Annotated in this window: 50 protein-coding genes and 8 pseudogenes (2 of these 58 cut by a window edge); 33 read left to right on the forward strand and 25 right to left on the reverse strand. The window is 39.2% G+C overall.

The features are described from left to right. The 6 genes and pseudogenes from JEU79_RS06510 to JEU79_RS06535 form a co-directional block, all read left to right on the forward strand. Positions 1-70, forward strand: the final stretch of a protein-coding gene (locus tag JEU79_RS06510) for a type II restriction enzyme (RefSeq protein ID WP_198263450.1). It extends 350 nt beyond the left edge of the window; the window shows 70 of its 420 coding nt (coding positions 351-420); its start codon lies beyond the left edge, outside the window; it ends in the stop codon at positions 68-70. A gap of 1 nt (position 71) precedes the next feature. Then, positions 72-1,206 (forward strand): annotated as a pseudogene (locus JEU79_RS06515) (IS3 family transposase). 285 nt (positions 1,207-1,491) lie between these two features. Next, a pseudogene (locus JEU79_RS06520) lies at positions 1,492-2,349 on the forward strand (DUF6997 domain-containing protein); the annotation flags it as partial. 84 nt (positions 2,350-2,433) lie between these two features. Continuing rightward, the gene (gene yfbR / locus JEU79_RS06525; protein WP_198263452.1) at positions 2,434-3,027 is read left to right on the forward strand and encodes a 5'-deoxynucleotidase; all 594 of its coding nucleotides are present in this window, start codon (positions 2,434-2,436) and stop codon (positions 3,025-3,027) included. A 309-nt stretch (positions 3,028-3,336) separates the two neighbouring features. Beyond that, the gene (locus JEU79_RS06530) at positions 3,337-3,747 is read left to right on the forward strand and encodes a DUF6088 family protein (protein WP_198263453.1); all 411 of its coding nucleotides are present in this window, start codon (positions 3,337-3,339) and stop codon (positions 3,745-3,747) included. Beyond that, complete coding sequence (locus tag JEU79_RS06535) at positions 3,747-4,685, forward strand: nucleotidyl transferase AbiEii/AbiGii toxin family protein (protein ID WP_198263454.1); 939 nt, start codon at positions 3,747-3,749, stop codon at positions 4,683-4,685. Before JEU79_RS06530 ends, JEU79_RS06535 begins: the two co-directional genes overlap by 1 nt. A 59-nt stretch (positions 4,686-4,744) precedes the next feature. Here the strand turns inward: JEU79_RS06535 and JEU79_RS06540 are convergent, their stop codons facing one another. The 3 genes from JEU79_RS06540 to JEU79_RS06550 all read right to left on the reverse strand — a co-directional run bounded on the left by JEU79_RS06540 (position 4,745) and on the right by JEU79_RS06550 (position 7,643). Further along, positions 4,745-7,054 carry a DEAD/DEAH box helicase gene (locus JEU79_RS06540; RefSeq protein ID WP_246540045.1) on the reverse strand — a complete coding sequence of 770 codons (2,310 nt, stop codon included), beginning with the start codon at positions 7,052-7,054 and terminating at the stop codon, positions 4,745-4,747. Positions 7,055-7,137: 83 nt separating this feature from the next. Continuing rightward, a complete protein-coding gene (locus JEU79_RS06545; protein ID WP_198263455.1) occupies positions 7,138-7,305 on the reverse strand; it encodes a hypothetical protein in 168 nt (55 codons plus the stop codon). A 38-nt stretch (positions 7,306-7,343) separates the two neighbouring features. Next, complete coding sequence (locus JEU79_RS06550) at positions 7,344-7,643, reverse strand: hypothetical protein (protein ID WP_198263456.1); 300 nt, start codon at positions 7,641-7,643, stop codon at positions 7,344-7,346. A gap of 44 nt (positions 7,644-7,687) precedes the next feature. Between JEU79_RS06550 and JEU79_RS28405 the strand changes: the two are divergent. Next, a pseudogene (locus JEU79_RS28405) lies at positions 7,688-8,808 on the forward strand (IS3 family transposase); the annotation flags it as partial. Between the two features lie 587 nt (positions 8,809-9,395). On the opposite strand, the gene JEU79_RS06570 reads toward JEU79_RS28405, so the two are convergent. Both JEU79_RS06570 and JEU79_RS06575 read right to left on the reverse strand, forming a co-directional pair. Further along, positions 9,396-9,692, reverse strand: a complete 297-nt coding sequence (locus tag JEU79_RS06570; protein ID WP_281400841.1) for a DUF2958 domain-containing protein — start codon at positions 9,690-9,692, stop codon at positions 9,396-9,398. 61 nt (positions 9,693-9,753) lie between these two features. Further along, a complete protein-coding gene (locus JEU79_RS06575) occupies positions 9,754-9,987 on the reverse strand; it encodes a hypothetical protein (protein ID WP_198263460.1) in 234 nt (77 codons plus the stop codon). Positions 9,988-10,025: 38 nt separating this feature from the next. Between JEU79_RS06575 and tnpA the strand changes: the two genes are divergently transcribed. The 6 genes and pseudogenes from tnpA to JEU79_RS06595 all read left to right on the forward strand — a co-directional run. Then, the gene (gene tnpA, locus JEU79_RS06580) at positions 10,026-10,277 is read left to right on the forward strand and encodes an IS66 family insertion sequence element accessory protein TnpA (protein WP_198263461.1); all 252 of its coding nucleotides are present in this window, start codon (positions 10,026-10,028) and stop codon (positions 10,275-10,277) included. Between the two features lie 85 nt (positions 10,278-10,362). Beyond that, positions 10,363-10,722, forward strand: coding sequence for a hypothetical protein (locus tag JEU79_RS26140; RefSeq protein ID WP_246540047.1), 360 nt, complete (start codon positions 10,363-10,365; stop codon positions 10,720-10,722). Between the two features lie 104 nt (positions 10,723-10,826). Next, on the forward strand, positions 10,827-11,009 hold the full coding sequence (locus tag JEU79_RS26145; RefSeq protein ID WP_246540050.1) for an IS66 family transposase: 183 nt from the start codon (positions 10,827-10,829) through the stop codon (positions 11,007-11,009). 66 nt (positions 11,010-11,075) lie between these two features. After that, positions 11,076-11,822, forward strand: a complete 747-nt coding sequence (tnpC, locus tag JEU79_RS06590; protein WP_281401052.1) for an IS66 family transposase — start codon at positions 11,076-11,078, stop codon at positions 11,820-11,822. Further along, positions 11,800-12,312, forward strand: coding sequence for an IS66 family transposase (locus JEU79_RS27385; RefSeq protein WP_281400842.1), 513 nt, complete (start codon positions 11,800-11,802; stop codon positions 12,310-12,312). The genes tnpC and JEU79_RS27385 overlap by 23 nt, the downstream gene beginning before the upstream one ends. 127 nt (positions 12,313-12,439) lie before the next feature. Continuing rightward, a pseudogene (locus tag JEU79_RS06595) lies at positions 12,440-13,584 on the forward strand (IS3 family transposase); the annotation flags it as partial. Positions 13,585-14,027: 443 nt separating this feature from the next. On the opposite strand, the gene JEU79_RS06600 reads toward JEU79_RS06595, so the two are convergent. Next, positions 14,028-14,321 carry a hypothetical protein gene (locus JEU79_RS06600; protein ID WP_198263462.1) on the reverse strand — a complete coding sequence of 98 codons (294 nt, stop codon included), beginning with the start codon at positions 14,319-14,321 and terminating at the stop codon, positions 14,028-14,030. Positions 14,322-14,818: 497 nt separating this feature from the next. On the opposite strand from JEU79_RS06600, the gene JEU79_RS06605 reads away from it, so the two are divergent. Then, positions 14,819-15,397: an IS3 family transposase gene (locus tag JEU79_RS06605; RefSeq protein WP_198263463.1), complete on the forward strand. Its 579-nt coding sequence runs from the start codon at positions 14,819-14,821 to the stop codon at positions 15,395-15,397. Positions 15,398-15,461: 64 nt separating this feature from the next. After that, positions 15,462-15,623, forward strand: coding sequence for an IS3 family transposase (locus JEU79_RS06610; RefSeq protein WP_198263464.1), 162 nt, complete (start codon positions 15,462-15,464; stop codon positions 15,621-15,623). A 372-nt stretch (positions 15,624-15,995) separates the two neighbouring features. Here the strand turns inward: JEU79_RS06610 and cyoE are convergent, their stop codons facing one another. The 3 genes from cyoE to JEU79_RS06625 are packed head-to-tail and all read right to left on the reverse strand — an operon-like array spanning position 15,996 to position 18,321. Beyond that, positions 15,996-16,904 (reverse strand): heme o synthase, encoded by a 909-nt coding sequence (gene cyoE, locus JEU79_RS06615; protein ID WP_198263465.1) that lies wholly within the window; start codon positions 16,902-16,904, stop codon positions 15,996-15,998. Positions 16,905-16,943: 39 nt separating this feature from the next. After that, positions 16,944-17,648, reverse strand: coding sequence for an SCO family protein (locus JEU79_RS06620; RefSeq protein ID WP_214660515.1), 705 nt, complete (start codon positions 17,646-17,648; stop codon positions 16,944-16,946). Further along, positions 17,623-18,321 (reverse strand): SURF1 family protein, encoded by a 699-nt coding sequence (locus tag JEU79_RS06625; protein WP_214660516.1) that lies wholly within the window; start codon positions 18,319-18,321, stop codon positions 17,623-17,625. The genes JEU79_RS06620 and JEU79_RS06625 overlap by 26 nt, the downstream gene beginning before the upstream one ends. A 150-nt stretch (positions 18,322-18,471) precedes the next feature. Between JEU79_RS06625 and JEU79_RS06630 the strand changes: the two genes are divergently transcribed. After that, positions 18,472-18,684 (forward strand): twin transmembrane helix small protein, encoded by a 213-nt coding sequence (locus JEU79_RS06630; RefSeq protein ID WP_198263468.1) that lies wholly within the window; start codon positions 18,472-18,474, stop codon positions 18,682-18,684. 68 nt (positions 18,685-18,752) lie between these two features. On the opposite strand, the gene JEU79_RS06635 is transcribed toward JEU79_RS06630, so the two are convergent. The 4 genes from JEU79_RS06635 to JEU79_RS06650 form a co-directional block, all read right to left on the reverse strand. Then, positions 18,753-19,613: a cytochrome c oxidase subunit 3 gene (locus JEU79_RS06635; protein ID WP_198263469.1), complete on the reverse strand. Its 861-nt coding sequence runs from the start codon at positions 19,611-19,613 to the stop codon at positions 18,753-18,755. Between the two features lie 88 nt (positions 19,614-19,701). Further along, positions 19,702-20,307, reverse strand: a complete 606-nt coding sequence (locus tag JEU79_RS06640; protein ID WP_198263470.1) for a cytochrome c oxidase assembly protein — start codon at positions 20,305-20,307, stop codon at positions 19,702-19,704. Positions 20,308-20,520: 213 nt separating this feature from the next. Continuing rightward, complete coding sequence (locus JEU79_RS06645; protein WP_198263471.1) at positions 20,521-22,122, reverse strand: cytochrome c oxidase subunit I; 1,602 nt, start codon at positions 22,120-22,122, stop codon at positions 20,521-20,523. Positions 22,123-22,132: 10 nt separating this feature from the next. After that, positions 22,133-23,305 (reverse strand): cytochrome c oxidase subunit II, encoded by a 1,173-nt coding sequence (locus JEU79_RS06650; protein WP_246540052.1) that lies wholly within the window; start codon positions 23,303-23,305, stop codon positions 22,133-22,135. An 880-nt stretch (positions 23,306-24,185) separates the two neighbouring features. Here JEU79_RS06650 and JEU79_RS06655 point away from each other — a divergent pair. Beyond that, positions 24,186-24,839, forward strand: coding sequence for an SCO family protein (locus JEU79_RS06655; RefSeq protein WP_198263472.1), 654 nt, complete (start codon positions 24,186-24,188; stop codon positions 24,837-24,839). Between the two features lies 1 nt (position 24,840). On the opposite strand, the gene JEU79_RS06660 is transcribed toward JEU79_RS06655, so the two are convergent. Next, a complete protein-coding gene (locus JEU79_RS06660) occupies positions 24,841-25,878 on the reverse strand; it encodes a COX15/CtaA family protein (RefSeq protein ID WP_198263473.1) in 1,038 nt (345 codons plus the stop codon). A gap of 100 nt (positions 25,879-25,978) precedes the next feature. Between JEU79_RS06660 and JEU79_RS06665 the strand changes: the two genes are divergently transcribed. Beyond that, entirely contained in the window at positions 25,979-27,331 is a 1,353-nt protein-coding gene (locus JEU79_RS06665) for a cbb3-type cytochrome c oxidase subunit I (RefSeq protein ID WP_198263474.1), read from the forward strand. Positions 27,332-27,525: 194 nt separating this feature from the next. Here the strand turns inward: JEU79_RS06665 and JEU79_RS06670 are convergent, their stop codons facing one another. The 3 genes from JEU79_RS06670 to JEU79_RS06680 form a co-directional block, all read right to left on the reverse strand. Beyond that, positions 27,526-28,326, reverse strand: a complete 801-nt coding sequence (locus tag JEU79_RS06670; RefSeq protein ID WP_198263475.1) for a DUF2189 domain-containing protein — start codon at positions 28,324-28,326, stop codon at positions 27,526-27,528. Between the two features lie 337 nt (positions 28,327-28,663). After that, positions 28,664-30,118 (reverse strand): beta-Ala-His dipeptidase, encoded by a 1,455-nt coding sequence (gene pepD / locus JEU79_RS06675; protein ID WP_198263476.1) that lies wholly within the window; start codon positions 30,116-30,118, stop codon positions 28,664-28,666. 93 nt (positions 30,119-30,211) lie between these two features. Beyond that, the gene (locus JEU79_RS06680) at positions 30,212-31,750 is read right to left on the reverse strand and encodes a polysaccharide-degrading enzyme (RefSeq protein ID WP_198263477.1); all 1,539 of its coding nucleotides are present in this window, start codon (positions 31,748-31,750) and stop codon (positions 30,212-30,214) included. A 667-nt stretch (positions 31,751-32,417) separates the two neighbouring features. On the opposite strand from JEU79_RS06680, the gene JEU79_RS26155 reads away from it, so the two are divergent. The 6 genes from JEU79_RS26155 to JEU79_RS26180 all read left to right on the forward strand — a co-directional run bounded on the left by JEU79_RS26155 (position 32,418) and on the right by JEU79_RS26180 (position 34,029). Further along, complete coding sequence (locus tag JEU79_RS26155) at positions 32,418-33,077, forward strand: hypothetical protein (protein WP_198265641.1); 660 nt, start codon at positions 32,418-32,420, stop codon at positions 33,075-33,077. After that, positions 33,071-33,247: a hypothetical protein gene (locus JEU79_RS26160; protein ID WP_246540055.1), complete on the forward strand. Its 177-nt coding sequence runs from the start codon at positions 33,071-33,073 to the stop codon at positions 33,245-33,247. The genes JEU79_RS26155 and JEU79_RS26160 overlap by 7 nt, the downstream gene beginning before the upstream one ends. A gap of 227 nt (positions 33,248-33,474) precedes the next feature. Continuing rightward, positions 33,475-33,663, forward strand: coding sequence for a hypothetical protein (locus tag JEU79_RS26165; protein WP_246540057.1), 189 nt, complete (start codon positions 33,475-33,477; stop codon positions 33,661-33,663). Beyond that, entirely contained in the window at positions 33,660-33,812 is a 153-nt protein-coding gene (locus tag JEU79_RS26170; protein WP_246540059.1) for a hypothetical protein, read from the forward strand. The genes JEU79_RS26165 and JEU79_RS26170 overlap by 4 nt, the downstream gene beginning before the upstream one ends. Continuing rightward, on the forward strand, positions 33,809-33,910 hold the full coding sequence (locus JEU79_RS26175; RefSeq protein ID WP_246540062.1) for a hypothetical protein: 102 nt from the start codon (positions 33,809-33,811) through the stop codon (positions 33,908-33,910). Before JEU79_RS26170 ends, JEU79_RS26175 begins: the two co-directional genes overlap by 4 nt. Next, complete coding sequence (locus tag JEU79_RS26180) at positions 33,886-34,029, forward strand: hypothetical protein (protein ID WP_246540643.1); 144 nt, start codon at positions 33,886-33,888, stop codon at positions 34,027-34,029. Before JEU79_RS26175 ends, JEU79_RS26180 begins: the two co-directional genes overlap by 25 nt. 101 nt (positions 34,030-34,130) lie before the next feature. Here JEU79_RS26180 and JEU79_RS27390 read toward each other — a convergent pair. Beyond that, positions 34,131-34,581 (reverse strand): annotated as a pseudogene (locus JEU79_RS27390) (YbgC/FadM family acyl-CoA thioesterase). A 310-nt stretch (positions 34,582-34,891) separates the two neighbouring features. On the opposite strand from JEU79_RS27390, the pseudogene JEU79_RS28410 reads away from it, so the two are divergent. The 6 genes and pseudogenes from JEU79_RS28410 to JEU79_RS06730 form a co-directional block, all read left to right on the forward strand. Then, positions 34,892-36,038, forward strand: a pseudogene (locus tag JEU79_RS28410) (IS3 family transposase); the annotation flags it as partial. Positions 36,039-36,442: 404 nt separating this feature from the next. After that, on the forward strand, positions 36,443-36,805 hold the full coding sequence (locus JEU79_RS06710) for a pentapeptide repeat-containing protein (RefSeq protein ID WP_281401053.1): 363 nt from the start codon (positions 36,443-36,445) through the stop codon (positions 36,803-36,805). A gap of 211 nt (positions 36,806-37,016) precedes the next feature. Next, the gene (locus tag JEU79_RS06715) at positions 37,017-37,634 is read left to right on the forward strand and encodes a 4Fe-4S dicluster domain-containing protein (RefSeq protein WP_343075006.1); all 618 of its coding nucleotides are present in this window, start codon (positions 37,017-37,019) and stop codon (positions 37,632-37,634) included. Beyond that, complete coding sequence (locus tag JEU79_RS06720) at positions 37,631-39,310, forward strand: FAD-dependent oxidoreductase (RefSeq protein WP_198263479.1); 1,680 nt, start codon at positions 37,631-37,633, stop codon at positions 39,308-39,310. Before JEU79_RS06715 ends, JEU79_RS06720 begins: the two co-directional genes overlap by 4 nt. Continuing rightward, positions 39,307-40,554, forward strand: coding sequence for a complex I 51 kDa subunit family protein (locus JEU79_RS06725; protein WP_198263480.1), 1,248 nt, complete (start codon positions 39,307-39,309; stop codon positions 40,552-40,554). The genes JEU79_RS06720 and JEU79_RS06725 overlap by 4 nt, the downstream gene beginning before the upstream one ends. A gap of 141 nt (positions 40,555-40,695) precedes the next feature. Continuing rightward, positions 40,696-41,841, forward strand: a pseudogene (locus JEU79_RS06730) (IS3 family transposase); the annotation flags it as partial. Positions 41,842-42,264: 423 nt separating this feature from the next. Here the strand turns inward: JEU79_RS06730 and vapC are convergent. From vapC to JEU79_RS06745, 3 genes are all read right to left on the reverse strand, one after another. Continuing rightward, positions 42,265-42,666, reverse strand: coding sequence for a type II toxin-antitoxin system tRNA(fMet)-specific endonuclease VapC (gene vapC / locus JEU79_RS06735; RefSeq protein ID WP_198263481.1), 402 nt, complete (start codon positions 42,664-42,666; stop codon positions 42,265-42,267). Next, complete coding sequence (locus tag JEU79_RS06740) at positions 42,666-42,899, reverse strand: antitoxin (protein ID WP_198263482.1); 234 nt, start codon at positions 42,897-42,899, stop codon at positions 42,666-42,668. Before JEU79_RS06740 ends, vapC begins: the two co-directional genes overlap by 1 nt. A 470-nt stretch (positions 42,900-43,369) precedes the next feature. Continuing rightward, positions 43,370-44,584 (reverse strand): dicarboxylate/amino acid:cation symporter, encoded by a 1,215-nt coding sequence (locus JEU79_RS06745; protein WP_198263483.1) that lies wholly within the window; start codon positions 44,582-44,584, stop codon positions 43,370-43,372. A 268-nt stretch (positions 44,585-44,852) separates the two neighbouring features. On the opposite strand from JEU79_RS06745, the gene JEU79_RS06750 reads away from it, so the two are divergent. Beyond that, the gene (locus JEU79_RS06750) at positions 44,853-46,286 is read left to right on the forward strand and encodes a DEAD/DEAH box helicase (protein WP_198263484.1); all 1,434 of its coding nucleotides are present in this window, start codon (positions 44,853-44,855) and stop codon (positions 46,284-46,286) included. Between the two features lie 42 nt (positions 46,287-46,328). Here JEU79_RS06750 and JEU79_RS06755 read toward each other — a convergent pair whose 3' ends face one another. Genes JEU79_RS06755 through JEU79_RS06770 form a run of 4 tightly spaced genes read right to left on the reverse strand, consistent with a single transcriptional unit; the run spans position 46,329 to position 50,308 of the window. Beyond that, positions 46,329-47,480, reverse strand: coding sequence for a Card1-like endonuclease domain-containing protein (locus JEU79_RS06755; protein ID WP_246540530.1), 1,152 nt, complete (start codon positions 47,478-47,480; stop codon positions 46,329-46,331). Continuing rightward, entirely contained in the window at positions 47,480-47,890 is a 411-nt protein-coding gene (locus JEU79_RS06760; RefSeq protein WP_198263486.1) for an NUDIX hydrolase, read from the reverse strand. Before JEU79_RS06760 ends, JEU79_RS06755 begins: the two co-directional genes overlap by 1 nt. 49 nt (positions 47,891-47,939) lie before the next feature. Then, positions 47,940-48,698, reverse strand: a complete 759-nt coding sequence (locus JEU79_RS06765) for a ParA family protein (RefSeq protein WP_198263487.1) — start codon at positions 48,696-48,698, stop codon at positions 47,940-47,942. A gap of 2 nt (positions 48,699-48,700) precedes the next feature. Next, positions 48,701-50,308 carry a CHAD domain-containing protein gene (locus JEU79_RS06770; protein ID WP_198263488.1) on the reverse strand — a complete coding sequence of 536 codons (1,608 nt, stop codon included), beginning with the start codon at positions 50,306-50,308 and terminating at the stop codon, positions 48,701-48,703. 778 nt (positions 50,309-51,086) lie between these two features. On the opposite strand from JEU79_RS06770, the pseudogene JEU79_RS28415 reads away from it, so the two are divergent. Together JEU79_RS28415 and JEU79_RS28420 are read left to right on the forward strand one after the other, a co-directional pair. Next, positions 51,087-55,556: pseudogene (locus JEU79_RS28415) on the forward strand (beta-ketoacyl synthase N-terminal-like domain-containing protein); the annotation flags it as partial. A gap of 30 nt (positions 55,557-55,586) precedes the next feature. Beyond that, positions 55,587-57,671, forward strand: partial view of an SDR family NAD(P)-dependent oxidoreductase gene (locus JEU79_RS28420; RefSeq protein WP_425511166.1) — the 5' portion only. The gene runs 1,383 nt beyond the window's last position; 2,085 of the gene's 3,468 nt are visible here — the first part of the coding sequence; the start codon lies at positions 55,587-55,589; its stop codon lies beyond the right edge, outside the window.

A 57,671-nucleotide genomic window follows, 5' to 3' on the forward strand; every position in this document is an offset into this window, starting at 1 on the left:
TGCGGTGTATGCCAGTGGTATTTTTGAAGATTTTGTTGGAGAAAATGAATTAGTTTTAACAGTGAGATAATGTGGCTACACTTAACAAATTTAAAGAATCAGCTGTCAAATTAGCTAATGAGACGGATCAACCCGTTTCTCAGACTGCCAGGGAGCTAGGTGTTAATGTAAATACTCTACATACCTGGATCAGTAAATATTCCAAACCGGTGAAGACGGTAGCCAATAGAAGTGATGAACACATTTATGATGAAGTAAAACGTCTGAAAAAAAGAATTGGCAAAAGTGATTCAGGAGCGTGATTTATTAAAAAGGCCACAGCGTACTTTGCAAGGGAAACTTTGTGAAGTACGCATGGATAACTGATCAGGCTAAAGATTACCCGGTAACGATTCTGTGCCGTTTTATGGATGTTTCCCGTAGTTGCTATTATGATTGGGTTAGCTCTCCTAAAACGGATAGAGAGAAAGAAAATGAAGCGCTTACTGAGCAGCTAAAAAACTGTTTGAAGACAGTCGCAAGACTTATGGAACCCGTCGTCTTAAAAGAAAACTGGCTGAAAAAGGCGTTCATATAAGCCGCCGGAGAATTGGTCGATTAATGAAAAAAGCCGGTTTGTTTTGTAAAACGAAGAGACGCTTTAAAGCGACGACTAATTCCAAGCATAATAAGCGTATATCTCCAAATTTACTGGAAAGAGAGTTTACTGTCTCTCAACCTGATCGCTACTATGTGGGTGATATTACCTATATTGCCACCAAGGAAGGCTGGTTATATTTAGCGGTTGTCATTGACTTATTCTCTAGGCAAATTGTTGGCTGGTCGATGGATGAGCGAATGAAAGCCAAGCTAGTCAATGATGCTTTACTGATGGCCATATGGAAGCGTAAACCAATGGATGGATTGCTTTGGCATACTGACCGAGGTAGCCAATATGCCTCTGATAGTCATAGAAAAATATTGTCGGATCATAACATAATTCAGTCTATGAGCCGCAAAGGAAATTGCTGGGACAATGCTGTATCAGAGAGCTTCTTTCATAGTTTGAAAACTGAATTGACGCACCATTGTCGATTCAAAACCAGAGTAGAAGCAAAGCAGGCAATATTTGAATATATTGAGGTATTTTATAATCGGGAGCGACTTCATTCGGCTAATGATTATTTGTCACCAGTCGATTATGAAATACAGCAGGAAATAGCTTAAATCGATTGATTGAAGAGGGGTAAAAGGCGACATAAATGCCGCCCATTACCGTTGACGGCCATCGGCTCCTCAGCCTGTGCCGTGAAGATATTGTAACAGGATCATTACCGTTGTGAAAATACCTTGGGTGAATGGAACGGCTCTATCGTTCCAGAGGGCAAAGCCCTTTCTCTTCATCTGTTTAAAGTTAACATGAGAAACTAAAATGATAGGAAATACAAAATGACAAAAATCACTTGAAACAGCCAAAAAAATATTTAGAAAACTGTCCGGAAAAGTGTTGACACATCAAGAGGGCGTCTTCGGTCTAAACAATTTGATTTTTTTATGAGTACTCCACAAGGGGAGATTTCATTTGAAATTGATGGTGTTCAGGTTGAGGTTGATGCGGGTTATGAAGGTGATCAAGTTTACTTGATTGAAGCAAAAATGGGTGAAACAGAAAACTTTCATATGCGTCAGCTTTTTTATCCTTATCGCATGTGGCAGGCAGAAGGTGTCACTAAAAATATCATTCCTATTTTTTTATCATACTACAATGGTATTGTGAGTTTAACGCAATATAAATTTACGAATGATGCTTACTATGATTCCTATCAGGTAGTTAAATCTAAACAATACACATTTGAAACAGACCCTGTAGCCAATTCTTTAGTTGAGATTTTAGACTGTATCAGTTTTGCACAAACTACAGAGACAAACGGTGCCCCACCTTTTCCTCAAGCTAATGACTTGAGGAAAGTCAGAGATGTGATTGATTTAATTTATTGTGAGATTAATACGAAAGATACTATTGCGGCTTATTGGGATCTTGAACCAAGACAAGGTGATTATTATGCAAATGCTGCTGCTTACCTTGGTTATATAGAGAAAGAACATGGCTCCTGGGTTCTGACCGAAAAAGGATTAAACTATGTCAGTTTACCCACATCTAAAAGAAAGCGGGCATTTATATTAAGTATTTTGAAGCGAACTGTTTTTTATGTCTTAACAAAAAAAATGATTGAATCTGATAGCGTGCCTGAAAGGAATGTTATTAAGGATGTTATTTTAGAATACATTAATATCAATGAAGTAACTGCTAATCGACGTGCGTCAACTGTAAAAAGTTGGCTGGTGTTTATCAGAAACTATTTTAGCTAATTTAATTGTGGTCAAAGTACTGCAGTTGAATCTGAGTATGTTATCAAAAGCTCTGTTAATAAATATCCGGGAGGAAAAAATTTAATGCAAAGTAAATTTTTCGCCTATTTAAGTCGCCTTCGCTGGATCAAACGGTGGGGTCTGAAACGCAACTCAGAACCAGAAAACGTTATGGAGCATTCCTGGGAGGTTGCTACTATTGCCCATGCTCTGGCCTTAATTAAAAACCACTACTTTGATGGCAATGTGGATGCTAATTTTATTGCTACAGCAGCTCTTTACCATGATGCCAGTGAGGTAATAACGGGAGATCTGCCGACGCCAGTTAAATATCACTCATCTATGATCAGGGATTCGTATCATAAAATAGAACGTCAAGCAGTTAGGGAGTTGGTTAAATTACTGCCTGATGAATTGCAGCCAACCTATAAACAGTTTGTTGATGAAGAAACTTTGGATAAAGAAGCCAGAAATATTATCAAAATGGCGGACACTTTGTCGGCTTATCTAAAATGCCGCTATGAAATAAACAATGGTAATAAGGAATTCTCTATTGCCATTCAAGATATCACAAAGAAGCTGGAAAGCTTTCAGGCACCGGAAATTGCTTATTTTATGGATGTATTTGTCTCATCCTATGATTTGACCCTGGATGATTTATTATCGGATAAACATTAATGTCATCAAAGGATGTGAATGGCTGTTAATAATTGGCTGCATTTCATTAAAACAGGTAGTTTCAACTGATGTTGAAAGATATGAAGTAAGTGAAATTATACCTGAATTGAAATTATCATACCTTATACATCATGTTATATGTTAAATTTGTATTAATGACAAAAATACGACAATGTAATAATGAAAATGCATTTATTATCAGTGTATTAGCAAAAGTCATATAAAAACACATGAATATTGTTTTTATTGACTTTTTGTCGTATTTTTGTTATATTTTAGTTGTTTTTAATTAAAAGTAACAGAGCAATCATGAAACGCATAAGTCTCAAATCAAAAATCAGTGATAAAATTAAATACTCTCGCCGGTTGGTATTCATGCGCTCTGATTTTGAGGAGCTGGGAGGCTATGATCAAGTTGGTAGAGTTTTACGCAATTTAACAGCAGAAGGAAAACTGATTAAAATCGGTTATGGCCTTTATGCAAAAGCACGTACAAACCGATTGACAGGAAAACCGATGCTAATAGCCAAAGGCGGTTTTATCCAGGTTGCTAAGGAAGCTTTGAGACGATTAGGTGTTAAATGGAGTCCTTCAGATTCAGAAGTATCCTACCTGGAAGGTTCAACACAAATTCCAGCTAATGCAGAAGTTATTATTTTTGATCGGTTTAATCGCAAAATAGCAACCGATAAATTTAAACTTCAGCTGAACAGATCATAATGCCACCATTTGATCCGACTCTTTTTTCAGATGTTGCTGATGCACTGGGTATTAGTAGCCCTGTTCTTGTTGAAAAAGACTATTACGCCGTTCAATTGCTTAATATTATCAACAATCTGTCGTTTGATGGTTATCAGCTAATCTTTGCCGGAGGAACTTGCCTGGCCAAAGCACACAAAAACACCTACCGCATGTCTGAAGATGTAGACATTAAACTGGTTCCATCAAGAAAAATCTTAGCTCAATCACACACCAGACAACGGCAATTCAGGCGAGACATTCATCAGGCAATACTCTCAGCTATCAACTCATCAGACTATTTTAAGTTGGTTGGATCAGCTAAAAAACGCAATGAAGGCAGATATCAGCAATTCTTAATCGAATATCCTCAGTTCCATGGACAGTTCCATTCACTCCGCCCACATTTACAATTAGATATTACTGAGTCTCTGCTACTTACTCCTGCCATTGAAAAACCAATTGGCTCGCTCTATGCTGAAGTTGCCAATCTGAAACATGAAATATCGAGTTTTCTTTGTGTCAGCATGGAATCCACTGCATGTGAAAAATTTGTGTCGTTACTTCGCCGTACTGCAGCATCCGATAGAGACCGTTCTCGCCCTGTTGATGAAACATTGATCCGTCATGTCTATGATCTCCATTTGATTGAGAAATCATTACCCAATCTAATCGAATTAAGGGAACTTGTACAACAGGTGATTCAAACTGATGTGGAACAATTTGGTAATCAACATGAAGCTTTTAGAGATAACACATACCAGGAACTTCAACATGGATTACAATTGTTAACTGAACAGGCGCGGTATCAGGAACGATATGAAAAGTTTATTGGACCGCTGGTTTATCATCCTTCTCCTGCAAGTTGGGATGAATCTATAAAAACGGTATTAAATATGGCTTCTATATGGTTAAAGTAACCATTAATTAATCATGCTTTGGAAATCCCCCTGTAAAGGGGGATAAAGTCGCATTTTAGTTATTTAAGCAGCTGTTTGGCCAAAGCCACTTCAACCGAATCTCCATCTTGATTCAAAATATCTAAACCAGTATCCGGAACATCACCTGAAGTGGATTGGCTCACCGCTATTTTCTTGGCCATTAAACTCAGACAGGTTATCTGTGCAGAATTAGCATAACCAAGATAATAAACATCCACATCCTCTGTTTGACCAATTCGCCAGGAACGGCGGGAGGCTTGTTGCAGAGTGTAAACATTATAGCCGGACTGCATAAATACAATCGTTGGAAACTCCAGCAGATCCAGACCAGTTTTGACCAGTTCAGGATTGCAAACCATGCAGTCTATGCCCCTGTCAACCTGATCTAAAATCCAGTCCTCTCGTTTCATAGTACTGACACTGGAACGTAATACAGCTGTTTTCAGACCAGCTTTTGTCAGTAGCGTCTTCAAACGTGAAGCGGTATCACGCTTGCCCGTATAAGTGGTATAAACCAGCGTTCGACGATGCCTACCTTTGTTATCCAGTGCAATTCGGATCAGCTCTTTCTCTTTAGGGGAAAGAGTATCCTCATCAAAAACACTGGGCATAAAGGCCAGCAACGAATGTGAACGAGGGTGTTTCACTGTCTCAGCATTAAAACAGGTATCAGGCCAGCGAAGCAGAACATTAAGAACAACGCCCAGCAATGTGGTATCACCTCTTGCCAAAGATTGTCTTAATTCTGTTTCCAGTTGATTTTTCAACTTCACATAGCATTCACCTTGTGTACTGGTCATGTCCACTTCAATGAAGTGTTCCCGATAAGGAGGCAGTACATTTTGTCCAATATCCCTCAGCTTTAAAAAAGCGGTATAAGGCAGAACAAAACGAGCAATTCCTTTAGGACCAAAACCAGGTGCTTTTACTGTGCGAACTGTCATGGATTTACCACGGGCAGTACGATGAGAACGGATTTCAGACTCTTTATAGATATCTTTTAATACTCCGTGTTCACGCATAAAACTCATGGCAGCACTGCTGAGTGTATTTCGGTTGTTATACCGGTAACCATCCTGCAGCATCACTTGAGGCATCGCTCGCCAGAGTAGATAGAAAATATCATCGGCATAACCACCCATTAAGGTACCGGTTAGCAAAATTGTTTTCTTGACCAGAGTTGATAATACACCCATGGCCTGTCCCTGAGCTGAATGCTGATTTTTATACTCATGTGCTTCATCAACCAGCAAGTTTGAGAAATAGCCTTTAGGAATATAGCGTTTAATAAACTCAGTGGGTTGATAGCCACCTTGTCCAAAACCAAATTCCAGTTTTGCTAATGCTTTCTCAATTCGTCTGGCCTGGCGATCAGAAAAAACTAGCTCACCATTATCATCCATAAGATTAACAAACTCATAGATATTATCAGCCAGCATACTGCCCAACAAATTTTCACCAAAAATATTCAGCAGATTCTCTGCAGACTTTGGTCCTATTGTCGGGATCTGTTGCATTGCACGGCTGACAATATCTTTACGGGATTTTTGCTTATTCCCGGCTCGGATTAATGTCCACAATGGCGAATAACAATGACTGCAATTCATCTGTTTTTCCTGAGGAAAAGCAGCAAATTCAATTGAATTGCCATCTTCATCACACTGCACCGTACCGCAATCCGGACAGGCTGCTAATTCATGAGTATGAAAGATTGATTTACTTTCTGGATTAGTCGGACTCACAGGAGAAGATACATGACGTTTTCTGGAAACAATACTGCTTTTCCAGTTAAATCCCATCCTCATTCGCACACGACCAATAACAAAAAATTCTGGCTCATGACTTTCTGGTTCACCCAGAGCATCACGAATGGCCAGTAATTTTGCCAGTGTATCAGGACCATTGAGTACCCAGACTTTTGCATCAGGTACAGTATCCATAATTTCCCTTCGCCACTTGTAAACAAGGTGGGGAGGTGAAATCACTAAAGTACGTTTAAAACCTTCTGCATCGAGTATTGCAGCTGCAACAATCGACATTAGTGTTTTTCCGGTACCCATTTCACCATTAATAATCGAAGCACCAAGACCTCGATCAATTAACAGGTGGGATACTGATTGGATGACACCACGTTGAGCATCAAAGGGTGAGCGCAACATCTTATCCATCAATAATTCTCTGGTTTGCGAAGGCGTACCATCAAATATGGGTGGATTTTGAGCCTGGACGGCCTGCATCAGGCCAGAACCAAACTGTTGAATAAAATCAGTTAAAGTAATCACTGATGAACTCTGAGTCTCAATAACAGACTCAGATTGATTATCAAGTTGTTCAGCGGTGTTATTCATTATGCTTCTCCATAAATGGGAGACACACAATTCCCCTGATCAGGGATTTGTATGCTCCCTGTTGGGGTTAAAGACAGCTCAGATTATTGAGCCAGTTTTTTAGTTGCCATCACATATAAATAGGGATAGCGCTCAGTTAATGCTGGATACTGTTTAAACATATCCATTACTTTTTTTGCCATAAGGACAGAACCATGGCATGAATGACTCAAACAGCGACTGATCCATTGCAGCTCTATCAGGTCTATCATTGTTATCTCCTTACATGAGTAAATTAGTGTGATTAATCTTAGGTTATTTTGACTGCATCAATGATCAGACAAATTTCATCCTGTTCATTGCGGGCAGAAATTAGTTTGAATAAAGTCAGTTCAAGCTCAGTAATGCGAATTTTACGAACCAAAATATAACGATTAAAAAACAATTCCTTTTCAGGGATCTTTTCTTTACCAGCAGATAGAAGATTGATTACATCTTTTAAAATTTGATTTTGTCGTTCATGCTGGGTTTGATGAACATTAAAAAATTGATCATCTTCAGCACTCCAGACAATATAGGTTAATGTGGCTATACTTAACCGGACACACAACTTAAAATAACTAAAAGATAAAAAGTGTGACCTAAAATGAATGATCAAACAAAAAACCGAATAAAAGCTATACATCAGAATTTAAAGAATCAGCTGTCAAATTAGCTAATGAGACGGATCAACCCGTTTCTCAGACTGCCAGGGAGCTAGGTGTTAATGTAAATACTCTACATACCTGGATCAGTAAATATTCCAAACCGGTGAAGACGGTAGCCAATAGAAGTGATGAACACATTTATGATGAAGTAAAACGTCTGAAAAAGAATTGGCAAAAGTGATTCAGGAGCGTGATTTATTAAAAGGCCACAGCGTACTTTGCAAGGAAACTTTGTGAAGTACGCATGGATAACTGATCAGGCTAAAGATTACCCGGTAACGATTCTGTGCCGTTTTATGGATGTTTCCAGTAGTTGCTATTATGATTGGGTTAGCTCTCCTAAAACGGATAGAGAAAGAAAATGAAGCGCTTACTGAGCAGCTAAAAAAACTGTTTGAAGACAGTCGCAAGACTTATGGAACCCGTCGTCTTAAAAGAAAACTGGCTGAAAAAGGCGTTCATATAAGCCGCCGGAGAATTGGTCGATTAATGAAAAAAGCCGGTTTGTTTTGTAAAACGAAGAGACGCTTAAAGCGACGACTAATTCACAAGCGTATATCTCCAAATTTACTGAAGGTTTACTGTCTCTCAACCTGATCGCTACTATGTGGGTGATATTACCTATATTGCCACCAAGGAAGGCTGGTTATATTTAGCGGTGTCATTGACATTCTCAGGCAAATTGTTGGCTGGTCGATGGATGAGCGAATGAAAGCCAAGCTAGTCAATGATGCTTTACTGATGGCCATATGGAAGCGTAAACCAATGGATGGATTGCTTTGGCATACTGACCGAGGTAGCCAATATGCCTCTGATAGTCATAGAAAAATATTGTCGGATCATAACATAATTCAGTCTATGAGCCGCAAAAAATTGCTGGGACAATGCTGTATCAGAGGCTTCTTTCATAGTTTGAAAACTGAATTGACGCACCATTGTCGATTCAAAACCAGAGTAGAAGCAAAGCAGGCAATATTTGAATATATTGAGGTATTTTATAATCAGGAGCGACTTCATTCGGCTAATGATTATTTGTCACCAGTCGATTATGAAATACAGCGGAAATAGCTAATCGATTGATTGAAGAGGGTAAAAGGCGACATAAATGCCGCCCATTACCGTTGACGGCCATCGGCTCCTCAGCCTGTGCCGTGAAGATATTGTAACAGGATCATTACCGTTGTGAAAATACCTTGGGTGAATGGAACGGCTCTATCGTTCCAGAGGGCAAAGCCCTTTCTCTTCATCTGTTTAAAGTTAACATGAGAAACTAAAATGATAGGAAATACAAAATGACAAAATCACTTGAAACAGCCAAAAAATATTTAGAAAACTGTCCGGAAAAGTGTTGACATCAGGTTTCCCACACAAAGTGGGTCACATAAAGATTAAAGTCTGCATCAAAGCCCAGAAGTTGGGCATTTTGAGTCATATCAATATACTGATTGCTTTCAATCTGCACGGGGCAGATCCATTTTCAGAAGTCATTATTTGTATCTCCTAATGATTTAGGAAACACCACCCCAGAAAACGGGATGATGATCCGTTTTGGGTTTAAAGACATACCTGATTCCACAAGGGAACACTCTGATTTCAAGGTACATGCAGAGTTATTTAAAGTTGTCACATAAGCCGTGACCGCTGTAATTCATAAATTAATAATTAAGCAAACTCAATTTCTTCAAGTCTTGCTTTAACACTTTTAAAGGTTCTGGCTTAAAGTGCAGATCGAGTTCTACGTTATTTTCAATTAATTCGGCAATTGAGATATATCCATATTCCGGGTATCCCATACTGCCTAAACCAAAGGCCTGAATTTGCTCATCAAGCATATCTTTCTCTGAAATGTACCAGTCAAAGGCTCCAACAAAATAATGTAAATAAGCAATTGCTTCATCACCTTTATTTTCCTGTTCACCAGTCTTTGGCATTGTTTTAATCAAAGTAGCCATTTCAGCCAGTTTTTCAAAAAGAATGGCTTCTCTTCACTACGGCAACCATCGATGATGCTTTCTAATTGCACTTTTCCGATAAAATCTTCAAGTGATTTAGCTGCTTTGAGAGCATCAGATATATTGTTAACTGAGATAGTGATTGATCAGGTTTAGGCACAAGAACAGGACCTGAAACACTTTTTTTAAGTGTCAAACAGCCTTCTTTGATCTTTTGTGCTAAAACGCTTTCCACATCTTGCTGAACAAAATTAACCTTAATGGCTGTAAGCGCTAACCATCTAGCGTTATTCAAAAATATCTCCTGCCTCATAATCAATCCATCGATTAATTATGAGGCACATCAAGAAACCAGAAACCCAAGCCAACTCAAAACAATTTTGGCAAGACCACGTTAATCAATGGAATGAAAACAGTATCAGCCAGGCATCCTATTGTCAGGAACATGGGCTACCCATCAAACGTTTTGGCTATTACAAGCGTAAGTTGCTGGGTGCAACAACGCAAACCAGTGCGATGACAAAGGGGAATGGTTTTATTCAACTATCTTCCCGACACACTATTCAGCCCGCACCTCAGCATTAATTGTAGAATTACCCAATCAGCTACGCATTGAAGGGGTGACTGCCGATAATGTACAGCTGGTAAAACAATTAGCAGGATTGTTCCAATGAAGTCAGCCATACTTCCATCACTCAGCCTGCCACAGGTGTATCTCTATCTGAAGCCTGTTGATTTTCGTAAAAGTTTTATTGGCCTCAGTGCCATTGTTGAATGTGAATTAGGTCATAATCCTTTGCAGGCCATCTGTATGCCTTTACCAATCGTCAGCGTAATAAAATTAAATGCCTCTTCTGGGATAATACCGGTTTTGTACTCTATTACAAAAGTCTCTCAGAAGAAAGTTCAATGGCAAGGTGAAGATGACCTGATGAATATCACCGGACAACAAATCAACTGGCTATTAGACGGCTATGATATCAGTGTCATGAAACCGCATAAGAAATTGCATTATGAGTCTGTATTTTAAGTACTTTTAGTCTATTTTTTGTTATAATAAAGCCATGCAAAACAAGGCTGAATCCACAAAAACGACTCTATATTTTCCGCTTTTCACACGCGGACAAGAATGAATTGTTGAGTGTCATTGAACAGAAAAACCAACGTATAAAAATACTGGAAGAAGCCCTTCGTCTGGCTCGTAGTAAACGCTTTGCACCCAGCAGTGAAAAAAGTGATGGTCAGGAACGCTTATTTGATGAAGCTGAGCAGGCGGCTGACGATGAGGGCTCCCTGAACCTAAAACCACTTGCCTAAGAAGAAAGAAAAACAGGCAGGAAGCCTTTCTCAAAGACTATTCCAAGAGTCCCTGTCTTCATCGATCTGACAGATGAAGAAAAAGCCGGTGCCATTGAGGTTTTTTACACTAAAGTCAGAGAAGAGCTGGATATCATTCCAGCTAAAGTCCAAATACTGGAATACTTCCAGGAAAAAGCCGTCTTTGCAGGCACCAATGACACAGACAGTCGTTCAATGAAAGCTGCGGTCATGCCAAAACATCCATTACCTAAATCAATGGGCAGTATTCACCTGATGGCACACATCATTATCTCAAAATATGCCGATGGTTTGCCTCTGTATCGAATGGAAGGCATATTATCACGCTATGGCGGCGATATAACCCGAGCCACCATGGCCAATTGGGCTATTAAACTGGCTCATCAGTTCCAGCCGCTCATCAACCTCATGCGAGAACATCAACTGTCGGGTGACATCATCCAAATGGATGAAACGGTGCTCAAAGTATTAAAAGAGCCGGGACTTAGTGCTCATTCGAACAAATACATGTGGGTCAGTCGTGGCGGGCCACCTGGACAACCCAGTGTGCTGTTTGAATACGATCCTTCTCGTAAGAAGGAAGTACCACTGCGCCTGCTTGATGGCTTTAGCGGCTATCTGCAAACCGATGGCTATGCCGGTTACAATGCCGTGTGTGCACAAAATAATGCCACATCGGTCGGCTGCTGGGATCACACTCGCCGTAAATTCAAAGATTCTCAGACGGCACAACCAAAGAAAAGAGCAATCAAAAGCCTACAAAGCCGATGTGGCACTGGCCCATATCAATAAGCTGTATTTAATTGAGCGTGAGATAAAAGAAGCCAGTGTTAATGAAAAATTTAAGGTTCGTCAGAAACAGAGCCTGCCGCTTCTTGAGAAAATAAGAACATGGGTCGATAACACCCTGGGCAAAGTGCCGAACGACAGCTTGACAGGAAAAGCACTCACCTATATTGATAATCAATGGCCTAAGCTGACTGTTTATTGTGAAGATGGTCGGTTGAATATCAGTAATGTGCTGGCAGAAAATGCTATCCGTCCATTCTGCGTGGGTAGAAAGGCCTGGTTATTTTCAGATACGCCAAAGGGTGCACATGCCAGTGCAGTTCATTATAGTTTTATTGAAACCGCTAAGGCCAATGATATTGAGCCATATGCGTATATGGTCTATGTATTAACCCAATTACCTTATGCGGATACGGTTGAAAAGCTGGAAGCATTGCTTCCCTGGAATTTTAAAAAATCAGAATTGGAAAAGGTAAAGAACGCTGTTCGTTAAGCGCTTACTAATGGCTTGAATACCCTCGCCGTTGAGTGTTTGTATCCAACTAATGTGGCTATACTTAACCGGACACACAACTTAAAATAACTAAAAGATAAAAAGTGTGACCTAAAATGAATGATCAAACAAAAAACCGAATAAAAGCTATACATCAGAATTTAAAGAATCAGCTGTCAAATTAGCTAATGAGACGGATCAACCCGTTTCTCAGACTGCCAGGAGCTAGGTGTTAATGTAAATACTCTACATACCTGGATCAGTAAATATTCCAAACCGGTGAAGACGGTAGCCAATAGAAGTGATGAACACATTTATGATGAAGTAAAACGTCTGAAAAAAGAATTGGCAAAAGTGATTCAGGAGCGTGATTTATTAAAAGGCCACAGCGTACTTTGCAAGGGAAACTTTGTGAAGTACGCATGGATAACTGATCAGGCTAAAGATTACCCGGTAACGATTCTGTGCCGTTTTATGGATGTTTCCCGTAGTTGCTATTATGATTGGGTTAGCTCTCCTAAAACGGATAGAGAGAAGAAAATGAAGCGCTTACTGAGCAGCTAAAAAACTGTTTGAAGACAGTCGCAAGACTTATGGAACCCGTCGTCTTAAAAGAAAACTGGCTGAAAAAGGCGTTCATATAAGCCGCCGGAGAATTGGTCGATTAATGAAAAAAGCCGGTTTGTTTTGTAAAACGAAGAGACGCTTTAAAGCGACGACTAATTCCAAGCATAATAAGCGTATATCTCCAAATTTACTGGAAAGAGAGTTTACTGTCTCTCAACCTGATCGCTACTATGTGGGTGATATTACCTATATTGCCACCAAGGAAGGCTGGTTATATTTAGCGGTTGTCATTGACTTATTCTCTAGGCAAATTGTTGGCTGGTCGATGGATGAGCGAATGAAAGCCAAGCTAGTCAATGATGCTTTACTGATGGCCATATGGAAGCGTAAACCAATGGATGGATTGCTTTGGCATACTGACCGAGGTAGCCAATATGCCTCTGATAGTCATAGAAAATATTGTCGGATCATAACATAATTCAGTCTATGAGCCGCAAAGGAAATTGCTGGGACAATGCTGTATCAGAGAGCTTCTTTCATAGTTTGAAAACTGAATTGACGCACCATTGTCGATTCAAAACCAGAGTAGAAGCAAAGCAGGCAACATTTGAATATATTGAGGTATTTTATAATCGGGAGCGACTTCATTCGGCTAATGATTATTTGTCACCAGTCGATTATGAAATACAGCAGGAAATAGCTTAAATCGATTGATTGAAGAGGGGTAAAGGCGACATAAATGCCGCCCATTACCGTTGACGGCCATCGGCTCCTCAGCCTGTGCCGTGAAGATATTGTAACAGGATCATTACCGTTGTGAAAATACCTGGGTGAATGGAACGGCTCTATCGTTCCAGAGGGCAAAGCCCTTTCTCTTCATCTGTTTAAAGTTAACATGAGAAACTAAAATGATAGGAAATACAAAATGACAAAAATCACTTGAAACAGCCAAAAAATATTTAGAAAACTGTCCGGAAAAGTGTTGACACATCAAACCTTGCTGTTCAAACGTAGAAAGAACAGTTTCTTTCAGTGATCAACAAAGGTAAATGACAGGCTTCTTTGACGATTTCCCAGATATCTGGTTTTTCATCCAGATAAAAAGCAAAGCTTGATTATTCAAAGCATCCGGCTTAACGGCCAGTTTGTCATAGATAAATACATGAGAAAGCTGACCAAAGACTTTGCTTTGAGCTCGGCCATTGGTTTTTCCAGTTTTCAATATCAGGGATATCAATAAAGTGTGTCTGATTGGTGTTCAGGTTTTCAAGATGAATTTCTCGTAAACCTTGTTCAGACTTGGGCAGTGTCAATCGGGCAAAGAATTCCTGCAATGCAGTATCACGGCCCCAGACAGATAGAAAGACCAATTGAGATTGATCGATTAGAAAAGCATCAACGTATAAATCGCTGACTTCATCTATTTTATACAAAGTATTCATAGCATCTCCATAATTACATTAAAGTAGGGTAGGGACGTACAAATCCTGTCAGGATGTGAACGTCCCGACAGGGTTATAAAACAAGAGATAATGTGGCTATACTTAACCGGACACACAACTTAAAATAACTAAAAGATAAAAAGTGTGACCTAAAATGAATGATCAAACAAAAAACCGAATAAAGCTATACATCAGAATTTAAAGAATCAGCTGTCAAATTAGCTAATGAGACGGATCAACCGTTTCTCAGACTGCCAGGAGCTAGGTGTTAATGTAAATACTCTACATACCTGGATCAGTAAATATTCAAACCGGTGAAGACGGTAGCCAATAGAAGTGATGAACACATTTATGATGAAGTAAAACGTCTGAAAAAGAATTGGCAAAAGTGATTCAGGGCGTGATTTATTAAAAAGGCCACAGCGTACTTTGCAAGGAAACTTTGTGAAGTACGCATGGATAACTGATCAGGCTAAAGATTACCCGGTAACGATTCTGTGCCGTTTTATGGATGTTTCCGTAGTTGCTATTATGATTGGGTTAGCTCTCCTAAAACGGATAGAGAGAAAGAAAATGAAGCGCTTACTGAGCAGCTAAAAAACTGTTTGAAGACAGTCGCAAGACTTATGGAACCCGTCGTCTTAAAAGAAAACTGGCTGAAAAGGCGTTCATATAAGCCGCCGGAGAATTGGTCGATTAATGAAAAAGCCGGTTTGTTTTGTAAAACGAAGAGACGCTTTAAAGCGACGACTAATTCCAAGCATAATAAGCGTATATCTCCAAATTTACTGGAAAGAGAGTTTACTGTCTCTCAACCTGATCGCTACTATGTGGGTGATATTACCTATATTGCCACCAAGGAAGGCTGGTTATATTTAGCGGTTGTCATTGACTTATTCTCTAGGCAAATTGTTGGCTGGTCGATGGATGAGCGAATGAAAGCCAAGCTAGTCAATGATGCTTTACTGATGGCCATATGGAAGCGTAAACCAATGGATGGATTGCTTTGGCATACTGACCGAGGTAGCCAATATGCCTCTGATAGTCATAGAAAATATTGTCGGATCATAACATAATTCAGTCTATGAGCCGCAAAGGAAATTCTGGGACAATGCTGTATCAGAGAGCTTCTTTCATAGTTTGAAAACTGAATTGACGCACCATTGTCGATTCAAAACCAGAGTAGAAGCAAAGCAGGCAATATTTGAATATATTGAGGTATTTTATAATCGGGAGCGACTTCATTCGGCTAATGATTATTTGTCACCAGTCGATTATGAAATACAGCAGGAAATAGCTTAAATCGATTGATTGAAGAGGGGTAAAAGGCGACATAAATGCCGCCCATTACGTTGACGGCCATCGGCTCCTCAGCCTGTGCCGTGAAGATATTGTAACAGGATCATTACCGTTGTGAAAATACCTTGGGTGAATGGAACGGCTCTATCGTTCCAGAGGGCAAAGCCCTTTCTCTTCATCTGTTTAAAGTTAACATGAGAAACTAAAATGATAGGAAATACAAAATGACAAAAATCACTTGAAACAGCCAAAAAAATATTTAGAAAACTGTCCGGAAAAGTGTTGACACATCACTATTGATGCAGTTCGTTCCTCATCACATCCTACATTTTAAGTGTAAAGCAGGTTTTGATCTGTCTTCAGAATTCTGCTTATTTAATTCATCGAATGATAAATCACACGCACATAATGATCGGTTAAAAGAAAAGCAAATAACAAGCCCAAATATAAAATGGAATATGCAAAGGTCTTCATTGCATACATATCACCTTCAGTGCGATAAAGTCTAAAGGCATGAAAGATAAAGCCAATGCCTAAGGATATCGCGCCACTCAAATAAATCAAACCACTCATCTGTGTCACAAACGGAAATATCGATACTGCAAGTAACATAAAAGTATAAAGTAAAATTTGTAGTTTGGTGAAATTAATACCATGAGTCACAGGCAACATCGGAAGTCCTGCTTTGGCATAATCATTTTTTCTTTTAATGGCTAATGCCCAAAAGTGTGGTGGCGTCCAGATAAAGATAATAAGAAATAACAATAAGGCTTCTGAATTAATTTCACCGGTGACTGACGTCCAACCTAATACCGGAGGCATTGCACCTGCTGCACCACCTAAGACAATATTATGCGGCGTATGACGCTTCAGATACATGGTATAAATCACTGCATAACCAATTAAGGCAATGAGAGCTAATAAGGCTGTCAGGACATTCACGGTATAAGATAAAATCACCATTGATAATGCCCCCAGGCTTAGGGCAAAAATCAGTACAGATTTTGCGGTAAGCACTCCCGTTGGCAAAGGTCGTCCCTTGGTTCTACCCATTTGTGCATCAATATATTGATCGACAACATGGTTAATGGCTGCTCCCGATGCCGAGGCCAAAGCAATACCAAGAGAGGCAAATATGAAAATATCAACGGGCAGCGCACCGGGTGACGCAAGTAACATACCTACGATGGCAGTGAATACTAATAAAGCAACCACTTTGGGTTTAGTAGTTTCCAGATAGGCTTTTGCGATGGTGGAGAATGGTATTTGACTGGCTATTTCCATCTGATATTCCTTGTTTTTATGCTGTTATATTATAGTTTTTTATTGTGTGTTCGTTGCAACATCATTTGAATTAACTAAAATCAAACGCTTCAAATCACTTAATAAATCTTTAGGTTGGAGTTCTGAAGCATAATGCATCATGACTTTGCCAAAAGGATCAATGATAAACACTTTATTTTTGGTATCTTCATTGGCGATGGTTTGAAGAAATGTCTCTAACATTTTCATATCATTTGTATTGCCTGTCACGATAGGCATTTTAGAATAGTCTTTTAGAAACTCATTGAACATGCTAGAAGTGGCTGAATCTTTCATGATGAGTAAACGCTCAGTATTATGGCTGTCCTTACCCAGTGATGTTTTAACTTGACGCATGAGGTAAATATTCTTTTTACATAAATCATCACAAGATGAATCGGCTAAGAGCATGAGAGTCCACTTGCCCTGATTAGATTTAAGAGTAAAAGCTTGATTATCTTTTATTGTATGTAATTTTATGTCAGGGAATTGTTGTGCCTGTACTAGGGTACCTTTATTCATGCGGCCATCAGGCATCATGCCAGAATAGTACATAAAATAAGCTGCAATAGGGGGTAGGGCAAAGACAAGAATAATCATCCAGAATGAGATGATATTACTTTTGTTAAGGGGTTCTTTTGTTTCAACTTGAGTAGCATGTTCGGACATTATAGGGTTTTCCAGTTTTAAAAATATTTTTTTATTTGTGTATACGTTTGGTTGCAATGGATAAATAAGCTAATAGAGAAAATAAAGCAAAGGCAAACCATTGAATTGCATAACCTACGTGCATCTCTGTATTGGCCTTAAATTCAGGCCATTGTCTAATAAATCCATGTGGATTTTGTTTGTCTAAAAGTAAAATATAAGGCACCAGCTTTGTGCCTGATAATTGGCTATAAAAATCTAAATCATTATAAAGCCAGATGCCGCCTAAGTTCTCAGCCGGTTGTGATATACCGGGTCTAAAGCGAGCTTTTACTGGTAAACTCAACTGGCCATCGAGTGTAATATTAGCTTCATTGGTTTTAACGGTCGGCAAAACATTTCTTCTGCCACCTGAATCAACCCAGCCTCTATTAACCAAAATGGTTTGTTGGCTTTGTTCAATGATAAATGGGCTTATTACATGATAGCCTGTACGGGTATTATATTTTTTATTGTCAACAAAATACTGGTTCGTTATATCAAAATGCCCGCTTAATTTTATTTGTCTATAAGCTAAATCTTTTTGTAATAATAACTGCGTATTCTTGATGCTACTATTGTTGTTTAACACTAGCGTCTCAGACGATATGCGTTCACTAATTTGTAATGCTTGAGTTTTCTTTTCTTCGGCACGATTTAATTGCCAAATTCCTAGTGCAATCAGAAGACTAATCATAGTTAAAAAAAACAAACTTAAAAAAAGTCCTGGTGCAAAGTTATATTTATTTCCGGTGAAGGGTAGAATCATCAGAGACCTGTGCTAAACTAGCAAACTAACATTAAATGTGAGCGTTTTGTAAGGTCTAAACGCTGGATAAAATAGTTATACGAGGAAGCTGTCTTGATTTTGATATTTAAAATTGTGTTCGCCTTAGTTTTTATAACCATACTGATTAGTCTGGGCTTTGCCTTGTTCTTTTTAACAACAGACGATGAAAAGAACAGTAAAAAAATGATAACTGCCCTAAAAATTCGTATTTCACTTTCTGTGACATTAATTGTTATGTTAGTGATAGGCTATTATACTGGTTTAATTCAGCCTAACATTCAGTAGTGAGTGTTTATTGGTTTTAGCTTCCCCCTTTTCTAAAAAAGAGGAAAGCTAAAGACGTAGCCGCATGTTTATAGCCAGTAAACGAATAAATACAAACCTAACCATACCACATCAACAAAGTGCCAATACCAAGCAACCGCTTCAAAAGCAAAATGCTTCTCTGGTGTAAAATGCCCCTTCATTGCACGAATCGTGATAACCATTAACATGGTTGCCCCTAATATAACGTGAAAACCATGGAAGCCCGTCAGAATATAAAAGGTTGACCCATAAACACCGGTTTTGAGGGTGAGGTTCAGTTCTGAATAGGCATGAATGTATTCATAAGCTTGAAATCCAACAAAGACGACACCTAAAATCACTGTGGCCATTAAGCCCATAATAAGTTGTTTTTGATTGTTTACTTTTAAAGCATGGTGAGCCCAAGTGATGGTGACACCACTACTGAGTAGCAAAATGGTATTGATTAAAGGTACGCCTAATGCACCCATTGAAGTAAATTCAACTGCTTGAGGTCCACTGGTAGGCCAGACGGCTTTAAAACCATCATAGAGTTCATTGGTACTACCTAAGTAGCCTTCACCACTGAGCCAGGGCAAGGCGAATATTCTAATATAAAGCAGGGTGCCAAAGAAGCATAAAAAGAAGAAAAATTCGGATGAAATAAACCACATCATACCAATACGAAATGATCGATCCACTTGTTTGTTGTAACAACCTGAACGGCTTTCATCGATGACATCACCAAACCAGCCATAGAACAAAAATAGCAATAAAAAGAATCCGGCTGCTGCAGTATAAGGTCCAATACCAATATCATGAATAGACATTGCGGCCCCTAAAAGCAGGGTTAATATCGATAGCATTGCTATGATAGGCCATTTACTTGGCTCTGGTATAAAGTAAGTATCTTCAGTGTGTGCAGACATCAATTAACCCCCTAGTAGATAAAAATAGTTAAAGAATATTTTCCTAATATTCTCATGGCTTTACAAAAATAATGTGTTAGTTAAAGCTTTATAATTTTTTTTGATATTTTTTTGCCGATGCTTTTTCAGCATTTAAAAATGTGTAAGAAACGACTAAAGTTCGCATTTCCTGCGGTAAATCTTCAGACAAAGTAAAAAGTAGTGGCATATCTTTTTCTTCGCCCGGTTGTAGTGTTTGTTTTGTGTGACAAAAACATTCAATTTTTGATAAAAAAGGTTCCGCTTGCCAGGGTGTTACATTGGCAATGGACTGACCCGTAATAACTTCGTTAGTAAGGTTTTTAACTCGATAAGTGATTTTTTTTAATTCACCCGGATGTACGGTAATTTTTTTGTCCAGTGGTATAAAAGACCAGGGTAGATTTTCATTGACCGTGGCATCAAATCTAACCGTAATAACACGCTCATCGGTGACTTTTTTACTCTTTAGTTCTTTAATGATGGCAGCGGTTGAATTGGTGTCTATTTTTTGTCGTGAGCTTAAAGAATTGACACCAACAGCCTTGCAAAATAGACCGTATAATTGTATTTGTGCAAAGGCAAAAAGAAACATACCCAGAGCAATGAAACCTAGCCATTTAACCGTCTTGGCATTTTTTGCTTTGAGCGCTGCCGCTTGATCGATGGTGATCAAATTATTTTGCTATCTCAAGTGCTGACCAGATATAGTTCATTGAGCTATACATAACAAACATCACTAGACCAATCAAAGACCAGGCAAGTAATACATTTTGAGTGTTTTTTTCCATTTTTATTCTCTCAATATATTTAAAAAATTCTAAACTCATTTATTAGTAAAATAAGTATGAGTTTAGATGTTGATTTACAAGGTATTATTTGGAAGACCCTATTTAATAGTGGGTGCAGACGTCCAACTATGGAATGGAGGCGGGCTTGATAATTCCCACTCTAAACCTTTAGCGCCTTCCCAGACATTATTAGATAATTTCTCATCGGTCTTTTTACCACCCCAGACTGCTTTAATGATGATATAGAGTAGTATTAGATGACTGAGACCAAAGATCAAAGCACCAATACTGGATATCACATTAAATTCCAGGAATTGAACATTATAGTCAACGATTCGTCGCGGCATACCGGCTAGTCCTAGGAAGTGCTGAGGGAAGAAGGTAATGTTAAAGCCAACGATAGTCGTCCAGAAAAATAGTTTACCCAGCGCTTCGTCATACATTCTGCCAGTCCATTTTGGTAACCAGAAGAAAATGCCGGCATAAAGTCCAAACAGGGCACCCGGTAATAATACATAGTGGAAGTGAGCCACAACAAACATACTATCATGGTATTGCATGTCGGCAGGAACAACCGCCAGCATCACGCCCGTTAGACCACCAAAGCTAAACATGATAACAATGGCAATGGCAAAAAGCATGGGTGTTTCAAAGGTCATAGCACCACGCCACATGGTCGCAATGAAATTCAAAATCATCAGACCCACAGGAATAGATATCAAAATAGTACCAATCATGAAATAAGTCACAGCGCCAAGAGACATACCAATGGTGTATTGGTGATGTGCCCAAACGACCATGCCTAATGTGGCAATGATAAACATTGAACCCACCAGCGAGTTATAGCCAAATAAAGGCTTTCTGGAAAATGTTGGAATGACATGCGATAAAGCACCTACAGAAGGTAGTAATAAAATATAGACTTCAGGATGTCCGAAGAACCAGAATAAATGCTGGAACAATACAGGATCACCACCACCAGCTGCATCAAAGAAACTCGTGCCAAAGTTGCGGTCAAATAATAGCATGGTAACGCCACCGGCCAATACAGGTACGACTAAAATGAGTAGGAAGGCAGTAATTAACCAAGTCCAACAGAACATTGGCATTTTACCCAAGGTCATACCCGGTGCACGCATATTAATCAAAGTAACGATAATGTTAATTGACGCAAGGATTGAAGAAATACCTAATAGATGAATAGCAAAAATTAGGAAGTCCATTGACATACCGACTTTAATGGATAGAGGAGGATAGATTGTCCAACCGGTGTTGATTTGTGTGCCACCGCCGGGGAAGAATGGAATAACAAAAGATAAAATCAACATGACAGCTGCTGCTGGAAGAATCCAAAAACTAAGATTGTTCATGCGAGGCAAAGCCATGTCGGGGGCTCCGATCATCATGGGTATCATCCAGTTAGCCAAACCTGCGGCGGCTGGCATGACAGCACCAAAGATCATCATATAAGCATGATTGGTGACAATATTGTTATAAAGATCAGGTTCTAAAAATTGTAGTCCAGGCATAAATAATTCAGCGCGGATAACCATCGCGCTGGCACCACCCAGAAACAACATGGTCAATGCAAAGAATAAATACATGGTACCAATGTCTTTATGATTGGTACTAAATAACCAACGTCCTATGCCTTTGGGTGGGCCATGATGTTCGGCTTCATGTGCTACTGTTGTTGTCATTCAAAGTCTCCTATTTTTTTTCACGTGCAGCTTTAATATCAGCTGGTTGCACAACATCATTGGTATTATTGCCCCAAGCATTTCTTTCATAAGTAATGATGGCGGCTAAATCTAAGTCGGACTCTGCTGCCCAGGCAGGCATGGTATTCTTACCATGAAGAACAATATTGAGATGATCTGCAACAGGCCCAGTGGCAATTTTGCTGCCTTTAAGTGCAGGAAATGCTGGTGGTATACCTAAGCCAGTGGCCTGGTGACAGGCAGCACATTTAACATTGTATATGGTTTCACCTTTTGCATAGAGTTCATCTTTAGTCCAAACCTTACCTGAGCTGGCTTCAGCAAGCTTTGCAGCCTTTACAGCTTGTTGCTCGGCTACCCAAAGGGCAAATTTTTCTTTGCTGACGGCTTCAACAACAGCCGGCATTCTTGCATGCCAGGTACCACATAATTCAGCACATTGGCCTCGGAAGATGCCTTCTTTAATGATTTCTCCCCATGTTTCACTGATATAACCGGCGATAGCATCTTTTTTGAATGCTAGCTCAGGTATCCAAAAAGCATGGTTGACATCAACTGACGTTTGCAAAAAACGAATTTTGGTATTAATCGGTAGGACAAAATTGTTATCGACGGCTCTTAGATAATTGTCACCCGCTAGCTCTTGTGGCGTGTAGCGACTTTCAATTTTAATGCCTAAGTCGGGATACTCATATTCCCACCACCACTGATGACCGGTAATCTTGACGATCATGTCATAGCACTTATCTTTGTTTTCTTCTTTGAGCGTAGGGTCACTACATTCCTTGGTGGGTGATTCCCAGAGCATTTCTAAAATGGGCTGGGCTTTTCCGGCAATACTTAAATCAACCATTAATACGGCTATTGGAACAATAACCCATGACCAACGGCCAAACCAACTATTATGAAATTCTTGATCAGGTTCATAACCCTTGTCTTTGCGAAACGTGAAGACCGCATATAGGACAATGGACGTTATGATAATTAACAGAACAGTGATAATGCCCATAGTTAACATGTGGACATCGTAAATGTCCTGTCCTATCGGTGTTACCGGTTCGGGAAAATTGTACTTATATTCTGCTAATGCAGTCCCTGTCCATAGCAAACTTGCACTGACGGCAATTGAGCTAATTACTTTTTTTATGAAATCAACCAACAATTTATACTCCCCCTATGAATATTTAATAGCGATCTAGATTTAAAGCAAACTAATATACAACGGTGTTCTAGTTATATGTGTTCATTTTGAAGCGTTACGTAAATTAAAAATTATTCTAAAATGGTAAGTGTTTAGCTAAAGCTAAGCCTTTTAAGTTACTTTGGAAAATACTTATCTATAAGGTTTATTTTTAATTTAAGGTTCTTAGCTTAACATTGAGCAATGGTGGGCAAAAATTTAAGATGGGTAAATTCTGCATGGGCGACTCAATGATATTTATTTTATTATTATTATTTTTTAAAACTCATAATGTCGAAATAAATAGATTACTGTAAAACTAACAAATTAGGAATGATGGTGTAGATGCTCACTCATTAATAATGTTAGTAAAATGGTATAGGTAATATCAAAATATTAAGTAGAAATATTACCGTAATAAATTGTGTGAATTATTTTTTTCTATTATGAACTTTTTTTGATTTATATTGTCTTGAATCAAGGTGTATGTCAAGAGTAAATTGTTTTAAAACGTAACTTCTGTTATTCGTTAGTGTTTATTCTTTATAAATTGACGGGCTTATAGGTGAAAACCCTATTAACGCTAATGTAAACCGTTTGATATACATCTAGTCTAGACGTTATGAATGTCCCACTCTGTTTGATGTAGAGCTTAATATGAGTGTGAGTAAGATATTTGTTTGTGCTGCCTGCTAATATTCTTAATTAATAATCTAATGGTTGTTTAATGTACTAGTTTGATGTGCTAGCTTAATATGCCAACTTAAGTATATTGATTTGAAATTTATATTGGAGGTGTTTTTTGTAGACTTGTATATATTCAGTTTATATAATTGATTTTTATTTTAAGGAGTTGTATTAGATGTTGCCAGGAAAAAAAGATATTGTATTCTTATCGCTTTTAATTATAATTTCATCCTCAATTCTTATTGGTGGAAAATATTTATACGCTTCCATCAATAAATCTCATAATAGCGCCGCATTACGTTTGTCAGCATCTACACTTTATCCTATACCTAAACCTTTAGGGCAGTTTTCTTTGGCTAGAAAAAGTGCTGAAAAACCCGTAACGTTTAATGAAAAGTCACTGCAAGGAAAATGGCACCTTGTTTTTATGGGTTATACGAGTTGTCCTGATATTTGTCCCACGGAGATGAAAAATTTAGCTGATTTGTATCAGGATTTGCCTTTGGCATTGCAGAAAATAACACAGGTTATTATGATTACAACCGACCCATTAAAGGACTCTCCAGAAGTATTAGAAGCTTATGTAAAAAATTATCATTCGGATTTTATTGGTTTAAGTGGCACTAAAGAACAAATTGCAGGCTTTGCAAAACAGTTTGCCATGCCGTTTTTACCTTCTAATGAAACAGACAAACACAAGCAATATGAAGTAAATCATTCAGCTTCAATTTATTTAACGAATCCAGAAGGGCAACTTCATGCAGTGTTTAGCACACCGCATAATGTTGATAACATGAAGTCAGACATGGTGAAAATATTAAATCTGTAAGTTATTTTTTTGTGAACAAGAGATAATTTAACAAGATCAAGCTAAGTAATAGCAAAGCTGCCGTTACATTGTGGGCAACAGCGACGAGTAAGGGTAAATTAAAAAAGACATTGGACAAGCCTAAACTAAATTGAGCAATAACGAGTCCTATTATCAATAGGCCTGCTATTGGAATGGCTTGTCCCTGTGCTTTTCTAAAAAGAGTGAGCCCCAGAGTGAATAGATAGAGAAAGGTGATGACTGCACCAATTCGATGCATCCAATGAATCGCTGTTCTGGCCTGAAAGTCTAAAATACCCCCTTCATAATTTATGGCTGAGGTGAGTTCCTTACCTGTTTTCGGATCATGCTCATGCCAAAGTGTGAAAGCCTCTTTAAAGTTCATCTCAGGCCACCAGGAAGACTGACAGGTAGGTAGGTCGCTACAGACTAATGCGGCATAATTAGAGCTAGTCCATCCACCGAGTGCAATTTGCATAAATAATATAACGACAGCAATCAGAGCGGGCTTACGAAATTTGCAATTGAATGCTTTAATGCTCTTTTGCATGTCATTACGGGTAAAAAATTGACTGCTGGATAGGGTGAGCCAAAAAAGTATTGCAAGGGTAGTAAAACCAAAGATAAGATGTACGACGACAACTAAGGGTTTGAGTAATAGGGTGACTGTCCACATGCCCAATAAGGCCTGAAAAATAACAATGCCGACAAGAATAGTGGGTAGTACGATAGCTTGTCCTGCTTGTTTTCTATTTTTCCAGGCAAGTAGGCAGAGGGCTAAAATAAACAAGCCTAAGGTACCCGCAATATAGCGATGTGTCATTTCTTTCCATGCCTTAGCTGCTTCTATAGGCTTGTCAGGATAAGCTTCTTGAGCTTTTGATATCTCATGAGCCGTGTCCGGTACGTTAAGGTGGCCATAACATCCAGGCCAGTCAGGACAGCCTAATCCTGCATTGGATAGACGCGTATAAGCACCGAGCATAATTGCCATGAGTGCTATGAGTGTCGTAATCAATGCGAGTTTGTGAAAATTCATATAAAATACCCTTGAGTAAAACCCATAGACCAAAACCATAGAATAAATCCTATGACTAAAACCTATAATTAAAAACTATGATTTAAAAAGTGGAGAACAAATGGAATCTAATTATATACTGCCTGTTGAAAAAGAGGAAACAAAGCGTTTAGCTAAAGCCTGGTTTTTTTTAGGTGTTGTTTCATTGCTCTTATCAGGTTTTTTTTCGATTTTATTAGTTGTTTCACGCACCCCTGCAATACAAAGCCTTATACCCTTTATTGATTTTTTTCATACGGCTTTAGTTGTCCATGTGGATTTATCTGTATTGATTTGGTTTACTTCCTTTGCCAGCATACTCTGGACTTTGATTGCCCGAAACGTCAATAAGCTTGACTGGCTGGCTTTTTATCTGTCTGTGTCGGGTACATTCCTTATTGTTTTGACCCCCTTTATTATGGATGGTCATCCCTTGATGAATAATTATATCCCCATATTACAGACGCCGTTATTTTATTTTGCATTATCTTTATATACGGTGGGATTATTAATACGCATTGTTAGAACCTTGTTTTCATCGATGCCTTTTAATGCTTCAAGCCCTACAACAGCCTTGACCTCTGGTGTTTGGTTAGGTGCTTTAGCTGCTTTGTTAGCCATTCTATTTTTTCTTTACACCTTGTTTAAAGTGCCTGATGATTTACCCGCAGTGGCTTGGTTTGAAGTGTTATTCTGGGGAGGTGGACATATCTTGCAATTCACCCACATGTTATTGGTGTTCGTCGTTTGGATTGTTTTATTACAACAAATAAAAACACGTCTTATTTTTACCCCCGCTATTTTGTTTGTTTGTCTGTTAATTTCTTTTATCCCTGTTTTATATTCAGGAGTGATTTATTGGCAATATGATGTGGCGTCTAGTGAATTTCATAATCAATTTACCCAACTCATGCGTTTTGGTAGCTTAACGACCTTGCCTTTAGGCTTGATTATTTTTATTAATTTATTTAAAACTCTGCCAGCAGAAGGGCCTTTGTTACCCCTTAAGCTGGCACTCTGGTGTTCTGCTGCTTTATTCGCATCAGGGGGTGTTTTGGGCTTTATGATTGAAGGGGTTAACGTGGTTATCCCTGCTCACTATCATGGTTCAATTGTAGGTATTACTCTGGCATTTATGGGCTTTAGTTTTTATTTGTTGCCAGTTTTTGATTATCCTTTAAAGGATAGAACACTTAAGTTAGCCAAAATTCAGCCTATTGTTTATGCGGTAGGTCAGTTTATGCACATTAGTGGTTTAGCTTGGTCAGGTGGTTATGGCGTAAAAAGAAAAACGGCAGGTGCTGCGCAGGGCTTGGATAGTTTGCCGGAAATTGCGGGTATGGCATTGATGGGCATGGGAGGCTTGATTGCAATCATTGGTGGTATTTTATTTGTGGTGATTGTTTATTTGGCGGTTAAGCAGAAGAAAGGATAGTGTCTGGGGGATCAATAGGGTGATGGTAGGCTTTGTGATTGTGTGTTAATTAATACGTCTCTGAATAAAGCCGCCTTATTTCGCTTAATATTTCATCAATGCGCGAAATAAGGCGGCTTTATTCAGAGACTTTGTTCTGTTTTAATTCTTATTCTTTAATTTTACTCTTCAATGTTTTTATTCAAGCTTCTTTTTCAACATTCCTCTTCAACAAGGTCACGATAGGCGTGCCAGGTTGCATGACCAATCACTGGCATTGCAATGGCTAGGCCAATAAAATAGGTTAAGAAGCTTATTCCAACCATAACTGCAATAAGGTAAGCCCATAATAAGAGTGCCTTAGGGTTTTCTTTGACAGCATTCACACTGGTTCTCATAGCAGTCATAAAGTCTATTTGCCTATCCATCAATAGGGGAACGGTAATGACGCTAATGGAAAAGGTGAATAAGGCAATGAGACCGCCTATAGCAATTCCGACACCTAAAAATAAATTGTTTTCACCGGAGAAAAACACTTCGGTAAAAAAGTATTCCCAATTTAGAGTGGGGTTGTTGAAAAAAATCACAAAGACAAGAATGGCTGCAAACATCCAGAACAGCATGATCATCATCAGTATCAGACCAACAGCCGAGATATGTACGGGGTTTGAAAGCCAGGATTTTTTGATTTGACAGAACTCGATTTTTTCTTGTTTTTCTATCGAGCGACTAATGCCATAAAGGCCAATACCTAAAATAGGTGCGGAGAGGAAAAAACCGGTGGTTAATAGAGGGAATAGAAAGAACATACCGCCATCTATAATTCCCCAAAGAATTAAGAAGCTAACAAGCACAAAAGCACAGCCATAAGGAACACTGAAGTATGGTGCTACTTTCATATCCTGCCAACCCAGAGCTAACCACTTCCATGGGTCATCAAGGCTAATTTTTTTTATTTTTGGCAATATAACTGGAATGATATCTTCAGCATCATTAAAAACAGTAGTCTCATTCATAATTTATTATTCATCCTTTAAACGCAATTAAGATTAAGTACAGCATCTCTATTTTTGTGATATTGGAACAGCGGAAATCCGCTTAGAAATAAATCAAAAAATCATTTAACACCAATGTGTGTTAAATATTAAATAACCTGAGATAAATATTTTATAATTAAATTATATAAGAATTTTACCAGTAACTTTTATTGTTTTGTTATTGCTTTGTTATTGCTTTGTTATTGTTCTGTTAAATGTGCAGTAGCTTTATTATGTAAACAAAGCAATAAGTTAATGTATTTATATTTGTATAACGTTGATTCTATCATAGAAAATATAGAAAGATAGTAATTTATTATTTTGTCAATTTGGAAATGAATTCGGTTAGAAATAACCAGAATTTATCGACGCTATCGATGTTGACCCTTTCTCGTGGAGAGTGTGCGCCAGTAATGGTTGGGCCAAAAGATATGATATCGCAATCGGGGTAAGTGTTCGAAAGTAAACCACACTCAAGTCCGGCATGAATAACTTGAATACTGGCCTCTTTATTAAACAATGAAAGGTATAAATTTAATGCATCTTTTAATAATGGGCTCTCACGATTAGGCTGCCATCCTGGGTAGGCTCCGTCAATTTCAACCTGCATAGAAAATTGTTGTTGATATTGTGCAATTCGATAGGCCTGCGCATCACGTTCATCGTTGCTTGCACTACGACATAAATTGAGTAGTTGCAATGAACCACCTGATTCAAGATTAATCACGCCAAGATTATTGGAGCTTTCAACGATGTCGGGTAGATCGTCAGAATACTTTATAACGCCATTAGGATGAGAAGCAATAAAGCTCAGTAGGGATGTGCTTTGATTTTCCGTTAGGGATTGATTGATTTTATTTTTTGATAAATTATCTTTTAATTGGGCAGTTAATAATAACTCTTTTTCACGATGATGGTAAAGTTGTTTGAGTGTTTGATTACGAGTGTTAATGGCATTAATGAGCGCTTTTGCATCGTGGGTAAAAACAGTGACGAAGGCTTCTCTGGGAATTGCATTCCGTAAACTGCCACCATGAAAGCTGACTAATTGCAGTGCATAGGTTTGGCTAATAGATAATAATTCTTGTGCTAATAAAACATTGGCATTAGCACGGTTCAGGTGAATGTCAACCCCCGAATGGCCTCCGGTTAAGCCGGTCAAACTGATCTCAACGGCTTCACCTGAGGCTGATTGCCAGGCTAATGACCGGCTGGCATTAATATCGACACCACCGGCACAGCCTATATAAATTTCACCTTCTTCTTCTGTGTCGAGGTTGAGTAATTTTTTTGCTTGCAACCAATTTTCTTGCAAGCCAAAAGCACCACCCATACCGGCTTCTTCATCAACGGTGAATAATAATTCCAATGGACCATGTTGAAGACTTTTATCGGTCATTAAGGCTAACATCGCTGCACAGCCAATACCATTATCTGCACCTAAGGTGGTATTTATTGCATGTAACCAACCATCAGTGATTTGTAATTGTAAGGCATCATTTAAAAAATCATGACTGCTATCACTATTGGCCTGTGTCACCATATCAACATGGCATTGTAAGGCAATAATGTCTGCATTTTCATGACCACGTATTGCAGGAACTCGGAGTAAAATATTGCCGATGGCATCATGTTCAACAATGACTTTATTCTCAACCCCTTGTTGATGGATGTAGGCAATAATTGCTGCTTCATGTTTGCTGGGACGAGGCGTGTCACAGAATTTTATAAAATGCTGCCAGAGGTCTAGCGGGGGAAGCTGATCGATCATTGTTTTTCTCCGAATATAGAATTGCTAGTATAAATTTTTCGAAGAAAAAATAATATTAATATTTGTGTAAAAGCTTATATTAAAAGTATCGTGTTAAAAATTAAACGCACCTAAGTCATCATTTGAATCACGTTCAATGCCATTGCTCGGTATTTTGAACTCCCATAAAATAGGATGGCTGGAGTTGCTTAAAGATCCTGCCTGACCAATAGCACCTGCTCCAGATTTTAAATAAAAATTATTACTACTGATATTGCTAAAACCCGCGTCCAGACCTTGAATCGTGCCAGAGGCATTGACACTACCTATCAAGCTGCTATGTGAGTTGACCCAGCCAGATGTTAGCCAATTATTGGTCATGTTGACAATGCCTTTTGAATCGAGAATAGCGAAGTCCGCACCGGCAATAATATTATTACGCATATCAACATTTTCATCATTACTGGATAAGGCGAATAAGGTATTTCTGGAGCGGTCAGAATAAATGGTATTGTGGAAAAAATATAATGTGCCTTTACGGTACATACTGCGATCACCACCGTCACCACCATAATGCACAATTTGACGATTGCCCTGGCCTTCATGTTCGGTTAATAAATTACCGTAAACATAGGTTGTTCTATACAAGGGATTATTCACGAAGGTAGCATAATCAGATTCCACTAGATCCAATTGACGATTACCATCTTCTATCCAGTTGTAGCGGATGACTGTGCCAGCAGAACGATCTTTTAAATTGTTACCCAGACAACCACTACAAAGAGGGCCATAATAATTGTATTCAAAAGTGATTCCCAGACTTTCGGTATAACTATTATGTTGATAGATACTGCCATTGATACCATTATCCCAAATATGATTGCTACTAATGAGAATGTTGGCTGTTTGTGATGTGCTGAAGATACCATTGCTGGCATCATGAATTGCATTATTTCTGATGCTGATATATTCGCCTTGTTCAATATGAATTGCCGCAGCATTGGATGAATAACTTGAAGTAGAGCCGCTATCATTTTTAAAACTATAATTGGGTTTGGCACTCTTTAAGTCTAAACAGGCGACAGTAATATAAGCGGCATTATTACCACGGGGAATACTGGCTGCGCCAATTTTAATCAGTGAACGTCCTTCATTCCAATAATCTAAAGCGAGTCGAGTGGTGGCATTTTCTCCGGAAATTACCGGCAAACGGCCATTATCAGGCACACCCAGCACGATCACAGGCTCTTGCTGAGTGGCATTGGTATTAATCACCCATTTATTTCTATAGGCCTCAGCACGCCAATGAATTTTTATCAGGCTACTGGGAGTAATATCTTCCCAGGGAACATCGTTGGGTGTGGTATAAGTTTGTCCGGGACCCACGTGATAGACACTATTAAAGTCAGCCTCTTTCCAGATTGGGTTGGCACAAGTCATGGTGGTTTTTAACTGCTTGCCGCCGCCGTTATTACCCCCATTATTGTCATTTCCAGTCCCTTTTGGGGTAATTAAGCTTAATTTTTTCGGTGTGGACATGCCTAAGTTATTGGCATCTGCACTTGAAGTCATGACAAAAATGAATACTACACTTATCAGGAATAAGATTGCCTTATCTAAGAAAAAATTAAGTGCTTGATGTAATGACTTCATTGTTCGTGCCTCATGATTAATCAATTTTTAAGATAACATGGAAAGAAAGCATAAAGTGAGGGTGTAAGTGCAGTTAGAGATGATTTTTATTTAAACTGTGAAGTCATACGTGAATTGCTCAAGAGAGCAAATAAAAAGGTGTGCGGCTGTCGTCACTAAAACAGAGAATTCAGTGTTATTTCATCTGCTAGAAATATGATAATTATCTATCTGGGGCAAATAATTTTGACTGTCATAATTCTTACATATAATCCACAGAGCCTGTGGATAACTTTGTTGATAAGTTTGAATAACTACAGCAGAATAAGGCTACCATTGCGCTGTCTATAATTTGCTTATTTTTTGTTCGCTTTTTTATTTGAAATTTTTAAATCAATATAAAACAATAACTTATGTTAAATTTCAGTAACTTCTCAATAAGTCTGTGCAAAACTTGAAATAAAAACAAAAAAAGTCTTGACAGCATTTTAGAGGACAAAAATTGCATTTTCACTGCCCCATGTAATTTATCCCTATAAATGATCCTGTCGATCTGTCTCAGATCGAAATAGAATATTTTTGAATATTATCTTAACTGAGAGGGAGTTTGATCAACACAGGGCAAACTAAAGAGCCTTAAAAAGCCATGATACAATTGTTTTATTGAAAACAACCTGTATTGATTATAGTGAAAAAATTACCTCCAATTCCAGAGATACCTGAAGAAGAAAAGACACCGGTAGTCCGATTACTCCTTGCTTTCATGGAGCAACAACAGGAAATCATTCAAAACCAACAGGTTGAAATCGATGCCCTTAAAACAGAAGTTGCTAAGCTTAAAAAGCTACCTCCAAAGCCTAAAATAAGAGCCAGTAAATTGCCAAAGGATGATGACAATGATAATCCGACAGGTCATTCAGGAAGCAAGAAAAACAACTCAGGAAATGGGACTAGTAAAAGTCGTAAACGAAAGAAGAAATTGGCTATTCATAAAACCACCGTTATCAAACCAGATAACCTGCCAGAACATTCACGTTTTTTAGGGTATCAGGATTATTTTGTTCAGGAGCTGCTGATTAAGCCTTTCAATACTCGTTATCGATTGGCTCGCTATAAAACACCCGATGGTGATACCTGTATAGGAAAATTGAGCTTTGATACACATATAGGACATTTTGGCCATACATTACAGAGTTATATCGTTTATCAATATTATCACCAGAGAGTGACTCAGCCATTGATAATACAACAATTAACAGAATTAGGTTTTGATATTTCAACGGGTCAGATCAATGAGATTTTAATCCATGACAAAGACCATTTTCATACTGAAAAAATACATTGCTAACTGCCGGTATCAACAATAGTACTTATATCCATGTTGATGATACGGGTAGTCGTCATGATGGAAAGAATGGTTATTGTACTCACGTTGGCAATGAAACCTTGCCTGGTTTTCAAGTACTCGATATAAGAGCCGGATTAATTTTCTACAATTGTTACGAGTGCTGCTGTTGATTATACGCTCAACGATGCAGCACTTGATTATATGAGAGCAGAAAAATTACCTCACAAGCCATTGAGCGTTATTGAACAAAGTCATCAGACTTGCTTTGATAATGAAGAAGCCTGAAATACTATCTGCAGAACAATAGTATCATAACACAACGGCATGTTCGCATTGCCACAGAAGGCGCTTACTGGGGGCATTAATTAACAGTGGCTTTCCAAGTGATTTGGTGATTGTGAGTGATGATGCAGGACAATTTGATATTTTGTTGCACGCATTATGTTGGATACATGCAGACAGAGTGTTTCAGCGGATACTACCACTCAATGAGCGACATGATAAAGAACTGAACTGGTACATACTCAGATTTGGGAACTATTTTATGATCTCAAACAATATAAACTTGAGCCAGATGATCCGTTGAAGTCAGCGATTGCTGAACATTTTGATGAATTGTGCCGGACTAAAACAAGCTTTGAAACGTTGAATCAGGCACTGAAACGATTGGCAAGAAATAAAACAGAATTACTGCTGGTATTGAACGGCCTGATATTCCTCTTCATAATAATTTGAGTGAAAATGATATTCGAGAATATGTTATTAAGCGTAAAATTAGTGGTAGTACACGCTCAAAGGATGGGCAACTTTGCAGAGATACTTTGTCAGTTTAAAGAAAACTTGTTTGAAACAAGGAATTTCATTCTGGGATTTTATTAATGACCGGATCAGCAAGAGAAATTTGATCCCATATCTGCCTGAGTTGCTGAAAGGTAAAGTTTGTGCTGTTTAAATGCACAGACTTATTGAGAAGTTACAAATTTCAATATTGCCTATTGACTTAGGATGGTCAGGGTTAACACCTAATATTCGTCCTTTTTAATATAGCGGGTTTTAACGTGGATAAGATTTACAAAAACAATAGCTTAGAGTATCTTTACAAACAGAATTTCTAGTTTCAAGTAAAATTGAGTTTAACAATGTCAAGGATGGGTAGTAAGTTTTTTGTTTATCAAGACAAACCAGTTCGAGACGTGATTTAACCGCTGCTTTTTTTGCATTGGTCGCCAGGCATCCTGATGCCAAATGAGTTTGTAGTCACCATCCATTTCAATACTAGAACGAATATCCAGCAAATCACCAAACTCAGCGCCATCAAAATAGCCTAATTCAGTGGCATAGACAGCAAAACCGATACCTCGCTTGTGCCATAAGTCCTGAGCACCTCGATGCCAATCACATCTTCTCAGGCACGTTCAAAATATTTGAGATAGTTTGCATGATAGACTACACCAGAATGATCGGTATCTTCATAATAAACTTGTACTGAATGATGTGTCAACACTTTTCGGACAGTTTCAAATATTTTTGGCTGTTTCAAGTGATTTTGTCATTTTGAGTGTCAACACTTTTCCGGACAGTTTTCTAAATATTTTTTGGCTGTTTCAAGTGATTTTGTCATTTTGTATTTCCTATCATTTTAGTTTCTCATGTTAACTTTAAACAGATGAAGAAGGGCTTTGCCCTCTGGAACGATAGAGCCGTTCCATTCACCCAAGTATTTTCACAACGGTAATGTAATGTGGCTATACTTAACCGGACACACAACTTAAAATAACTAAAAGATAAAAAGTGTGACCTAAAATGAATGATCAAACAAAAAACCGAATAAAAGCTATACATCAGAATTTAAAGAATCAGCTGTCAAATTAGCTAATGAGACGGATCAACCCGTTTCTCAGACTGCCAGGGAGCTAGGTGTTAATGTAAATACTCTACATACCTGGATCAGTAAATATTCCAAACCGGTGAAGACGGTAGCCAATAGAAGTGATGAACACATTTATGATGAAGTAAAACGTCTGAAAAAGAATTGGCAAAAGTGATTCAGGAGCGTGATTTATTAAAAAGGCCACAGCGTACTTTGCAAGGGAAACTTTGTGAAGTACGCATGGATAACTGATCAGGCTAAAGATTACCCGGTAACGATTCTGTGCCGTTTTATGGATGTTTCCGTAGTTGCTATTATGATTGGGTTAGCTCTCCTAAAACGGATAGAGAGAAAGAAAATGAAGCGCTTACTGAGCAGCTAAAAAACTGTTTGAAGACAGTCGCAAGACTTATGGAACCCGTCGTCTTAAAAGAAAACTGGCTGAAAAAGGCGTTCATATAAGCCGCCGGAGAATTGGTCGATTAATGAAAAAAGCCGGTTTGTTTTGTAAAACGAAGAGACGCTTTAAAGCGACGACTAATTCCAAGCATAATAAGCGTATATCTCCAAATTTACTGGAAAGAGAGTTTACTGTCTCTCAACCTGATCGCTACTATGTGGGTGATATTACCTATATTGCCACCAAGGAAGGCTGGTTATATTTAGCGGTTGTCATTGACTTATTCTCTAGGCAAATTGTTGGCTGGTCGATGGATGAGCGAATGAAAGCCAAGCTAGTCAATGATGCTTTACTGATGGCCATATGGAAGCGTAAACCAATGGATGGATTGCTTTGGCATACTGACCGAGGTAGCCAATATGCCTCTGATAGTCATAGAAAAATATTGTCGGATCATAACATAATTCAGTCTATGAGCCGCAAAGGAAATTGCTGGGACAATGCTGTATCAGAGAGCTTCTTTCATAGTTTGAAAACTGAATTGACGCACCATTGTCGATTCAAAACCAGAGTAGAAGCAAAGCAGGCAATATTTGAATATATTGAGGTATTTTATAATCGGGAGCGACTTCATTCGGCTAATGATTATTTGTCACCAGTCGATTATGAAATACAGCAGGAAATAGCTTAAATCGATTGATTGAAGAGGGGTAAAGGCGACATAAATGCCGCCCATTACCGTTGACGGCCATCGGCTCCTCAGCCTGTGCCGTGAAGATATTGTAACAGGATCATTACCGTTGTGAAAATACCTTGGGTGAATGGAACGGCTCTATCGTTCCAGAGGGCAAAGCCCTTTCTCTTCATCTGTTTAAAGTTAACATGAGAAACTAAAATGATAGGAAATACAAAATGACAAAAATCACTTGAAACAGCCAAAAAAATATTTAGAAAACTGTCCGGAAAAGTGTTGACACATCAGCCAGCAGTTTTATTTCTAATGCTAATGCCTGGACCGATGATGTTAACTCCCTAACAGATGTCAACACACGGTGTGAATTTGAACCAGAAACCCAATGCACATCAGCAGTACGTATTGGTGCAAAACTCGCAGGCGTTGACATGAATGGTTCCTCGATGACTACCATGCGTCTTGATGGTGCTGATTTACAAAGAGCTAATTTGTCACACTCTATCTTACAAATGTCCAACTTCAAGGGCGCAAATATGATGCTGATCAACCTTGAAGGCGCACATATGCATGCGGTTAACCTGCAAAATGCCAATTTGATGTTGGCGAATATGAAAAAGGTCAATTTACTCGATGCAGACTTGCGTGGCGCCAATCTACGCGGTGCTAACTTGCAAGGTGCTATTTTGATTCAAGCCAAATTGGGCAATGCCACTTGGACCGATGGTCGGATCTGTGCGCCTGAATCTGTAGGCGAGTGTCTATAATTAAGTATAAAATAGTAGGATGGGTATGGCTTTATCTGCCCACGCTGACTCAAGAGCTTATATTCAGGCTCATTGTAAGTAAATTGCTTATTCCCTGTAAAACGGATTCAGGGCATAATATTGATAAAAACCATAATCAATAAGACATGAGCACACGAATATTCCAAAATCTCAGCAAAATAATACTGGCATTGATGAAAAAAATGTCAGTCTGACCATCAATGCCAAAGCGATCACTGCACCCAATAACCTGTCGGTTATTCAAGCACTTTGGCATGCAGGTTATTCACAAGTGCTTGGTGTGGGTTGTCTGGATGGCGTCTGTGGTTCATGTTCGGTGATGGTTCGCCGCATAGGTGAGCCAGAACTAAGTATGGAATTAGGCTGTCAGTTATTAGTTGAAGAGGGCATGGAAGTGTTTTTTTCATCCTTTGAAACACTTACTCAGCACCACTATGATTTATCCCAAATCAACAATCCATTGGTCGTGCATAACGAATTCCTGCGTATATTCCCAGAAGCAAAAAATTGTCGCTATTGCGGTGGTTGCAATCGCGCTTGTCCAAAAAACATTGATGTTGAGCAAAGTGTAACACTGGCCGTAAAAGGTGAATTTAAGCAAGCCAGTGCGCTTTTTGTGGACTGTGTGATGTGCAATTTATGTGTCAGCAGTTGTCCGGAAAATATTGAACCAAATCATGTGGGTTTATTTGCACGACGAGTAACAAGCCATTTTAACACCCGACCTGCTAATCTCACTCAACAAATACAAGCCATCCGCTCAGGTGAATTAAGTGTTGATATTGATGCGCTGGATGAAAAGCTATGAGCCTATATAAAGACCAGAAAAAAAACCAACAAACCGGCTTCAGTTACGCACAAGCACTGCAAAACTATCACGACAAAACTGACTTTCCCGCTTTTAATAAGCCTCTGGATGAAGAAAGTCTACTGGCTGAATATCACCCCGATCAGCAACATCAAACAATGACCAAGCTACAAATTGGTGCAAATACGGGTGAAGCTTGCCATCAACAAATTGCTGATTTATTACAGGCAAATGCTCGTATTGAAGCCTCTGATCTGGCCGCAGCCAATATTGAAGAAACGGATATCCTGATCATTGGCGGTGGTGGCGCAGGTTGTGCTGCGGCATTAATGGCTGATAGAGCAGGTGCAAAAGTTATTTTGGCCACAAAGCTACGTTTAGGGGATAGTAATACGGTCATGGCAGAAGGAGGGATTCAGGCCTCCGTTGAAAAAGACGATACCCCGCAAGCACATTTCAATGATACCTATAAGGCAGGACACCAAGAAGCCGAAAAAGAATTATTAAAACAATTAGTCCTGGATGGGCCAGAAACAATCGATTGGCTTATTCAGCAGGGAATGCAATTTGACCTGGATAATGCGGGTGATTTACTCACCCGGCAAGCAGGGGGCACGACCGCAAATCGAGTGGTGTTTTTCCGTGACTATACAGGTCTTGAAATGATGCGCGTATTACGTGAGGCGGTGGTCAATAGCTCAGTAGAAGTGAAAGACTATAGCCCTGCCATTGAACTCTTAAGTAATGAATCAGGACAATGTGCAGGAGCGATGCTGAGTCTGCTAAAAGAAAACCGTTTAGTGCAAATAAAAGCCCGTGCCGTCATTATTGCCACGGGTGGTATTGGGCGCTTGCATATAAATCAATTTCCCACTTCAAATCATTTTGGTGCAACCGGTGATGGCTTGGTTTTAGCCTATCGCTTAGGGGCAAAGCTCAGAGACTTAGATTCTTTTCAATATCATCCTACCGGCATTGCTTACCCACAACATCTATCCGGCACACTCATTACCGAAGGCTTACGTTCGTCAGGTGCTTACATAATAAATGCCCTAGGTGAACGCTTTATCGATGAGCTAAAACCAAGAGACGTTGTCGCTGCCGCCATCATTAAAGAGTGTCGGGAAGGCCGAGGCATTCATCGTGCTTTAGATGATGATGAATCATTAAAAGGCGTCTGGCTAGATACGCCAGGTCTTGAAGCCAGAAAGCCCGGCATCTTAAAAAAGCGTTTTCCCAAATTAGTACAATTAGGCTTAAAAAGTAATATCGATATTTGTCAGACACCGATGCTGGTCTATCCTACCTTGCACTATCAAAATGGTGGCGTTGTCATCGACACCAATGGCTTATCATCAGTGCCTGGTTTATATTGTGTGGGCGAAGTCAGCGGTGGTATTCATGGTCGCAACCGTTTAATGGGTAATGCCTTATTAGACGTTATTAGTTTCGGTCGTCGAGCTGGCTATCATGCGGCAAACAAAGGACAAGGAATGCGCGAACAGCAATACGTTGGCATTGAGCATGTGGAGAAATTTCGTCGAGAATTAATACAGCACAAACAATCAGCAAAAATAAAAACGCCCCTATTATTTCCTGAATACGCCTTATATGATACACCTCACTATCTAAAAAGTGAGCCAAATAGCGATTTAAAAAGTGATGAAAAAACATGAATGAATCACCACTCAATCGTGTTTTATTGCACCCAAAATCACTGGGCTTACAATTGGATGAGTGGTTAGCAGGCAATGGTGGCGAAGGGCTCGAAAATGCACTCGCCCAAGTGGATAGCATTCTTAGCAAAATTAAAGACGCTGATTTAAGAGGCATGGGAGGCAGTGGTTTTCCTAGTTATAAAAAATGGCAGGTGGTCGCTGCACAAGTTGCAAACCCCGACAAATATCTTATCTGCAATGGCAATGAAGACGAACCGGGCACATTTAAAGATGCTTACCTACTGACCCATGCGCCTCATCAGGTCATCGAAGGCGCATTAATAGCGGCCTTGGCAAATGGCATTAATAAAATTGTCTTTTATATCAATCCCGATCAGAGTGCATCATTAGAAAACGTGCGAATAGCCGTTGCACAATGGCAGAATAGTCCGTATTTTTCACAAGTTGAAAGTAGTCTAGGACAAGCCTTATCGATTCAAGTAATGGCCAGCTCAGGTCACTATATTGGTGGTGAGGAAACCGCTGCGATTGAATCCGTTGAAGGCAAGTTTCCTTTCCCTCGAGGTAAACCACCTTATCCTGCATTGTCGGGCGTTCATGCTTGCCCCACTTTGATCAACAATATCGAAACACTGGCGCATATACCGCATATTTTACGTAAGGGGGCAAAGTGGTTTCAAGCTTTAGGCTTGGGAAATAGCACGGGGACAAAACTATTTTGTCTCAGTGGTGATGTGTTAAACCCCGGTGTTTATGAATTAGCCATGGGCACTCCCTTATCACAACTCATCTTTCAGCATGGCAATGGCCTGTTGGAGAATAAGCCCTTAAAAGCTGTCTTTATTGGTGGCGCATCCAGTAGTCTGCTCACCGAAGATGATATTGATATTGCCCTAGATTTTGATACTGTACAGGAACATGGTTTGAGTTTGGGGACTGGTGCAATGATTGTGCTTGCAGAAGGCACGGGTATAGTGAAACGTGTAACTGAATATGTGAACTTCTTTGCACATGCATCTTGCGGACAATGCCCATCCTGCAAGACCGGAACCTTTTACCTTTCTCAGTTGTTAAATAAAATAGATGCGGGTCATGCGTCAATGGATGATCTGGATACACTACGAAATTTATGTAATATACTTCCTGGTAGTGGGCGCTGTCATTTGTTGGATGGGGCGGTTAAGATAGTTGATAGTTCTTTGTTAAATTTTGTTGATGAGTATCATGCTATTGTTCGTTAGGTTTAAATTGCTTATGGCTTATTAAATGATAGGTGTTTATAAATGTTCAGTTTTTCCATAAGCTTAATGTGGCTATACTTAACCGGACACACAACTTAAAATAACTAAAAGATAAAAAGTGTGACCTAAAATGAATGATCAAACAAAAAACCGAATAAAAGCTATACATCAGAATTTAAAGAATCAGCTGTCAAATTAGCTAATGAGACGGATCAACCCGTTTCTCAGACTGCCAGGGAGCTAGGTGTTAATGTAAATACTCTACATACCTGGATCAGTAAATATTCCAAACCGGTGAAGACGGTAGCCAATAGAAGTGATGAACACATTTATGATGAAGTAAAACGTCTGAAAAAGAATTGGCAAAAGTGATTCAGGAGCGTGATTTATTAAAAGGCCACAGCGTACTTTGCAAGGGAAACTTTGTGAAGTACGCATGGATAACTGATCAGGCTAAAGATTACCCGGTAACGATTCTGTGCCGTTTATGGATGTTTCCCGTAGTTGCTATTATGATTGGGTTAGCTCTCCTAAAACGGATAGAGAGAAAGAAAATGAAGCGCTTACTGAGCAGCTAAAAAACTGTTTGAAGACAGTCGCAAGACTTATGGAACCCGTCGTCTTAAAAGAAAACTGGCTGAAAAAGGCGTTCATATAAGCCGCCGGAGAATTGGTCGATTAATGAAAAAAGCCGGTTTGTTTTGTAAAACGAAGAGACGCTTTAAAGCGACGACTAATTCCAAGCATAATAAGCGTATATCTCCAAATTTACTGGAAAGAGAGTTTACTGTCTCTCAACCTGATCGCTACTATGTGGGTGATATTACCTATATTGCCACCAAGGAAGGCTGGTTATATTTAGCGGTTGTCATTGACTTATTCTCTAGGCAAATTGTTGGCTGGTCGATGGATGAGCGAATGAAAGCCAAGCTAGTCAATGATGCTTTACTGATGGCCATATGGAAGCGTAAACCAATGGATGGATTGCTTTGGCATACTGACCGAGGTAGCCAATATGCCTCTGATAGTCATAGAAAAATATTGTCGGATCATAACATAATTCAGTCTATGAGCCGCAAAGGAAATTGCTGGGACAATGCTGTATCAGAGAGCTTCTTTCATAGTTTGAAAACTGAATTGACGCACCATTGTCGATTCAAAACCAGAGTAGAAGCAAAGCAGGCAATATTTGAATATATTGAGGTATTTTATAATCGGGAGCGACTTCATTCGGCTAATGATTATTTGTCACCAGTCGATTATGAAATACAGCAGGAAATAGCTTAAATCGATTGATTGAAGAGGGGTAAAAGGCGACATAAATGCCGCCCATTACCGTTGACGGCCATCGGCTCCTCAGCCTGTGCCGTGAAGATATTGTAACAGGATCATTACCGTTGTGAAAATACCTTGGGTGAATGGAACGGCTCTATCGTTCCAGAGGGCAAAGCCCTTTCTCTTCATCTGTTTAAAGTTAACATGAGAAACTAAAATGATAGGAAATACAAAATGACAAAAATCACTTGAAACAGCCAAAAAAATATTTAGAAAACTGTCCGGAAAAGTGTTGACACATCAGCTTTATATTACACTTGGTTGAGTGTTATCTGGAAATGAATTGCTAGCTTTCAAGGATCATATTGAGTAAAAATTAAAAGTATGTGATGATTAAACGAAAACTAGTCAATTACTTGTTATGTTTGAGCCTCTCTATTCAGAGATCCAGTTCTCCACAATAAGATTGGGAACCCTGCTAAATTCACCAACATTATTTGTAACTATTATATGCCCCAAGCTTCTTGCATGTGCTGCAATTAGTAAATCGTTATTTCCAATTGGGGTACCTTGTTTTTTAAGTATTGATCTTATAGCACCATAATGTTTGGCAGCTTCCTCATCCCAAGAGTCAATAAGTAATCGTTGAGTAAAAAAGTTAAGTTCATCCCATCGAGCCTCACGTTTTGATCTATCTCCATTTTCAATGCCAAAGCACAATTCACCATACGTTATTGAAGATATGCAAATATTTTTAGTGACCTTAAATTTATGCCGTAGTTTGTCTGAATGTTTTTTTAAAACATAAATACAAATATTTGTGTCGAGCATATACATCAATCGAAATTCCGTTCTTGTGGCAAGGTATCCAATCTATCTTTTAAAAAATCATCATCAAAACTAGATTTAGAGTCAAAGAAATCATCCCATGTAGGTTTTTTTGCAGAAATTATGATATTTTGTCCTTGCTTTGTAATGTATACTTCATCAGTATCAAAACGATATTCCTTAGGTAAACGTACAGCTTGACTGCGACCATTCATGAAAATTTTGGCTATTTGGGCATCCATGGTGTTTTTCCTTATTTTGATGTATATCATTTAGTATATACCGCACATTAAAAAAAGCAAGTAAATTTCACTTCATTGAAATGTAAAAACATAACCAACATTTGCTCGTGGACAATTTGGTCGTCAGCTGAAAACCCCCATGTGTCAGGATAAATGTCGCCTTTATTCGTAGTCACCCTACGGGTGAAGTCAAAATGTTCTGGAAAATCCTTAAGATTCAGTGCATAAGGCGGTTGCAGTAGGTTCAACTCATTCCGAAGTCCTTTAGGATTATCTACCCCACCTGAAATAAATCGAAATAAAGATCAAAAAAAAGGGAAAAATTCCTGATAATTGGTGTTGACTAAAACGCCATATTATTATCACATTGGAAATTGCCCATGCGTCCGATCTTGTCAGGTATCCTTACCTTTCGTCAATTGATGCGGTTCGTGCCTCACCACATCCTACACGTGAAAAGGTAAATTGCTTTAGGTTGTTTTTTTACTAAGAATATCGACAGTCTTTGTGACTACCATATCTGAGGTCACATTGAGTGAGGTGCGAGCCATATCCAGTATTCTGTCAACGGCGACGATTAATGCCAGATATTCTACTGATAAGCCTATTTCATGCAAAATAACGACCATCATGACGAGTGAAGCACTGGGCAAGGCGGCAACGCCTACACTTAATGCCACTACGGTAATACCTAATAAAACCTGGTCGCCAAAACCTAAAACAACGCCTGATAAATTGGCAATATACATGACGGCAATGGTCAGGTAAGCCGCTGTACCATCCATCGATACTGTTGCTCCTAATGGTAGTACAAAGGCAGCACTTTCACGGCTGACACCACCTTTTTCTTGGACAACTTTCATGCTAACCGGCAATGTGGCGGCGCTGGAAGCGGTGGAAAAAGCCATTAAGGGCACTTCTTTTATGTCTTTTAAATAACGATAGGGATTAATACGAGTCAGTAACATGAGAATTGTGGGTAGGGTAATAAGACCATGAATGAGTAAGACGGCTATTACGACTAGCATGTATTTCCAAAGACCAATAATGACATCTATGCCTTGCTCAGCGACAACATAACTGATTAAACTAAAAACACCGATAGGGGTGAGTTTGATGATCCATTCGGCAATTTTTAACATGGCATTACTGACTGCGGTGGAAAAATCCAATAACAACATGTGTTCTTTTTTATCAAGAAACAATGTGGCCACACCTAATAAAACACCGAAAACAATGACCTTCATTAAGTCACCAGTGGCCAGTGCTTGAAAAATATTAGTAGGAATAAAACTCAACATCATGGCGCTACCAGAAAACTCATCAATCTCTGACGCTTTGTCATAATTGAGGCCTTGGACAGAAACTACTTCACCGATGTTAAAAATATTCATCATGATGATTGCTAAAAAAACTGATAGGGCAGTGGTGAGTAGGTAAAGAAAAATGGTTTTCAGGCCAATATTCTTTAATTGCTCTAAAGTGCCTAGGCCAGATACGGCTGCAAAAATAGAAGCAAAGACCAAGGGTACAACTAACATTTTTAACAGACTAACAAAGGCTGTTCCGATGACTTTTTGTTGTAAGGCTATTTCGGGTAAGATAATACCGAAGGTAATACCGAGAATGATGCCTAAAATAACCATTTTATTTAGAGTCGAATGCCTTTTCACCAATTGAAACATATAGGTTTCCCATTTATTGTTAGTTGTTTGTCTTAATTTTTTACGTGCTTGCTAACTTATCGTAAATTAACGTGTTCTACAAGAATATTGGCCTTTTTGAGGCCTCATATCGGTGGATTTATCATGATGCTCACTATTTATTAGGCGGTGCTTCATTTTAATGGTATTTAAAGCCAATATCCTGTAAGCTACACGCCCCGCGTTATAGCGGTTCAAATCTTTGCAAGTAGCAGAAAAATAAACGTTTTTATATCGAAGAGAAAATTCTATGAGCTTTACCTCACTTGGCCTATCAGCACCAATTCTTGAAGCCATAGCCGATCAAGGCTATGACACTCCTTCACCAATTCAGGCACAGGCAATTCCTGCTGTCATTGAAGGCAAGGATGTAATGGCTGCGGCACAAACAGGGACAGGCAAAACAGCGGGCTTTACTTTACCGCTATTGGAAATATTATCAAACGGTTCACGGGCAAGGGGAAATCAGGCTCGCGCATTGGTTTTGACGCCTACTCGTGAATTAGCCGCTCAGGTAGAAAATAGTGTCGTCACTTATGGTAAGTATCTACCCTTACGCTCCACGGTGGTTTTTGGTGGTGTGAAAATTAACCCGCAAATGATTAAACTCAGAAAAGGGGTTGATATTTTAGTCGCCACACCGGGACGTTTATTGGATTTGTATAATCAGAATGCAGTGCGTTTTGATGATTTGGAAGTATTAATATTGGATGAAGCGGATCGCATGTTGGATATGGGCTTTATTCACGACATTCGTAAGATTATTTCTTTTTTACCGAAGAAACGTCAAAATCTGATGTTTTCGGCGACTTTTTCCGATGATATTCGTAATTTAGCCAAGGGAATGATTAATAACCCGGTTGAAATTTCAGTAAGTCCACGTAACACCACGGTGAAATTAGTCAAACAATGGATTTGTCCGGTGGATAAAAAGCAAAAGCCGGCTTTATTGATGCATCTCATTAGTCAAAACCGCTGGGAACAAGTATTAGTTTTTAGCAAAACCAAACATGGTGCAAATAAGCTTGCACGTTATCTGGAAGACTATGGGATTAAGTCCGCTGCTATTCATGGTAATAAAAGTCAGGCAGCTCGTACCAAAGCATTGGCAAACTTTAAGCGTGGTGCAGTGCAAGTTTTAGTGGCCACTGATATTGCAGCACGTGGATTGGATATTGAACAACTACCTCATGTAGTGAACTTTGATTTACCCAATGTCCCAGAAGACTATGTACACCGTATCGGTCGTACAGGCCGTGCCGGAGCAACGGGTGAAGCTGTTTCATTGGTCAGTGCAGATGAATTTAAACTGCTCAGTGATATTGAACGCTTAATACAGCAAGTATTGGAGCGTGAGTATATTGAAGGTTTTGATCCGGTTCACGATTTACCAGCTTCCAATTTACGCAGCCCGGCTAAACATAACAAATCTAAAAAGCCTAAAAAACCAAGAACAGGGCATAGTGATGGCCAGCGTTCGGGTGAAAATGCTCGTGGACATAAGCCCACAGGTAAGAATAAACGTCATGTGAGTGGTCAAAAACGTACTGGCGGTAGTGCAAATTCTGCTGCAAGCTCTGGAGCAAAAGCCGGAGCAAACCAATCATCGCGAAGAAGAAAGCCTGCTAGTAAAGCTCAGGGTGACAATAAATCTCAAAAGCAGAATTTTTATCGCCAAGGTTAGTACCATATAAGCTTGGAATGTTCATTTGTAGGGAGAAAGTTGCTAGGCTTCCTCTACCCATTGAACAATGTGTTTTTTTAACTGTTTCAATTTGTGTGCAGAAATAATACTCAGCTGATAATCGCTGGCACGACGGCGATTTGAATTTGTTAATTTATGATAGCTGATCAACATCGCTTTGGATTGAGTGCTGCCATAATGTTTCAAAGTGTCCAGCTTATATAAAGTGTTATTCCCCGCAGTATGTCCTGAATATTTTTTTGTTTTGCATTCGATGAGATAAAAGCGATTATTGGCCATAAAACAAATATCCAATTCATTTTTGCTACCGCCGGGTAGTTCAATTTCCAAGCCTATATAAATATCCTGAATCAAAAGCTGTTGTTTTAAGGCTGTGAGTTCCAAAAATACATATTCTTCCAGCCAACCACCATTACAAAAGAAACGCTCAGTTTCATTCTTGAAATTAAGTTGGCTACCATTAAAATCAATGATTTTTAAATGACTGAATAAATAAATCATAGAAACAAACTCGTGATCTTTTAAGTCACTATGCTTGATCGTCACCTGAAACGATTTATCGGTTCGGGCAGCATAATAATTAAACTTGCCCAGTGGTTTTTGATATTGTTCGATACCCTCAATGAGTGTCTGACAAAGTGTGATATGCGCCTTGCTTGTTTCTCGATTAGGTATAGAAGGTGGAATTGCCTTGATGCCATAGGCTAATAAATAATCAAAAATCTTCAGCCGATCATCCAGATGAAATTGATAGGAATGCCCTGAGATTAAAGGTAGAAAATGTAGTACATCGGTTTCTTTGTTGACATAAAAAACCGGCAATTGATATTTTTCAAAAAGCTCATGGCAGATCAAGCTGAGTAATTGGCTACCACTAGTGATATTCAGTGCCAGTGCATTTTTATCATCAGGGGATTGCTTGAGTTGCTCAATAATAAGCTCTTCGATACGTTGCACAATTGTTTTAGGCTCACGTTTATCAGTGATTTCTATAAATTGTGTTTGTATTTGATGATGATTGAAAATGAGTGATAAGTTTCGTGATTTTTCTTTATGCCATGAGCTAAAAATGAGTAGAATCTTATCCGGTTTGAAGCCCGGATGAAGAGAAGGGGGAATATTCAACTCTTCATTTTGTCCAACCAGGCAAATATGCGTTTTAAAGCGGCGCATCAAGACTTATGTTTAAATTTTTTGATGAAGTCTGCATCGGAGAAATATTCAATTGCAGCGAGATATTCTGTTTTTGTGACCATCTCCAATGCCTCTTTAATGCTGACTAATTTACGTTTCCGAAAACTTTGTTCCTGCCATTTATCCAATACCTTTTCAATATGCAGAGGGTAAATTATCAGTGTGCCGCCATCATCACGCTTAAACTCTTCTCTTAACTTCTTATCAATGATTTTTCCTCTGATCCCGGCTTCTTCAAAGCTTTCTAATTTGGCCACTTGAGCTTTGCTCATATCATCCTCTGGCTTGCCCTTGGGTAGAATCCAAGCGTTACCAGAGGTGATGGTAATGAGGATAATGTGAAGCTTATCTTTTTTATATAAAAAAGGAAATGCACCAATTTCAATCATGATTTATAACTTCTTATTTTAATGTTGAACATTAAACGATGGTGATGATTCATTTGTTTTTTGTTTTGCCTAGAATTGATACAATTTCATTAAATAAGGTGCGATAGGCCTGAGCATCACTCTTTTTTCCAGCATAGGCCAATACCGGCTCTCTATGAACACCCATGCGTTCAATTTCAGTAGAAAAAGCTATCATACTTTTCATAAACTCAGGATGACGTTTTTCTAATTCTGTAATGGTTTGATGATGTAATTTATTTTTACTCTGTGCCATAGAAAAAAATGGATGAATTATTTTTCGTTTATAATTATTATTGCGAAAAAACTTCAACAATTGCTCATAAGTTCGCTCAGAGAGTGTGGTTGGTATCACTGGAACCAAAATCATATCCGCTGCATTAAAAATATTCTCAGATAGTAAGTTTATATTGGGAGGACAATCTAAAATAATTAAATCATATTCATTTTTAAGGGATGATAACATCTCCTTTAAACGTTTTTTAGATTTACTCATATTATTAAGCATAATATCAAAGTTTCGAAAAGACAAATTAGCCGGTAAAATATCTAATCGTTTATAATTCGAACCACGAATTTGTTTTAGCAAACGATTTTTTTGAGAAAAGAAAAATCGCCTTTTTTCATTTTTGCTGCTGCCAATACGAAAGTAAAAAGAAGAAGCGCCTTGTGGGTCAAGATCAATTAAAAGCGTTTCATTGCCTGCTTTTGCTGCTGCATAGGCAAGATTTACCGATGCTGCTGTTTTACCCACACCACCTTTAATACTATAGGATGCTATGATTTTCATGTTTAGCTCCTAAACTTTTTGTTGCGTGATTTGGGCTGTTTAGCCGATTTCTTTTTCATGGCAAATGTTTCCTCAAAAAGAAGGCGGTTGTTTTCGTTGGAAAAAATTGCCAACTCATCAATACATTTTTCTCTTTCCTGAACCTGCATATTGTATAGGGTTGAAATGAGGCCACCTAAAGCGGCAATCAGCATGATCTCTTTTTTTGGTTTATGCTCAAGATTAATTAGGTAGTTCCTCAAGAAGTCACCTTGTACTGTTAAGTCATTAAAGATACCTAACTTATCTTGTAGTGATTTAAGATGGTTAGCGACTTGCTTCATTTTTTTCTTATCAAATTCACTACCGAAGAAATACAATAAATAGCGCAATTTTTTACAATCAATACGAATGTCATGGATTTTTTCATCAGCTGTGCTGCTGTTAATTTTTCTTGCTGCAAGATAAATCTTTTTATAAGATTTTTGAATTTTACTGACCGCCAGTTCAATCGTGGGGCGTTCACTCCATTTTGTTTCTACAGCAGAATATCCATGAACAAATTGCGCTTGTAATTCATCAATGTCATCACGATAGGCACGGCTTGCAATCCATCGGCTGATGCGTTTGGCTTCTATTTGGCGATTTTTTTCAAAATCGGTGAACATGGGGAGGAGATCATCGCGCATGGGTTCAGGCAATAAACCCATATAACGCGCCTTATCCATAATAAAAACATCCAGATCCCTAAGTTTATTAGTTTCTCTGGCCATATTCCCAAAGCGTTCTTTCAGGATAAGCACATCCTGAGCAGGAAAAACTTCTTTGAGTTGCACAATTGCTGCTCGTACCATGCGAATAGCCACCCGAAAATGATGTAAAAATTCGCTATCAATATCTTGGATAATGCCTTTTTCTGTCATGCGTTGCTTACTGATCATTGTGTTGATAATGTGACTGACAGCGGTACGTGCAGGCATTTTTGCCGGTAATTTGAGTTGAGGCTTGATATTAAAAGGAACGGGCATCACGCCGATAGCACCTAAAATAGTGTCTAAGGGGGATAAACTGGGCTTTAGAGGGTTTAATTGATTTAACAATCGATTGGCAAGTTTGTATTCTTTTGCATAGCCGGTAATGGGTGAAATTTTTACCTGGCGCATCAACGGTGTTCTGGGATATTCGGTGTCAAAAATAGAAATAAGCTGACAATGGACTAATAGTTTGCCATCCTCATTTTGTAAATTGAGTTGCTCAATTCTGAGTATTCCCTGATAAACAGGGTGCAATGCACGTAATTTAAGAATAGGTTTTAAAATCTGTTGTACTTCCGGATCGGGAAAATCCCACCAGAATTTACTTCGAGCATTGATATTATCAATTTCAAGCGCTGATTCATCATCAAATAAATGTGCTTCATCCCATAGGCTGATGCTTTGATTATTGGTGCGTACGGCCATGATTCTATGGGCGTACAAACTCCATTCAAAACTTTCAAGTAGAGAAAATGGGCCGGCTGTAGTCTCAATAGGTTTGACAATAAAGCTGGACTTTAATGTTTCCAGAAATTGTTTCTTGGTTAATTGCTCCGGCAGGAGATAGCTATTGTCATTGTTATTCGATGTTTTCATTATTCGATACGGCTCCAGAAATATTTCCTCATAAAATAGAAAGGTCACTCAATACTATAGCGAATAAGCATGAATAAATAAAGAAATCAGTTGATTAGCGATTTAACTGCAAGTGAAATATCAGTTGCTTTGTTAACTAATAGTTAACTTAAGCTCAGGTTGCGGGTGTCCCCATTTATTGCCGTTTTGACTAAGGTTTTTCCCTATAAATGAGCTACCTCCATTGATAAGCTCAAAAGGTCACGGTATAGTTTCCAGCATAATAATAATTTAACCTGATTATTTAGCTAGGTTAACCGTTGAATTAACAGTTTATTTAGCTTTAAATGCTGGGTTATTTTGGAATTTTAAACACGCTTGTATGGATGTGGGTTTGTGTTTTATAAGGGATTGTAAATAAGTATTTATTAAAAACTGATTTTTAAAGTCTAATTTTAGGCTGAATACTGAGTTAAAAATATATATTGTTCAATTTGTAAAATAATTACATTAATTCTTTAGAAAACAATAAGATGATAGTGGTTCTTAATGTCAAATGTAATAAGTGGCGTTCCTGTCAAATAAATTTCCCATAATAAAACGCTTACAATTTGTGAGTATTATGAAATTCCTGCATGATTTTTGTCATTATCTAGGTCATCTGAATTGACTATTAGGCGTGTTTGCTTGAAAATTACCCGTTAGCTGATCGATAGATCAGAATGTTCATCGAAATGGATGCTTTTGGCATTATTTCATCCCATTATTTTGTACATTAATTTGGAACACAGGTTTGACAATGGAAGATAAAAATATTATCGACAAAAAAATTGCTTCGCGATTACAAGAAACACCGATTGCTATTATCGGTATGGCATCGCTTTTTCCTGAATCCAGAGATTTACATGAATTTTGGGAAAACATTGTCGGCAAGATGGATTGTATTATTGATGTGCCAGCGGATCGTTGGGAAATCAACGACTTATACGATGCTGACCCATCTGCACCGGATAAAAGTTATAGTAAACGCGGTGGTTTTATTCCTGATATTGATTTTGACCCCATGGAATTTGGTTTGCCACCGAACATCCTTGAAGTCACTGATTCCTCACAATTATTGTCTCTGGTTGTTGCCAGAGATTTATTAAAAGATTGTGGTTATGAAGAAGGTAATTTTGACCGGGAAAACACCGGTGTGATATTAGGCGTAGGAGGCGGTCAAAAGTTAATTACGCCTTTGGTTTCACGTCTGCAAGGCCCAGTTTGGGAAAAAGTGCTCAGAAGTAGTGGTGTCGCGGAAGATGATATCCAAATTCTTATCGAAAAAATGAAAAAAGCCTATATTCCCTGGGTAGAGAATTCGTTCCCGGGTATGTTGGGTAATGTGATTGCCGGTCGTGTTGCTAATCGTTTCGATTTAGGCGGCACTAACTGTGTCGTTGATGCGGCCTGCGCCGGTTCACTCGCTGCTATGAAAATGGCGATCAGTGATTTGCTTGAATACAAGGCAAATACCATGATCACCGGTGGTGTAGATACTGACAATTCACCCTTCATGTTCCTTAATTTTAGTAAAACACCCGCATTCACTGACGGTGAAGTGCCTAAGCCTTTTGATGAAGACTCACATGGTATCGTTATTGGTGAAGGTGTGGGTATGGTCATGCTCAAGCGTCTGGAAGATGCCGAACGTGACAATGACCGAATTTATGCCGTGATTAAAGGCGTGGGCTCATCCAGTGATGGCCGTTTCAAAAGCATTTATGCACCACGCTCTACTGGCCAGCGTGTGGCCATCGACCGTGCCTATGATGAGGCCGGTTTTGACAAGAAAACCATTGATTTGGTTGAAGCACATGGTACGGGCACCAAAGCCGGTGATGCAGCAGAGTTTGATGGTTTAAAATTGGCCTTTGATTATGATGGTCATGAAAAACAACATATTGCTATCGGCAGTGTGAAGTCTCAAATTGGACATACCAAAACGGCGGCAGGTTCTGCGGGCATAATAAAAACTGCCTTGGCCTTATACCATAAGATCCTGCCACCAACGATTAACATTGATAATCCAAACCCTAAATTGGGCATGGATGAGTCATCCTTTTACCTTAATACCGATACTCGTCCCTGGATTAATGCTTCCAATACACCTCGTCGTGCGGGTGTGAGTTCCTTTGGTTTTGGTGGCAGTAACTACCATTTTGTGATGGAAGAATATGCCCCCGAAATGGATAAAACCACGGGTAAAGATTATCGCCTGCACAAAGTTTCCCGTTCTTTTGTATTAAACGCAGCCAATTCAGCGGATTTGGCTAGCAAGTGTGAATCATGGTCAAAGGCCTTGTCTAGTGATGATAGTGGCAAGGCTTATTATAATTTTGTGCAAGAAGCCGAAGCCAGTGATGTACCGGAAAACAATGCCCGTATTGGATTTGTCGCCTTGGATCAAGACGCTGTAATTAGTATTTTAAATACTGCTGCTGAGCAACTGAAAACACAAACAAATGATGTCTGGGATCATCCCACAGGTATTCATTATCGTGCCAAAGCCTTACCAAAGGATGCCAAGGTCGTGGCCTTATTCTCCGGTCAGGGCTCACAATACTTGAATATGTGTAAGGATCTGACGGTCAATTATCCGCCCATGCGCGAAGCCTTTGGACTAATGGGGCAACAATTCCTAGAAGACAATTCAACCCCCATCAGTCGTGTGGTTTTCCCCGAAGAAACCTTTACCCCTGAAGCCAAAAAAGCGCAGGAAGAAAAACTCAAACTGACACAATATATCCAACCTGCTGTTGGTTCAGTGAGTTCTGGTTTGTATAAAATGACTCAGGAAGCAGGATTTAAACCTGATTTTGTCGCTGGTCATAGTTATGGTGAACTGACGGCCTTATGGGCTGCTGGTATTATTGACGATGAAAGTTTCTATAGCTTGTCACGCGCTCGTAGTATCGCCATGGGTACACCACCGGATGCCGGATATGATGCCGGTAGCATGATGGCGGTTATGGGTGATGCTAAAGCAATTGAAGCAAAACTAGGTGATTATGAAGGCGTTGCTATCGCTAATTTTAATTCACCTAAGCAGGTAGTGGTCGCAGGTCCGACACAGGCAATCGAAGCGGCCAGAGAAGGCCTGAAAAAAGACGGCTTCTCAGCCGTTACCTTGCCGGTCTCGGCAGCTTTCCATTCGCCCTTAGTTAAATACGCACACAAGCCGTTTTCTGATGCCATTGATAAGATCACTTTTAATGAGCCACATACCACGATTTTTTCTAATGTCACGGCCAAGGAATATCCTCAGTCGGCGAGCAAAATTAAAGAAAGCTTTAAGCGTAATATGCTTAACTCAGTACAATTCACCCAGGAAATTAATAATATTGCCGATCAGGGCGGTACTATTTTCGTAGAATTTGGTCCAAAGAATGTGTTGACCAAATTAGTCGGTGCTATTTTAGCTGATCGTAACCACCTAGCGATTGCCATGAATAGCACACCGAAGAAAAACAGTGACCTAGTCTACCGTGATGCCTTGGTGCAACTAAAAATAGCAGGCGTTGATATCAATCTTAAAGATGTCTATCAAAAAGATGTAGAAGCGCCAGTGACTAAAAAGCCAGGCATGAATATCAGATTGAACGGTGCTAACTATGTCAGTGATGCGACTAAGAAAGCCTTTGAAGATGCTTTAAATGATGGTTATAAATTGCAATTACCGCATAAGCCTTCACTAGAGACCACAGAACCTACTCCTGCTGTGGCATCGACTATAGTGACAGCAACAGTAACAAAAGCACCAGTAGAAACAATCGCAACACCAATCGTTAATCAAGTCACTGAAACTCAAGCTGTAGTTGAATCAGTACCAGAACAACAATTGCTCCAAGTAAGCCAAACGCTTGATCAATCAGAATGGTTGCAAACTCAATCAGCCACTCTCAAAGCACATGAAATGTATCTGCAAAATCAGCAGGATTATTCCCATGGTTTCTTTGACATGATGCATCATCTGGTGGATGAATTTGGTACTCAGAATAAAGCTGTGCCAGATAATATTACTCAGGGCATGTCAGATCTGCATCAATATCAGCAAGATACCTTACGTGTCCATGAAAGCTATTTACAAAGTCAGATTGAGTTTAATAAATCCACTCATCACTTGATGGCGGGATCTCAGGCAACTACAGCTCAAGAAACTACAGCTCAAGTAACTACAGTTCAAGCAAGGTCAATACCCTCTGCACCCGTTGCCAATAATAATACCACAGCCTCAGCTGTTCCAACGTCTGCGCCGGTAGCACAGGCATCAATACCTACGCCAATATCTACGCCAATAGTAAGGGCTACATCGGAGCCAATGGCTAAAACAGTATTCACTGCTAGCGCCAACATTGAAAGCACTCCCCAGACAGTGACTAAGGGCTTAGATTCAGCGACTATCCAAAAAGGTATGCTAGAAATTGTGCAAGATAAAACCGGCTATCCGGTTGAAATGCTTGATTTGAATATGAATATGGAAGCGGACTTGGGTATTGACTCCATTAAGCGTGTTGAAATTCTCGGTGCCATGACCGCCAAGTTCCCTGAGTTACCAGAATTGGATCAGAATGACTTAGCAGAAATGCAAACCCTGAAAGAAATTGTTGATTATGTCGAAGCAAAAGCAGATTCTGCGCCAACACAAGTCGTATCGACAGCAGTAGCACCGACAGCAACATCATCTGGACTTGATTCAGCTCAAATTCAACAAGGCATGTTAGAAATTGTTCAAGACAAAACGGGCTATCCCGTTGAAATGCTTGATTTGAATATGAATATGGAGGCTGACTTAGGTATTGACTCCATTAAGCGTGTTGAAATCCTCGGTGCTATGACCGCGAAGTTCCCCGATCTGCCAGAGTTGGATCAGAATGACTTAGCAGAAATGCAAACCTTAAAAGAAATCGTCGATTACGTCGAGCAAAAGGCGGGTGCTATGGCAGCAGTCGCTTTTTCAAATCAAGTACCTGCAAATGAAGTGCCTGTAAACGAAGTGGCATCAGGCGGTATTGATTCAGCCCAAATTGAACAAGGTATGTTGGAAATTGTTAATGAGAAAACCGGCTATCCGGTAGAAATGCTCGATTTGAATATGAACATGGAAGCAGACCTCGGTATTGACTCCATTAAGCGTGTTGAAATCCTCGGTGCGATGACCAGTAAATTCCCTAATTTGCCTGAACTGGATCAGAATGATTTAGCTGAAATGCAAACCTTAAAAGAAATCGTTGATTATGTTGAGCAAAAGGCTGGCGCTATGGCACCAGTCGCCTCTGCAAACGAAGCGACATCAGGCGGCATCGATGCAGCTCAAATCCAACAGGGCATGTTGGAAATCGTTAATGAAAAAACCGGCTATCCGGTTGAAATGCTTGATTTGAATATGAATATGGAAGCAGACCTCGGTATCGACTCCATTAAGCGTGTTGAAATTTTGGGTGCGATGACCAGTAAATTCCCTAATTTGCCTGAACTGGATCAGAATGATTTAGCTGAAATGCAAACCTTAAAAGAAATCGTTGATTATGTCGAGCAAAAGGCGGGTGCAATAGCGTCAGCAACAGTATCAACAACAGCGTCAACAACAGTGTCTGTTTCTGCAGCTCCTACCATCAACTCGGCACAAATCAAACAAGGCATGCTGGAAATCGTTAATGAAAAAACCGGTTATCCCGTTGAAATGCTCGATTTGAATATGAACATGGAAGCGGACTTAGGCATCGACTCAATTAAGCGCGTTGAAATCTTAGGCGCTATGACAACTAAATTCCCTGACTTGCCTGAATTGGATCAAAATGACTTAGCAGAAATGCAAACCCTGAAAGAAATTGTTGATTATGTAGAACAAAAATCAGGTGCGAGTGCTGCAAACAATGAAAGCCCAGCTGTAGATATTCAAGAAAGTGCTGAAACGATTTCAGTTTCAATCGTCATCGACGAAGCCGCCATTCAAAAAAGCATGCTCGAAATCGTCAATGAAAAAACCGGTTATCCCGTTGAAATGTTGGATTTAACCATGGATTTAGAAGCGGATTTAGGCATTGATTCGATTAAACGCGTTGAAATTCTTGGTGCCATGACCAGTAAGTTCCCAGAACTGCCAGAAATGGATCAAAATGAATTATCAGAGATGCTTACCCTGGAAGAAATCGTTAATTATGTTAAAAGTCTAGTACCACAGGATAGCACTTTAAGTCGTGCGCTTTCGGAAGCCCCTGCGGATAATATCTTAGCTGAGCAGTCCGCTAATCAGGATTCATTTTCTACCACAGAGAGTATCGTGGTAAAAAAGTACCTGCCTCGACCTGATGTTTTAGGATCAGAAATCAGCGTCACGGGCCGTACCTGTTTGATCACCGATAATGGTGAAAAAATCACCGTTAATACCGCCAAAAACCTGCAAAACTTAGGCTGGAATGTCATTGTAATGCAACTGCCAAATTCCTTGGTGGCTAAGCCAAGTAGCTTACCCAAGGGTGTTAAAAGCATCAAATTGCCCAAAGTAAGTGATGAAGAACTAGCCAATACCCTGACTGCACTGACCAGTGAGCATACAATTAATGGCTTCATTCATCTCAGTGCCAAACCTTCAGCAAAGGGCAGTAAGATTAAATTTGGCAAACGTGAATCCACGATTTTAAAAATGGTGTTCTTTACAGCTAAACATTTAAAAGAAGCTTTAACTAATAAGCCAGAGCAGGGTCGACACTTCTTTATCAGCATGACTTATATGGATGGTGAAATTGGTACCGGTGGTCATAATCGTTTTGAGTTAAATCAGGGTGGTTTAAATGGCTTGATTAAAACGGTTAACTTGGAATGGGAAGCGGTCTTTTGTCGTGCCATTGATTTAAGCCCTGAAATTGATGACAAGCAGGGTGCTCAATTATTGATGGCAGAAGCCTTTGATCCGGATTTGTCAGTTACAGAAATTGGCTATTCAGATAATGGTCGAATGACTTTATCAGCTGAAGTACGTCCTCATGCTACTGTGGAATCAAACAATGCAAACATTACTGACAAATCGGTGTTTCTCGTCAGTGGTGGTGCAAAAGGCGTAACCGCTGCTTGTATTATGCCTCTGGCAGAACAGTATCATTGTCGCTTTATTCTTGCTGGCCGTGCACCTTATACGGGCACTGAACCTGAATGGGCGCAAGGTTGCACAGATGAGACTGAATTAAAACGTAAGATTATGGAGGCTATTAAAGCCGCAGGCGATATGCCAACGCCGGTATTAGTCAACAAGCGTCTGCGTGCGATTAAGTCAGATAGAGAAATTAGTAAAACCCTTAAACAAATTACTGACTTAGGTGGTCAGGCTGAATACATCAGTGCTGAT

Origin of the sequence: sulfur-oxidizing endosymbiont of Gigantopelta aegis, from assembly GCF_016097415.1 — a bacterium.
Classification (GTDB): Bacteria; Pseudomonadota; Gammaproteobacteria; order GRL18; family GRL18; genus GRL18.

What these genes read in the sequence shown, in the direction of transcription:
- JEU79_RS06655 (WP_198263472.1), top strand. Translation starts at nt 24,186, where the DNA reads ATGTTGCCAGGAAAAAAAGATATTGTATTCTTATCGCTTTTAATTATA.
- JEU79_RS06740 (WP_198263482.1), bottom strand. Translation starts at nt 42,899, where the DNA reads ATGGATGCCCAAATAGCCAAAATTTTCATGAATGGTCGCAGTCAAGCT.
- JEU79_RS06535 (WP_198263454.1), top strand. Translation starts at nt 3,747, where the DNA reads ATGCCACCATTTGATCCGACTCTTTTTTCAGATGTTGCTGATGCACTG.
- JEU79_RS06600 (WP_198263462.1), bottom strand. Translation starts at nt 14,321, where the DNA reads ATGAATACTTTGTATAAAATAGATGAAGTCAGCGATTTATACGTTGAT.
- JEU79_RS06540 (WP_246540045.1), bottom strand. Translation starts at nt 7,054, where the DNA reads ATGAATAACACCGCTGAACAACTTGATAATCAATCTGAGTCTGTTATT.
- pepD (WP_198263476.1), bottom strand. Translation starts at nt 30,118, where the DNA reads ATGATCGATCAGCTTCCCCCGCTAGACCTCTGGCAGCATTTTATAAAA.
- cyoE (WP_198263465.1), bottom strand. Translation starts at nt 16,904, where the DNA reads ATGGAAATAGCCAGTCAAATACCATTCTCCACCATCGCAAAAGCCTAT.
- JEU79_RS06530 (WP_198263453.1), top strand. Translation starts at nt 3,337, where the DNA reads ATGAAACGCATAAGTCTCAAATCAAAAATCAGTGATAAAATTAAATAC.
- JEU79_RS06755 (WP_246540530.1), bottom strand. Translation starts at nt 47,480, where the DNA reads ATGCGCCGCTTTAAAACGCATATTTGCCTGGTTGGACAAAATGAAGAG.
- vapC (WP_198263481.1), bottom strand. Translation starts at nt 42,666, where the DNA reads ATGTATATGCTCGACACAAATATTTGTATTTATGTTTTAAAAAAACAT.
- JEU79_RS06635 (WP_198263469.1), bottom strand. Translation starts at nt 19,613, where the DNA reads ATGTCTGCACACACTGAAGATACTTACTTTATACCAGAGCCAAGTAAA.
- JEU79_RS06745 (WP_198263483.1), bottom strand. Translation starts at nt 44,584, where the DNA reads ATGTTTCAATTGGTGAAAAGGCATTCGACTCTAAATAAAATGGTTATT.
- tnpA (WP_198263461.1), top strand. Translation starts at nt 10,026, where the DNA reads ATGAGGCACATCAAGAAACCAGAAACCCAAGCCAACTCAAAACAATTT.
- JEU79_RS06680 (WP_198263477.1), bottom strand. Translation starts at nt 31,750, where the DNA reads ATGAAGTCATTACATCAAGCACTTAATTTTTTCTTAGATAAGGCAATC.
- JEU79_RS06770 (WP_198263488.1), bottom strand. Translation starts at nt 50,308, where the DNA reads ATGAAAACATCGAATAACAATGACAATAGCTATCTCCTGCCGGAGCAA.
- JEU79_RS06760 (WP_198263486.1), bottom strand. Translation starts at nt 47,890, where the DNA reads ATGATTGAAATTGGTGCATTTCCTTTTTTATATAAAAAAGATAAGCTT.
- JEU79_RS06545 (WP_198263455.1), bottom strand. Translation starts at nt 7,305, where the DNA reads ATGATAGACCTGATAGAGCTGCAATGGATCAGTCGCTGTTTGAGTCAT.
- JEU79_RS06725 (WP_198263480.1), top strand. Translation starts at nt 39,307, where the DNA reads ATGAATGAATCACCACTCAATCGTGTTTTATTGCACCCAAAATCACTG.
- JEU79_RS06665 (WP_198263474.1), top strand. Translation starts at nt 25,979, where the DNA reads ATGGAATCTAATTATATACTGCCTGTTGAAAAAGAGGAAACAAAGCGT.
- JEU79_RS06720 (WP_198263479.1), top strand. Translation starts at nt 37,631, where the DNA reads ATGAGCCTATATAAAGACCAGAAAAAAAACCAACAAACCGGCTTCAGT.
- JEU79_RS06750 (WP_198263484.1), top strand. Translation starts at nt 44,853, where the DNA reads ATGAGCTTTACCTCACTTGGCCTATCAGCACCAATTCTTGAAGCCATA.
- JEU79_RS06765 (WP_198263487.1), bottom strand. Translation starts at nt 48,698, where the DNA reads ATGAAAATCATAGCATCCTATAGTATTAAAGGTGGTGTGGGTAAAACA.
- JEU79_RS06670 (WP_198263475.1), bottom strand. Translation starts at nt 28,326, where the DNA reads ATGAATGAGACTACTGTTTTTAATGATGCTGAAGATATCATTCCAGTT.
- JEU79_RS06570 (WP_281400841.1), bottom strand. Translation starts at nt 9,692, where the DNA reads ATGGCTACTTTGATTAAAACAATGCCAAAGACTGGTGAACAGGAAAAT.
- yfbR (WP_198263452.1), top strand. Translation starts at nt 2,434, where the DNA reads ATGCAAAGTAAATTTTTCGCCTATTTAAGTCGCCTTCGCTGGATCAAA.
- JEU79_RS06645 (WP_198263471.1), bottom strand. Translation starts at nt 22,122, where the DNA reads ATGACAACAACAGTAGCACATGAAGCCGAACATCATGGCCCACCCAAA.
- JEU79_RS26140 (WP_246540047.1), top strand. Translation starts at nt 10,363, where the DNA reads ATGAAGTCAGCCATACTTCCATCACTCAGCCTGCCACAGGTGTATCTC.
- JEU79_RS06660 (WP_198263473.1), bottom strand. Translation starts at nt 25,878, where the DNA reads ATGAATTTTCACAAACTCGCATTGATTACGACACTCATAGCACTCATG.